This is a genomic window from Janthinobacterium sp. YR213 (genome assembly GCF_900099875.1).
In the GTDB taxonomy this organism is placed as follows: domain Bacteria; phylum Pseudomonadota; class Gammaproteobacteria; order Burkholderiales; family Burkholderiaceae_D; genus Janthinobacterium; species Janthinobacterium lividum.
The window spans coordinates 922,747-979,799 of record NZ_FNDA01000002.1 but is presented as its reverse complement, the minus strand read 5'-3'; the positions used below and the strand labels follow the sequence as shown (position 1 = coordinate 979,799).

Annotated in this window: 50 protein-coding genes and 2 tRNA genes (2 of these 52 only partly in view); 36 read left to right on the top strand and 16 right to left on the bottom strand. The window is 63.2% G+C overall.

Annotated features, from left to right (window positions below; all coding sequences use genetic code 11):
• Nucleotides 1–574, bottom strand: partial view of a pseudouridine synthase gene (locus tag BLT98_RS13585; protein ID WP_092608473.1) — the 5' portion only. Its footprint begins 137 nt before the window's first position; only the first 574 of its 711 coding nucleotides appear in the window; its start codon is at nucleotides 572–574; its stop codon lies beyond the left edge, outside the window.
• 256 nt (nucleotides 575–830) lie between these two features.
• On the opposite strand from BLT98_RS13585, the gene BLT98_RS13580 reads away from it, so the two are divergent.
• Nucleotides 831–1,190, top strand: a complete 360-nt coding sequence (locus BLT98_RS13580) for a hypothetical protein (RefSeq protein ID WP_092608471.1) — start codon at nucleotides 831–833, stop codon at nucleotides 1,188–1,190.
• A gap of 367 nt (nucleotides 1,191–1,557) precedes the next feature.
• Here BLT98_RS13580 and BLT98_RS13575 read toward each other — a convergent pair whose 3' ends face one another.
• From BLT98_RS13575 to BLT98_RS13560, 4 genes are all read right to left on the bottom strand, one after another.
• Nucleotides 1,558–2,559: a S49 family peptidase gene (locus BLT98_RS13575; protein WP_092608468.1), complete on the bottom strand. Its 1,002-nt coding sequence runs from the start codon at nucleotides 2,557–2,559 to the stop codon at nucleotides 1,558–1,560.
• A 39-nt stretch (nucleotides 2,560–2,598) separates the two neighbouring features.
• Nucleotides 2,599–2,976 (bottom strand): Rieske (2Fe-2S) protein, encoded by a 378-nt coding sequence (locus tag BLT98_RS13570; RefSeq protein ID WP_092608465.1) that lies wholly within the window; start codon nucleotides 2,974–2,976, stop codon nucleotides 2,599–2,601.
• The gene (locus tag BLT98_RS13565) at nucleotides 2,973–3,632 is read right to left on the bottom strand and encodes an HAD-IIIA family hydrolase (protein WP_034785432.1); all 660 of its coding nucleotides are present in this window, start codon (nucleotides 3,630–3,632) and stop codon (nucleotides 2,973–2,975) included. Before BLT98_RS13565 ends, BLT98_RS13570 begins: the two co-directional genes overlap by 4 nt.
• Nucleotides 3,633–3,720: 88 nt before the next feature.
• Entirely contained in the window at nucleotides 3,721–4,716 is a 996-nt protein-coding gene (locus tag BLT98_RS13560) for an RluA family pseudouridine synthase (RefSeq protein ID WP_034785281.1), read from the bottom strand.
• 686 nt (nucleotides 4,717–5,402) lie between these two features.
• On the opposite strand from BLT98_RS13560, the gene BLT98_RS13550 reads away from it, so the two are divergent.
• From BLT98_RS13550 to BLT98_RS29340, 5 genes are all read left to right on the top strand, one after another.
• A complete protein-coding gene (locus tag BLT98_RS13550) occupies nucleotides 5,403–8,558 on the top strand; it encodes an Rne/Rng family ribonuclease (RefSeq protein ID WP_092608461.1) in 3,156 nt (1,051 codons plus the stop codon).
• A gap of 92 nt (nucleotides 8,559–8,650) precedes the next feature.
• Nucleotides 8,651–9,988, top strand: coding sequence for a chromate efflux transporter (chrA, locus tag BLT98_RS13545; protein ID WP_092608458.1), 1,338 nt, complete (start codon nucleotides 8,651–8,653; stop codon nucleotides 9,986–9,988).
• 29 nt (nucleotides 9,989–10,017) lie between these two features.
• On the top strand, nucleotides 10,018–11,139 hold the full coding sequence (moaA, locus tag BLT98_RS13540) for a GTP 3',8-cyclase MoaA (protein WP_092608455.1): 1,122 nt from the start codon (nucleotides 10,018–10,020) through the stop codon (nucleotides 11,137–11,139).
• A 62-nt stretch (nucleotides 11,140–11,201) separates the two neighbouring features.
• Nucleotides 11,202–13,049 (top strand): molybdopterin molybdotransferase MoeA, encoded by a 1,848-nt coding sequence (gene glp, locus BLT98_RS13535; protein ID WP_244517479.1) that lies wholly within the window; start codon nucleotides 11,202–11,204, stop codon nucleotides 13,047–13,049.
• A gap of 316 nt (nucleotides 13,050–13,365) precedes the next feature.
• Nucleotides 13,366–14,283: an MHFG family PEP-CTERM protein gene (locus tag BLT98_RS29340; protein WP_244517478.1), complete on the top strand. Its 918-nt coding sequence runs from the start codon at nucleotides 13,366–13,368 to the stop codon at nucleotides 14,281–14,283.
• A 9-nt stretch (nucleotides 14,284–14,292) separates the two neighbouring features.
• Here BLT98_RS29340 and rmuC read toward each other — a convergent pair whose 3' ends face one another.
• On the bottom strand, nucleotides 14,293–15,663 hold the full coding sequence (rmuC, locus tag BLT98_RS13525) for a DNA recombination protein RmuC (protein ID WP_034785265.1): 1,371 nt from the start codon (nucleotides 15,661–15,663) through the stop codon (nucleotides 14,293–14,295).
• 5 nt (nucleotides 15,664–15,668) lie between these two features.
• Nucleotides 15,669–16,064 (bottom strand): group II truncated hemoglobin, encoded by a 396-nt coding sequence (locus BLT98_RS13520; RefSeq protein WP_092608730.1) that lies wholly within the window; start codon nucleotides 16,062–16,064, stop codon nucleotides 15,669–15,671.
• Between the two features lie 132 nt (nucleotides 16,065–16,196).
• Between BLT98_RS13520 and BLT98_RS13515 the strand changes: the two genes are divergently transcribed.
• The 3 genes from BLT98_RS13515 to BLT98_RS13505 are packed head-to-tail and all read left to right on the top strand — an operon-like array spanning nucleotide 16,197 to nucleotide 18,350.
• Nucleotides 16,197–17,465: an MFS transporter gene (locus tag BLT98_RS13515; protein ID WP_092608446.1), complete on the top strand. Its 1,269-nt coding sequence runs from the start codon at nucleotides 16,197–16,199 to the stop codon at nucleotides 17,463–17,465.
• A gap of 12 nt (nucleotides 17,466–17,477) precedes the next feature.
• The gene (locus BLT98_RS13510; protein WP_092608443.1) at nucleotides 17,478–17,825 is read left to right on the top strand and encodes a GIY-YIG nuclease family protein; all 348 of its coding nucleotides are present in this window, start codon (nucleotides 17,478–17,480) and stop codon (nucleotides 17,823–17,825) included.
• 57 nt (nucleotides 17,826–17,882) lie between these two features.
• Entirely contained in the window at nucleotides 17,883–18,350 is a 468-nt protein-coding gene (locus BLT98_RS13505; RefSeq protein WP_070281316.1) for a MarR family winged helix-turn-helix transcriptional regulator, read from the top strand.
• 10 nt (nucleotides 18,351–18,360) lie between these two features.
• Here the strand turns inward: BLT98_RS13505 and cqsA are convergent, their stop codons facing one another.
• Nucleotides 18,361–19,608, bottom strand: a complete 1,248-nt coding sequence (gene cqsA / locus BLT98_RS13500; protein WP_070281317.1) for an alpha-hydroxyketone-type quorum-sensing autoinducer synthase — start codon at nucleotides 19,606–19,608, stop codon at nucleotides 18,361–18,363.
• 152 nt (nucleotides 19,609–19,760) lie between these two features.
• Here cqsA and BLT98_RS13495 point away from each other — a divergent pair, with 152 nt between their 5' ends.
• Both BLT98_RS13495 and BLT98_RS13490 read left to right on the top strand, forming a co-directional pair.
• Entirely contained in the window at nucleotides 19,761–21,059 is a 1,299-nt protein-coding gene (locus BLT98_RS13495) for a sensor histidine kinase (protein WP_092608440.1), read from the top strand.
• Nucleotides 21,060–21,062: 3 nt separating this feature from the next.
• A complete protein-coding gene (locus tag BLT98_RS13490) occupies nucleotides 21,063–22,070 on the top strand; it encodes a response regulator (RefSeq protein WP_070253702.1) in 1,008 nt (335 codons plus the stop codon).
• Nucleotides 22,071–22,072: 2 nt separating this feature from the next.
• Here BLT98_RS13490 and BLT98_RS13485 read toward each other — a convergent pair whose 3' ends face one another.
• Both BLT98_RS13485 and BLT98_RS13480 read right to left on the bottom strand, forming a co-directional pair.
• Nucleotides 22,073–24,604: an ABC transporter permease gene (locus tag BLT98_RS13485; RefSeq protein ID WP_092608437.1), complete on the bottom strand. Its 2,532-nt coding sequence runs from the start codon at nucleotides 24,602–24,604 to the stop codon at nucleotides 22,073–22,075.
• 24 nt (nucleotides 24,605–24,628) lie between these two features.
• Entirely contained in the window at nucleotides 24,629–25,660 is a 1,032-nt protein-coding gene (locus BLT98_RS13480) for an adenosine deaminase (protein ID WP_092608434.1), read from the bottom strand.
• 597 nt (nucleotides 25,661–26,257) lie between these two features.
• Between BLT98_RS13480 and BLT98_RS13475 the strand changes: the two genes are divergently transcribed.
• The 14 genes from BLT98_RS13475 to BLT98_RS13410 all read left to right on the top strand — a co-directional run bounded on the left by BLT98_RS13475 (nucleotide 26,258) and on the right by BLT98_RS13410 (nucleotide 43,155).
• A complete protein-coding gene (locus tag BLT98_RS13475) occupies nucleotides 26,258–28,180 on the top strand; it encodes a PrkA family serine protein kinase (protein WP_034785249.1) in 1,923 nt (640 codons plus the stop codon).
• A gap of 72 nt (nucleotides 28,181–28,252) precedes the next feature.
• Nucleotides 28,253–29,521, top strand: a complete 1,269-nt coding sequence (locus BLT98_RS13470; RefSeq protein WP_034785247.1) for a YeaH/YhbH family protein — start codon at nucleotides 28,253–28,255, stop codon at nucleotides 29,519–29,521.
• A complete protein-coding gene (locus BLT98_RS13465; protein ID WP_052140385.1) occupies nucleotides 29,521–31,122 on the top strand; it encodes a SpoVR family protein in 1,602 nt (533 codons plus the stop codon). Before BLT98_RS13470 ends, BLT98_RS13465 begins: the two co-directional genes overlap by 1 nt.
• A gap of 539 nt (nucleotides 31,123–31,661) precedes the next feature.
• Nucleotides 31,662–32,318, top strand: a complete 657-nt coding sequence (locus BLT98_RS13460; protein ID WP_034785244.1) for an energy transducer TonB — start codon at nucleotides 31,662–31,664, stop codon at nucleotides 32,316–32,318.
• 86 nt (nucleotides 32,319–32,404) lie between these two features.
• The gene (locus BLT98_RS13455; protein ID WP_167468694.1) at nucleotides 32,405–33,334 is read left to right on the top strand and encodes a MotA/TolQ/ExbB proton channel family protein; all 930 of its coding nucleotides are present in this window, start codon (nucleotides 32,405–32,407) and stop codon (nucleotides 33,332–33,334) included.
• Nucleotides 33,335–33,339: 5 nt separating this feature from the next.
• A complete protein-coding gene (locus BLT98_RS13450; RefSeq protein WP_034785240.1) occupies nucleotides 33,340–33,768 on the top strand; it encodes an ExbD/TolR family protein in 429 nt (142 codons plus the stop codon).
• Between the two features lie 105 nt (nucleotides 33,769–33,873).
• The gene (locus tag BLT98_RS13445) at nucleotides 33,874–34,305 is read left to right on the top strand and encodes an ExbD/TolR family protein (RefSeq protein WP_177886013.1); all 432 of its coding nucleotides are present in this window, start codon (nucleotides 33,874–33,876) and stop codon (nucleotides 34,303–34,305) included.
• A gap of 78 nt (nucleotides 34,306–34,383) precedes the next feature.
• On the top strand, nucleotides 34,384–35,595 hold the full coding sequence (locus tag BLT98_RS13440) for a tetratricopeptide repeat protein (RefSeq protein WP_034785237.1): 1,212 nt from the start codon (nucleotides 34,384–34,386) through the stop codon (nucleotides 35,593–35,595).
• 186 nt (nucleotides 35,596–35,781) lie between these two features.
• Nucleotides 35,782–36,753, top strand: coding sequence for a bifunctional riboflavin kinase/FAD synthetase (locus BLT98_RS13435; protein ID WP_034785236.1), 972 nt, complete (start codon nucleotides 35,782–35,784; stop codon nucleotides 36,751–36,753).
• Nucleotides 36,754–36,834: 81 nt separating this feature from the next.
• Entirely contained in the window at nucleotides 36,835–39,735 is a 2,901-nt protein-coding gene (gene ileS / locus BLT98_RS13430; RefSeq protein ID WP_070281323.1) for an isoleucine--tRNA ligase, read from the top strand.
• Between the two features lie 83 nt (nucleotides 39,736–39,818).
• Nucleotides 39,819–40,328 carry a signal peptidase II gene (lspA, locus tag BLT98_RS13425; protein ID WP_092608431.1) on the top strand — a complete coding sequence of 170 codons (510 nt, stop codon included), beginning with the start codon at nucleotides 39,819–39,821 and terminating at the stop codon, nucleotides 40,326–40,328.
• A 17-nt stretch (nucleotides 40,329–40,345) separates the two neighbouring features.
• Entirely contained in the window at nucleotides 40,346–41,566 is a 1,221-nt protein-coding gene (coaBC, locus tag BLT98_RS13420) for a bifunctional phosphopantothenoylcysteine decarboxylase/phosphopantothenate--cysteine ligase CoaBC (RefSeq protein ID WP_034785232.1), read from the top strand.
• A 25-nt stretch (nucleotides 41,567–41,591) separates the two neighbouring features.
• Nucleotides 41,592–42,041, top strand: coding sequence for a dUTP diphosphatase (gene dut, locus BLT98_RS13415; protein WP_034785229.1), 450 nt, complete (start codon nucleotides 41,592–41,594; stop codon nucleotides 42,039–42,041).
• 10 nt (nucleotides 42,042–42,051) lie between these two features.
• Complete coding sequence (locus tag BLT98_RS13410; protein ID WP_092608428.1) at nucleotides 42,052–43,155, top strand: M48 family metallopeptidase; 1,104 nt, start codon at nucleotides 42,052–42,054, stop codon at nucleotides 43,153–43,155.
• A 146-nt stretch (nucleotides 43,156–43,301) separates the two neighbouring features.
• On the opposite strand, the gene BLT98_RS29195 is transcribed toward BLT98_RS13410, so the two are convergent.
• Entirely contained in the window at nucleotides 43,302–43,442 is a 141-nt protein-coding gene (locus tag BLT98_RS29195) for a hypothetical protein (protein ID WP_162835767.1), read from the bottom strand.
• 98 nt (nucleotides 43,443–43,540) lie between these two features.
• Between BLT98_RS29195 and BLT98_RS13405 the strand changes: the two genes are divergently transcribed.
• The 5 genes from BLT98_RS13405 to BLT98_RS13385 all read left to right on the top strand — a co-directional run bounded on the left by BLT98_RS13405 (nucleotide 43,541) and on the right by BLT98_RS13385 (nucleotide 47,294).
• Entirely contained in the window at nucleotides 43,541–44,548 is a 1,008-nt protein-coding gene (locus BLT98_RS13405) for an XdhC family protein (RefSeq protein ID WP_070281325.1), read from the top strand.
• A gap of 68 nt (nucleotides 44,549–44,616) precedes the next feature.
• Complete coding sequence (locus tag BLT98_RS13400) at nucleotides 44,617–45,534, top strand: DNA-3-methyladenine glycosylase family protein (RefSeq protein WP_092608425.1); 918 nt, start codon at nucleotides 44,617–44,619, stop codon at nucleotides 45,532–45,534.
• Nucleotides 45,535–45,591: 57 nt separating this feature from the next.
• Nucleotides 45,592–45,963, top strand: coding sequence for a COG4315 family predicted lipoprotein (locus BLT98_RS13395; protein WP_058050557.1), 372 nt, complete (start codon nucleotides 45,592–45,594; stop codon nucleotides 45,961–45,963).
• 21 nt (nucleotides 45,964–45,984) lie between these two features.
• Entirely contained in the window at nucleotides 45,985–46,506 is a 522-nt protein-coding gene (locus tag BLT98_RS13390; RefSeq protein ID WP_070253694.1) for an RNA polymerase sigma factor, read from the top strand.
• A complete protein-coding gene (locus tag BLT98_RS13385) occupies nucleotides 46,503–47,294 on the top strand; it encodes an anti-sigma factor family protein (RefSeq protein WP_092608422.1) in 792 nt (263 codons plus the stop codon). Before BLT98_RS13390 ends, BLT98_RS13385 begins: the two co-directional genes overlap by 4 nt.
• 43 nt (nucleotides 47,295–47,337) lie before the next feature.
• Here the strand turns inward: BLT98_RS13385 and mug are convergent, their stop codons facing one another.
• Entirely contained in the window at nucleotides 47,338–47,859 is a 522-nt protein-coding gene (mug, locus tag BLT98_RS13380) for a G/U mismatch-specific DNA glycosylase (RefSeq protein ID WP_092608419.1), read from the bottom strand.
• Nucleotides 47,860–48,009: 150 nt separating this feature from the next.
• On the opposite strand from mug, the gene BLT98_RS13375 reads away from it, so the two are divergent.
• Nucleotides 48,010–48,486, top strand: coding sequence for a (2Fe-2S)-binding protein (locus BLT98_RS13375; RefSeq protein ID WP_070281329.1), 477 nt, complete (start codon nucleotides 48,010–48,012; stop codon nucleotides 48,484–48,486).
• On the top strand, nucleotides 48,483–50,789 hold the full coding sequence (locus BLT98_RS13370; RefSeq protein WP_092608415.1) for a xanthine dehydrogenase family protein molybdopterin-binding subunit: 2,307 nt from the start codon (nucleotides 48,483–48,485) through the stop codon (nucleotides 50,787–50,789). The genes BLT98_RS13375 and BLT98_RS13370 overlap by 4 nt, the downstream gene beginning before the upstream one ends.
• Here the strand turns inward: BLT98_RS13370 and BLT98_RS13365 are convergent.
• The gene (locus BLT98_RS13365) at nucleotides 50,786–51,982 is read right to left on the bottom strand and encodes an MFS transporter (RefSeq protein WP_092608412.1); all 1,197 of its coding nucleotides are present in this window, start codon (nucleotides 51,980–51,982) and stop codon (nucleotides 50,786–50,788) included. The two genes, BLT98_RS13370 and BLT98_RS13365, sit on opposite strands and share 4 nt — an antisense overlap.
• A gap of 110 nt (nucleotides 51,983–52,092) precedes the next feature.
• Here BLT98_RS13365 and BLT98_RS13360 point away from each other — a divergent pair, with 110 nt between their 5' ends.
• Nucleotides 52,093–52,881, top strand: coding sequence for a helix-turn-helix transcriptional regulator (locus tag BLT98_RS13360; RefSeq protein WP_070253688.1), 789 nt, complete (start codon nucleotides 52,093–52,095; stop codon nucleotides 52,879–52,881).
• 59 nt (nucleotides 52,882–52,940) lie between these two features.
• Here BLT98_RS13360 and BLT98_RS13355 read toward each other — a convergent pair.
• A tRNA-Met gene (locus tag BLT98_RS13355) sits at nucleotides 52,941–53,017 on the bottom strand.
• 141 nt (nucleotides 53,018–53,158) lie between these two features.
• A tRNA-Met gene (locus tag BLT98_RS13350) sits at nucleotides 53,159–53,235 on the bottom strand.
• A 185-nt stretch (nucleotides 53,236–53,420) separates the two neighbouring features.
• Between BLT98_RS13350 and BLT98_RS13345 the strand changes: the two genes are divergently transcribed.
• Genes BLT98_RS13345 through BLT98_RS13335 form a run of 3 tightly spaced genes read left to right on the top strand, consistent with a single transcriptional unit; the run spans nucleotide 53,421 to nucleotide 55,541 of the window.
• On the top strand, nucleotides 53,421–54,011 hold the full coding sequence (locus tag BLT98_RS13345; RefSeq protein WP_034785201.1) for an NUDIX hydrolase: 591 nt from the start codon (nucleotides 53,421–53,423) through the stop codon (nucleotides 54,009–54,011).
• A 30-nt stretch (nucleotides 54,012–54,041) separates the two neighbouring features.
• The gene (gene aat, locus BLT98_RS13340; RefSeq protein ID WP_092608409.1) at nucleotides 54,042–54,758 is read left to right on the top strand and encodes a leucyl/phenylalanyl-tRNA--protein transferase; all 717 of its coding nucleotides are present in this window, start codon (nucleotides 54,042–54,044) and stop codon (nucleotides 54,756–54,758) included.
• A gap of 60 nt (nucleotides 54,759–54,818) precedes the next feature.
• A complete protein-coding gene (locus BLT98_RS13335) occupies nucleotides 54,819–55,541 on the top strand; it encodes an arginyltransferase (RefSeq protein ID WP_092608406.1) in 723 nt (240 codons plus the stop codon).
• Nucleotides 55,542–55,643: 102 nt separating this feature from the next.
• Here the strand turns inward: BLT98_RS13335 and BLT98_RS13330 are convergent, their stop codons facing one another.
• Nucleotides 55,644–57,053, bottom strand: the final stretch of a protein-coding gene (locus BLT98_RS13330) for a S41 family peptidase (RefSeq protein WP_244517477.1). 1,884 nt of this gene lie beyond the right edge of the window; the window shows 1,410 of its 3,294 coding nt (coding positions 1,885–3,294); the start codon falls outside the window, past its right edge — the gene reads right to left on this strand; the stop codon is at nucleotides 55,644–55,646.

The window sequence follows — 57,053 nt, the reverse complement described above, 5'->3', positions numbered from 1 at the left end:
GCTTGACCTGGTGGTACTTGCCCTGTTCCAGCACGATTTCCAGCTGGTGCTCGCCGCGCTTGACGCAGACGAGGGCCGCCAGCGGGGCTGGCTCGTCGTGCAATTGCACGCCAGCCAATAGCAGGGCCACCAGCTCATCCGTTACGGGCTCTTGCGTGGTGGCCTGGTAAATCTTGGGAACGTGCCGCTTCGGCGACGATTGTGCATGGATAAACGGGCCATCGTCGGACATCAGCAGCATGCCGGTCGTATCGTGGTCGAGCCGGCCGACGGGCTGGACTTCGCGCCAGGTGAATTGCTCCGGCAGCAAGGTCAACACGCCAGGGTGATGACTGGGCTTGCGCGAGCATTCGAAGTTGGCGGGCTTGTTCAGCGCCAGGTACAGGTGCTGGCGGTACACCCACTCTTCTTCGAACACGTGCAGCACCAAGCCTTCGGTCTCGACGGTGGTGCGGTAATTGGTCTGGGTGACGCCATCGATGACGACATCGCCATCCTCGATGAGGGAACGACAATATTTACGGGTGCCAAAACCCTGCGATTGCAGGATGCGGTCTAGGGATAATTTACTCATGGGCGTGACTTTACCAGAAGCGGCTGGCAGCGTGAAGCGGCGGCACCTGCCACCCGCGCGGCGGTCCAGGCGGCATGAAACCATGGCGCACGCAGAAATACCAAAAAGAACAAGGTGAGATTTGGCGAGAAATGGTTGATTCCTTTGAGAAATATCAAGCGCTCGGAATATCGCATTGATAGACTGAAACTTCGGTAGGAATCCGCCTAACGAGCTTTAGGAATAATAACCAGGCAACGACCCACAAGGACATTGTATGAAGCATACCGATACCATCGCCTTACAAGGCAGCATCGCCGACATGCGCCAGCGCATCGCTGCGGAACAGGCGGCCATGCACAAAGTCAGACTCGGCGTGGCACGCTGGAGCAGCACCTCTGCTCCGCAGGATGCGGACGCGCCACCATCGCCAGCCAGCCAGACGCACTGGCATGCCGAGGCGCAATGCCATTTCATGTGCTGGCTGGAACTGGGTGGTTTTGCGCACGCGGATGCGGAAACCGACAGCGTGACCGCGCCTGCCATGGCGGACATACCGTCCGACACCAACGCCAGCGTCGGCGCTGCGGCAGCCAGACAGCCGCTGCCCGCGCACTGCAACGGCTGCGCCGTCTGAGCGCGGCCCGTCCGACCAGCCATGCCCTGCCTTCGCATGCCTGCCTTGCCAGCGCACCCAGACCCATCCGCCGACACCGGCCCATCCAGCACACACAAAAGGAAACGGCGGCATTGCGCCGCCGTTCCCAAGCCCCATCGGGACTTTAGTGAGGAATGTAAATTCACTCAAAACCACATCTGCGATGCGGCGAGTAGTTCCAAGACCTGCCAATCAAGTTAGTACTGACAACATAGTTGATATATCGCCCCTCCTTGAAAAGAACTACGCTTTCACTATAGCCCAAGCAGCCCCGTTTTCAAGCCAATTTACCACCTTATTGAAAATCATTCTCGATTGGCTTGCCTGCCAGCCAAGAGTGATGTCCTCAGCGCAACGTCGGTTGTGACTGCTGCACGGCCGCCTTCATGGCGCCCGCGCCCATGGCGGCGCCAAACTTTTTGAGCACCCGTTCCGGCAAGCCTTCATGCTGCGTGTAGTCGACAATGTCTTCCGCCTTGACAATATCGCGCGCCACGCTGTCGACCGTGCCGAAATCGTCGGCCAGGCCCATTTCCACGGCTTTCGCGCCCGTCCAGTACAGGCCGGAGAAGGTATCGGCCGTTTCTTTCAGGCGCTTGCCCCGTCCCGTGCGCACGACGTCGATGAATTGCTGGTGGATTTCATTGAGCATGCTCTGCGCATACGCCTTGTGTTTTTCCGTCAGTGGGCTGAACGGGTCCATGAAGCCCTTGTTCTCGCCCGCCGTCAGCAAGCGGCGCTCGACGCCGACCTTTTCCATCACGCCCGTGAAGCCGAAGCCATCCATCAGCACGCCGATGGAACCGACCACGCTGGCCTTGTTGACGTAGATGCGATCGGCGGCGGCGGCGATGTAATAGCCGCCCGAGGCGCACATTTCATCGACCACCACATATAAGGGCTTGTCCGGATAGCCCTTGCGCAGGCGCTGCATCTCGTCGACGATCATGCCGGCCTGCACGGGACTGCCGCCCGGACTATTAATATGCAGCACCACGGCCACGGAGCCGGCATCGGAAAATGCCTTGTCCAGCGCGGGGATGACGACGGCGGCCGAGCCGCTGCCCTCGGACTCGATGGCGCCGCTGATGTCGATCAGGGCCGTGTGGCGGCCCAGGGTTTCGCTGTCGTCGGCCGTGTTGTAGTCATAAAACACCCACAGGGCGAACAGCACGATCAGCAGGCTGAAGACCTTGAAAAAGATGCTCCAGCGGCGGTGTGCGCGTTGCTCTTGCAAAGTGGCAAATACCAGCTTTTCCAGCACGTCGCGCTCCCAGTGTCCCGCAGGGGCGCCGTGGCCGGCGGCTGGCGCGCTGCTGGCCAGCTTGTCATTCGTGTTATCGCTCATGGTTCACTTTGCTTAAATTACAGAAAGCCCATCCCGGCCTCAGGCCGGCAGTGGCTGGACATATTCGTCGGGTTGCCAGTACAGCTGGCCATCGCGCTCGGCCACGGCAATCGGACGCAAGCGCCCGCCCTTGCAGGGGCCGCCCGCGCACAGGCCGCTTTCCGGCACATAGATGGCGCCATGCGTCGAACACATCAGGTACAAGCCGCTGGACTCGAAAAACTCGCCCTCGGCCCAGTCCAGTTCGATCGGCACGTGGGCGCAGCGGTTCAGGTAGCCATACGCCTTGCCGCCATGACGCACGACAAAACCGGTGGTCGCTTCGCCACCGGCCGAGACGGGAAAGCGCACGCCCTTGCCGCCATCGGCCACGGCGTCGGCGGCGCAAATGAATACATCGACAACATCGTTCATCATGCGTGCTCGCTCAGCCATTGATGCAGGTCGGCCACCGTGGCGGCCGAATACAGGGGATGGCAAGCTTGCAACTGCTCCACCGGATGCGCTCCATACTCTACGGCAATACTGGCCGCGCCGGCATTGCTTGCCATCAACAAATCATGACTGGTGTCGCCGATCATCACGGTGCGGCGCATATCCTGCCCCAGTTCGCGCGTCAGTTCCTGCAGCATGGCCGGATGGGGCTTGGAAAAGGTTTCGTCGGCGCAGCGCGTCGCATCGAACAGCGACAGCAGCTTGACGGCATTCAAGGAGCGGTTCAGGCCGACACGGCTCTTGCCCGTGGCCACCGCCAGGAAATACGCCTGCTGCGAGAGTTCCTGCAGCATCTCGTAGACGCCAGGAAACAGCGCCAGTTCATGGTCGCGCGACAGGTAGTGATAGCGGTAGCGCTCGGCCATGCGCGCATGGTATTTCGGCTCCACGTCGGGCATCACCAGCTGCATGGCTTCCTGCAAGCCCAGGCCGATCACATGCGAAGCGAGCAACTCGGTGGGAATTGGCAAGCCCAAGTCTTTGGCCGAAGCCTGGATGCACTTGACGATGGTCGAGGTACTGTCTATCAGCGTACCGTCCCAATCGAAGACGATCAGATCAAATTGCTTTCTTGCCATGTTTCCCGACGGCATAGCCGCCGGCTCCTTGATAGTGAATGACGGCGACTGACTACCTTGTGAGTAGTGTCGCGCGCACGGTGCTTACTTATCGTGCGGCAACGGCCAATGGTTTGCCCAAGCTTACCAAGAAACGCTCGCATTCGGCAGCCAGCGGCGCGTTCAGGGTCATCGTCTTGCCCGTTTCCGGATGCGTAAACGTGATCTGGTGCGCGTGCAGGAACATGCGTTTCAGGGCACCGCGCGTGCTGTCGGCTTTCAACAGGGCACGGTTGAGGGCAAAGTCGCCATATTTATCGTCGCCGGCGATGGGAAAACCGGACGAAGACAGGTGCACGCGGATCTGGTGCGTGCGTCCCGTCTTCAATTCCGCTTCCAGCAAGGCGAAGTTGTGATATTTATGCAACAGTGAAAACACCGTGTGCGACGCCAGGCCATCGGCTTGCACGGCCACCCGTCGCTCGCCTTCGGCCGTCGTATATTTATGCAGCGGCAGCTTGATATGCTGGCGCGCATTCTTCCAGTCGCCGGCCACCAGCACCAGGTAGCGCTTGTCGGTGACGCCATCGCGCATCTGCTCGTGCAAGTTCGTCAACGCCGAGCGCTTCTTTGCCAGCAACAGCAGTCCGGACGTGTCGCGGTCCAGGCGGTGCACCAGTTCCAGGAACTTGGCGTCGGGGCGCGAAGCGCGCAATTGCTCGATCACGCCGAACGACACGCCCGAGCCGCCATGCACGGCCACGCCGGCCGGCTTGTCGATGACGAGCAGCTGCGCATCTTCAAAGATGATCTTGAATTCGGCGGCCGGCGCGCCCGTGGGCGCCTTTTCGGCCACGCGCACGGGGGGAATGCGCACCACGTCGCCGGCGGCGAGACGGTACAGCTGATCGATACGGCCTTTATTAACCCGCACTTCTCCAGATCGCAAGATCCGGTAGATGTGGCTTTTAGGCACTCCCTTGCACACTCTTAATAAGTAGTTGTCGATGCGCTGGCCTGCTTCTTCCTCGGCGATCGTTACGAATTGGGCTTGCGGCTGAACCGGGGGTGTTGAAGGGGGAACAACATCATTTTGACTCTTCATTTACTATGTCTTCCCAGAAATCTCTCTAAGTCCTTCATTTTGAATATATAATTGTTTTTGCTGCGGCCCTGGCTGCTGCGAGTGTAAGAATAAAAGCACATTTTACACAGGGGCGTCTCCACCGGCCTCGCCAAATTGCAAATTCGGTGGAAAAAAATGTATATGCACCATCCCTGCGCGAATCAAGGTTGCACCGTAGTTGTAATCGGATAACGCGTGGAGATGCTGAAGTGAGTGTATTGGATTATAAGGATAAGTACCCGTTAGCGCGACTTATCGAGTCGGGCTCGCGGGTTGATGAAGTTGATAACGCTTGCCGTTTTCGCCAAACCCCGTATGCGGCCACAATACTGAGGGTTGTCGATGAATAGGCTGAGGCCAAGCCTCGCCATCGCGATCCCTGTAATGAGCCGGCTTACGATTTGGCTCTGAATTTGCTGACCACTTGCATTCTCTGCCCCCGACATCCGGGCTGCTTCAGATGAGTTGCAAGTGTCCTGTGCACTCGGCATGACGATCGACCTCACCGCGCCTGTTGCGGCCGTAACGTATACCTCGTACGCGTTGTTGCTCCGCACGCCTAGGCATTTCCCCCGCCAGCACTCCCGTTCTCGCATATATCCCTGTACTTCGCCGCTTCCCCGGAAGCGGCTTTGAGATGGCCTACGGGTCGCGGAGTTATAAAAATGAAACGCATGTTGTTTAATGCCACGCAGCAAGAAGAACTGCGCGTAGCGATTGTCGACGGACAAAAACTGATCGACATCGATATCGAGACAGCCGGGCGCGAACAGCGCAAATCCAACATCTACAAGGGCGTGATCACGCGCATCGAGCCATCGCTCGAAGCGTGCTTCGTCAGCTATGGCGAAGACCGCCACGGCTTCCTGCCTTTCAAGGAAGTTGCCCGCACGTACTTCCGTGAAGGCGTGGACGTGCGTAACGCTTCCGTCAAGGAAGCGCTGCGCGAAGGCCAGGAAATCATGGTCCAGGTGGAAAAGGAAGAGCGCGGCAACAAGGGCGCCGCCCTGACCTCGTTCGTCTCGCTGGCCGGCCGTTACCTGGTCCTGATGCCGAACAACCCGCGTGGCGGTGGCGTATCGCGCCGCGTGGAAGGTGAAGAGCGCCAGGAATTGCGCGAAACCATGGATAAACTGGACTTGCCTGCTGGCATGTCCGTCATTGCCCGCACGGCAGGCATCGGCCGCAACGTCGATGAACTGCAGTGGGACTTGAATTACCTGATGCAACTGTGGCGCGCCATCGAAGGCGCCGGCAAGTCGGCCAACGGCGCTTTCCTGATCTACCAGGAATCGTCGCTCGTCATCCGCGCCATCCGCGACTACTTCCAGCCCGACATCGGCGAGATCCTGATCGACACCGACGAGATCTACGACCAGGCGCACCAGTTCATGAGCCACGTGATGCCCGACATGGTGCACCGCGTAAAACGCTACAGCGACGACGTGCCGCTGTTCTCGCGCTTCCAGATCGAACACCAGATCGAAACGGCGTACAGCCGCACCGTGCCGTTGCCATCGGGCGGCGCCATCGTCATCGACCACACGGAAGCACTGGTCTCCGTCGACGTCAACTCGGCCCGCGCCACGCGCGGCTCGGACATCGAGACGACCGCCTTCAACACCAACTGCGAAGCGGCCGAAGAAGTGGCCCGCCAGCTGCGCTTGCGCGACTTGGGCGGCCTGATCGTCATCGACTTCATCGACATGGAAGTGGCAAAGAACCAGCGCGAAGTGGAACAGCGCCTGAAAGATGCGCTGCACCATGACCGTGCCCGTGTACAAATGGGCAAGATTTCCCGCTTCGGCCTGATGGAACTGTCGCGCCAGCGCCTGCGTCCTTCGCTGTCCGAAGGCTCGCACGTGACGTGCCCGCGCTGCTCCGGCACCGGCCACATCCGCGATACGGAATCGTCCGCCCTGCAGGTGCTGCGCATCATCCAGGAAGAGGCGATGAAGGAAAACTCGGCCACCATCCACGTGCAGGTTCCCGTGGACGTGGGCGCCTTCCTGCTGAACGAAAAGCGCGGCGAAGTACTGAAAATCGAGAACCGCCACCGCATCGCCGTGATCCTGATCCCGAACAAGCATCTGGAAACGCCGCACTACAAGCTGGAACGCATCAAGCACGACGATCCGCGTCTGGAAGACAGCCAAGCCAGCTACAACCTGGCTGAAAGCGCTGAAACCGACATGGCTTACAGCAAGCGCCAGAAGGAAGAAGCCAAGCCGCGCCAGGAAGCCGTCGTCAAGACGATCACCCCTGACCAGCCGGCACCGCTGGTCGAGCGCAAGCCCGTCGAAGCGAAACCGGCTCCAGTGGCCGCGCCTGCCGCACCACAGGGCCTGATCGCCAAGATCATCAGCTTCTTCACCGGCGCCCCGGCACCGGTGGCACCGGCACCCGCCCCTGTCGCACCAGCCAAGCCGGCCGGCACCGACCGCGGCGACCGCAACAGCCGTGGCCCGCGTGGCCGTGGCCGCAACGGCAAGCCTGGCCGCGAAGAACGCGAACCGGGCCAGGGCCGTCCAGCCCAGGACGATGCAGCAGCGGAAGCACTGGAAAAAGCGGCACGTCCGCCACGCCCGCCGCGTCCGCCACGCGAACCGCGTGAAGCCCGCGAAGGCGGCGATGCAACGGCAGCGCCACGCGAACGCGGTGAGCGTCCTGAACGCGCCGAGCGTCCGGAACGCGCAGAACGTCCAGAGCGCGCCGAACGTCCACCGCGCCAGCCACGCGAAGGCCGCGAACCGCGCGCCGACAAGGCTGTTGTTGCTGAAGTGAAAGCTGAAGAGCTGGCACTGGTTGGCGCCACCGCCAGCGCAGTGAATGTCATCGTGCCGTCCAACGGCCCGGAATCCGACGCCGCACCGGCCAACCTGCTGAAAGCGCCGGCCAATGCCGGTCCTGAAGGCGAAGAGACGGAAAACGACGTGGAAGGCGAAGAACCGCGCCGCCGCCGCCGTCGTGGTGGCCGCAACCGCAACCGCCGCGACCGCGAAACGGGCGAGCTGATCGAATCGGCAAACGGTGAAAACGAAGGCCAGGATGCACCGGTAATCAGCTTCACGGTTGCTCCGGCGCCAGAAGCTGCCGCCGATGCCGCGCCAGTAGCCGTCGTGGCTGCCGCCGCTGTCGTCGCCGTCGCTGCGCCAGTGGAAGCTGCTGCCGAAACCGCTCCTGCCGTCGTGGCTGAAGTGGTCGAAGTGGTCGAAATCGCCAAGGTCGCGGACATCGCCAAGGTCGAAGAAGCCGCACCAGCCGCTGAAGCGATCGTAGCGCCAGCCCCTGTGGAAGCGGCTGCAGCGCAAGCTGAACCAGCCGCTGCCGAACCAGTGCCAGCTGCCGAGTACAGCTTTGCCGAGAAAACGGAAGCGGCACCGGCGCAAGCGCCTGCTCCAGCTCCAGCGGAAGTCATCGTCGAAGCGGCGCCAGTCGTGGAAACGGTTGCTGTCGTGGAAACCGTCGCCGTAGCTGAAGAAGCGCCAGTCGCCGAAGCGGCACCGGCCGTGGTGGAAGCGGCCCCGGTGGTTGCCGAAGTGGCTCCCGCCCCTGTTCCTGTACCTGCTCCGGCGCCAGCCCCTGTGGCGGCTCCTGCTCCTGCACCGGCTCCTGCTGCGCCAGTCGCCGCGCCGCTGGACTTGAGCGCAGTGCTCGGTTCGGCCGGCCTGACCCTGGCTGCCACCGATCCGGAAAAACTGCGCCTGGCGCAGGAAGCCGCTGCCAAGGCAGTCGCTCCCGTGCGCAAGCCGCGCGAACGCAAGCCATTGCCGCCGCAATCGGATGAGCCGTTGATCCAGGTCAACACGCAACGCCCATAAGCGCGCCGGGTTCGCCCAGCCGCCAATGATGAAAGGGGAAGCTCAGGCTTCCCCTTTTTTACGTCCACTTCTTTGCCAGCCATCCGCCCGCCATGCACGAGAACACCAATCAAGCTCCCGCCCCCGTCAGCCTGCGCAGCGCCTTCCGCTACTGGCTCAAGCTCGGTTGCGTCAGTTTTGGCGGCCCGGCCGGGCAAATCGCCATGATGCATGCGGAGCTGGTGGAAAAGCGGCGCTGGATTTCCGAGCAGCGCTTCCTGCACGCCCTCAACTACTGCATGCTGCTGCCGGGGCCGGAAGCGACCCAGTTGGCCATCTACATCGGCTGGCTGATGCACCGCACGCGCGGCGCGCTGGTGGCGGGCCTGCTGTTCTTGCTGCCCTCGCTGCTGGTGCTGATCATGCTGTCCTGGCTCTACATGGCGTATGGCCACGTGGGTGCCATCGCCGGCGTCCTGTACGGCATCAAGCCGGCCGTCGTCGCCATCGTGCTGGCGGCCGCCTGGCGCCTAGGCCGGCGCACCTTGCGTAGCCCCGGCCTGATCGCCATCGCGGCGGGCGCATTTGTCGCCATCGCCGTGCTACAGCTGCCATTTCCGCTGATCGTGCTCGCCGCCGCCCTGCTGGGCATGGCGGGCGGGCGCTGGCTGCCGGGCCACTTCCATGTCGGCGCCGCCTCGCACGGCGGCGCGGCCCGCTACGGCGCCGCCCTGATCGATGACGACACGCCCACGCCGGAGCACGCGCGCTTCAGCTGGCCGCGCCTGCTGGCCACCTGTGCGCTGGGCCTGGCCCTGGCCTTCCTCGCCTGGCTGGGCCTGGCGCTGGCGGGCGGCGCGGACCAGCCGCTGGCGCAGATGGGCGTGTTTTTCAGCAAGGCGGCCCTGCTGACGTTTGGCGGCGCGTATGCCGTGCTGCCCTACCTGGTACAGGGCGCCGCCGACCACTACCACTGGATCACCAGCGCGCAAATGATGGATGGCCTGGCGCTGGGCGAAACGACGCCCGGTCCCCTGATCATGATCGTCGCCTTCATCGGTTTTGTCGGCGGCTGGAGCCATGCCGTGACAGGGGAGCAGCTGTGGCTGGCGGGCGTGTGCGGCGCGCTCGTCGCCAGCTGGTTCACCTTCCTGCCCTCGTTCATCTTCATCCTGGCCGGCGCGCCGCTGGTGGAAGCGTCGCGCGGCAATCTGCGCCTGAGCGCGCCCCTGACGGCCATCTCGGCAGCCGTGGTGGGCGTCATCGCCAGCCTGGCGCTGTTCTTTGGCCGCCATGTCTTCTGGCAAGAAAACCCGCTGCCGCACTGGGACTGGCTGGCGATGTTCATCGCGCTGGCGGCCGGCGTGGCGCTGATCAGGTTTCAAGTGGGCACCATCAAATTGCTGCTCGCCTGTGCCATCTTCGGCCTCGTGCTATCGTATCTGCCTTGAACGACTCAACGTAAGTGGTATCACCTTTCATGGCTGACAAGATTATCTACCTCGCCGAAGCCCGCAACGGAGCACCGGCGATCCCCGCGCAGCTGGAAAGCCCCAGCGGCAATGTGGCCGACAGCCTGGGCCGGCCCTTGCACGACTTGCGCATCTCGATTACCGACCGCTGCAATTTCCGTTGCGTGTATTGCATGCCGAAGGACGTGTTCGACAAGAACCACGTGTATCTGCCGCACACGGATTTGCTGTCGTTCGAGGAAATCACGCGCATCGCGCGCCTGTTCGTCGCGCACGGCGTGGAAAAGATCCGCCTGACGGGCGGCGAACCGCTGCTGCGCAAGAATATCGAAAAGCTCATCGCCATGCTGGCCGAACTGCGCACGCCGTCGGGCCAGCCGCTGGACCTGACCCTGACGACCAACGGTTCCTTGCTGGCAAGAAAAGCGCAGGCGCTCAAGGATGCGGGCCTGAACCGGGTTACCGTGTCGCTCGATTCGCTCGACGACGCCACCTTCAAGCGCATGAACGATGTGGACTTTGCCGTGGCCGACGTGCTGCACGGCATCGATGCGGCGCACCAGGCAGGACTCGGCCCCATCAAGATCAACATGGTCGTCAAGGCCGGCATGAACGAGCAGGAAATCGTGCCCATGGCGCGCCACTTCAAGGGCACGCCGTACATCCTGCGCTTCATCGAATACATGGACGTGGGCGCCTCGAACGGCTGGAACTTGCAGGAAGTCATCCCTTCGGCAGAAGTCGTGCGCCGTATCGGCGCGCAGATGCCCTTGCTGCCCATCAACCCGAACTACACGGGCGAAACGGCGGCGCGCTGGCGCTATGCGGATGGCAGCGGCGAAATCGGCCTCATTTCCAGCGTCACGCAAGCGTTCTGCGCCGACTGCAGCCGCGCCCGCCTCTCGACCGAAGGCAAGCTGTACACGTGCCTGTTCGCCAGCAGCGGCCACGACTTGCGCAGCCTGCTGCGCGGCGGCCACAGCGATGCGGAAATTTCCTCGGCCGTGGCGCAGCTGTGGCGCGGCCGCGGCGACCGCTATTCGCAATTGCGCACCAGCCAGACGGATTTGACGGGCGGCGCACTTGAGCACGGTAAAAAGAAAGTGGAAATGTCGTACATCGGCGGCTGAATCGGGAGCGGCGCACGCCTGCCGCTGCTACCATGGCGTATGCATCCACATTTTCGCCTCTCATGATCAATCAACACGACATTACCGGCCTGATCCTGGCCGGCGGCCTCGGCACGCGCATGGGCCAGCGCGACAAGGGCATGCTGCCCCTGCATGGCCAGCCCCTGGTCCGCCACGTGCTGCAGCGCCTGGCGCCGCAAGTGGGCCAGCTGGCCATCAGTGTCCATGCGGATGCGGGCGATTACGCGCGCTTCGGCCTGCCCGTGTGGCCCGACGCGCTGCCTGGCCAGCTCGGTCCGCTGGCCGGCTTGCACAGCGGCATGCAGCATGCCACCGCCCCCTATCTGCTCACCGTGCCGTGCGACTCGCCATTGCTGCCGCCCGACCTGGCAGCGCGCCTGGCCGCCGGTTTGACGCAAGACAATGCCGACCTGGCCATCGCCGTCACCGAGGACATCGATCCCGCGACGGGCCAGACGGTACGCCGCCCGCACCCCGTCTTCTGTCTCGTCAAGACTTCCGCCCTGCCCCAGCTCGACGCGTACCTGCGCGGCGGAGAGCGCCGCATGCGCACCTGGCATGGCCCCTTGAAACTGGCCGAGGTGCTCTTCGAGAACAATAGCGCGTTCGGCAACATCAATACCCCGGACGAGCTGGCGGCCCTGCAGGCGCAGGGCCTGTCCGTGCCGATGGCGCAAGCCATCCTGGCCGACACCGTCGCGCCTGTCGCCGAGATCGAGGAACTGCCGCTGCCGCAAGCGTTCGAGCGCATCCTGGCGGCCGACATCATCTCGCCCATCAGCGTGCCCGCGCACGACAATTCCGCCATGGATGGCTACGCCCTGCACGGCGCCGACCTCGGTGGCGACTCTGCTGTCACCCTGGCCGTGGTCGACACCATCCTGGCCGGGCGTCCCGGCACGGTCAACATTGGACGCGGCCAATGCGCGCGCATCATGACGGGCGCCGTTATGCCGGAAGGCTGCGACAGCGTGGTGCCGCAGGAACTGGTGCAGCACGCCAGCGCACAGCACATCACCGTGGCGCCGGACTGCATCCGCGCTGGCGACAACCGCCGTTTCAAGGGCGAAGACTTGATGCAGGACCAGCCTGCCCTGCTGCAGGGCAAGATACTCGGACCGGCCGAGCTGGGTCTGCTGGCCTCGCTGGGCATCGCCACGGTGCCCGTACGCCGGCGCCTGCGCGTGGCCTTCTTTTCCACCGGCGACGAGTTGCGCTCGATCGGCGAGCCGCTCGACGCGGGCTGCATCTACGACAGCAACCGCTACACCCTGCTGGGCATGCTGACCCGCCTCGGCTGCGACGTGCTCGACATGGGCATCGTCAAGGACAATCCGCAAGCGCTGGAAGCGGCCCTGCGCGGCGCCTGCGCCTCGGCCGACGTCATCATCACGTCGGGCGGCGTGTCCAGCGGCGCGGCCGATTTTACGCGCGACATCCTGGCGCGCCTCGGTGAAGTGGCCTTCTGGCAAATCAACATGCGCCCGGGCCGCCCCATGGCCTTCGGCCGGATTGCCAGCGAAGGCGAATCGGCACTACTGCTGGGCCTGCCCGGCAACCCCGTGGCCGTGATGGCGGCGTTTTATTTCCTCGCCCGCCCGACCCTGCTGCGCCTGATGGGCGCCGCTGCGGACACGGCCAGCCTGCCGCTGCTGCAGGTGGCGGCGCAAGCGCCCATCCGCAAGAAGCGGGGCCGCACGGAATACCAGCGCGGCATCGTCGAACGGGGCGCGGACGGGCGCCAGCACGTGCGCGTGACGGGAGCGCAAGGCTCCGGCATCCTGCGCTCGATGACGCAAGCCAATTGCATGATCGTGCTGCACGAAGCGCAAGGCCACGTGGCGGCCGGCGACCTGGTCGATATCGTGCTGTTCCATGGATTGACCTGATGTACCACCACCGGCCAGGCTGACGCGCTGGCCGGGCCGCATTCCACGCTGCGTCACCTGCGTTTCTCCCTCCTCTTCACAACGGCCCGCCCCGCGCGGGCCGTTCGCATTGCCCCTTCGCAATCAATTTATCCTGCACGGCAACTGTTCGACTATCAAGATAAAAATATTAATCATTTCCATGACCAATAAATCAATAAAGACAACACTAATTGTAATAATTTTATTTATTAGTTGATATTGAAATTTCTTCAGTGATAACATTCAAACTTGTATAAAGTTCAATTTTGATATTGTTTTCATGAGGAAACTAACAATGAGACACAGCTCATGGATCGCGGGAGCCAGCATGCTGGGCGTGGCATGCCTGCTTGCTACCTTGTCCCTGGCGCCCTTGACCGCCAGCGCGAAAGGCATCGCGCGCGCCGGTGTGCTGGATAACTGCAACTGGAACCGTCCAGGCGTCGACCCGTTCATGGGTGACGTAGTGGCGGCGGTGGACCGCTACACGGATATCGCGCCGCCAGTGCGCGAACAATTGAAGGAGCGCATGCGCGCGCGCCAGTACGATGAGATCGTGGTGATCAGCCGCGACGCCATCCGCGGCAAGGGCAACTACAACACGCGCATCAGCGACATGCATTTCGGCCCTGGCCGCGTTTGCCGCAATGTCACACGTGCAGGCTGGAGCGAACAGATGCAGGAACGGGGACTCGTGTATTGCGTACAGGGCCAGTGCATCCTCGTGCCGACGATTTGCCGTAACGTCAGCCGTATCACGCAGGCACCCGCGTCGGCGCCGCCGGCGGCAGGCGCCGCGCCCGCCGGTGCAGCGCCTGTTGCGGCCGCCCCCACCGCCCCGGAAGCGGCAGGCGTGCCACTGATCGACAATCCCGACGCCTTGCGCGGCGGTTCTTTCACGGGCGGCGCCATGCCGCCCGAGGTGGCCAGCATTCCATTCCTGCCTTTCAACAATTATGTGCGTACCGTCGGCGGCATCACGCCGCCGGCCGGCATGGGCGGCGGCGGTGGCGGTGGCGGTGGCGGCGGTCTGCCGCCGGACCAGGGCAGCAGCATCATCGTGCCGCCCACCGTGATCATCCCCACCTTTCCACCCACCGTGCCGACGGTCTTGCCGGCCGTGCCCGAACCGCAAACCTGGGCCATGCTGCTGGCGGGACTGGCGCTGGTCGGCTACAGCGCGCTGCGCCGCCGCACTGTGCGGGTGGCCTGAGGCGGCGCGCTACTCGCCGTCGCCGGCGTCCGCCTTACCCAGCAGCAAGGCGGCCGCCTCGCCCGGCAAGGCTTCCACGGATTTCAATTTGCGCGCCATCTGCCGGCTGCGCACTTCCGCGCTTTCGATATTCTTCGCCGCCTTTTCCAGGGTCAGCCGGGTTTGCGACAGCACGTCGCCGAATTTGCCGAACTCCGTCTTGACGGCGCCCAGCACTTGCCACACTTCCGACGAGCGCTTTTCCAGCGCCAGGGTACGGAAACCCATCTGCAGGCTGTTGAGCAAGGCCGTCAACGTGGATGGTCCCGCGATGCTGACCCGGTGCACGCGCTGCAATTCGTCGGCCAGTCCCGGACGGCGCAGTACTTCCGCATACAAGCCTTCCGTGGGCAGGAACAGGATGGCAAAGTCGGTGGTGTGCGGCGGCGCCAGGTATTTCTCGGCGATGGTTTTCGCTTCGCCCCGCACGGCCCGTTCCAGCTCGCGTCCGGCCAGGGCCACGCCGTCGGCATCGGCCCGCTCGGCCGCCTCGACCAGGCGCTCGTACTGTTCCTTGGGAAACTTCGCGTCGATCGGCATCCACACGGGAGGGCCGCCGTCGGAGAGGCCCGGCAATTTCAAGGCGAATTCCACGCGCGCGCCGCTGCCGGCCACGGTTTCCACGTTCTTTGCATACTGGTCGACAGTGAGTACCTGCTCCAGCAGCATTTCCAGCTGCACTTCGCCCCAGGTGCCACGCGTCTTCACATTGGTGAGTACCCGCTTCAAATCGCCCACGCCCAGCGCCAGCTGCTGCATTTCACCGAGACCCTGGTGGACTTTTTCCAGCCGCTCCGACACTTGCTGGAACGACGCACTGAGGCGCGTTTCCAGGGTGGCGTGCAGTTTCTCGTCGACCGTCTTGCGCATCTCTTCCAGGCGTGCGCCATTGTCGGCCTGCAAGTCGCGGATCTTGTTCTCGAGCGTGGCGCGCACTTCCAGCATGCGCTGCGCATTCGATTCCGTCAGCTGGGCCAGGGTTTGATTGGTACTCTCGGCAAAGCGCGCCAGGCTTTGCGCCTGCTCTTCGCGCCCGACTTTCCCCTGCGCCTGCATCTGCGTGCGCAGGCTGTCGAGCTGTTGCAAGGTCGCCGCCTGGAATTGCGCCAGGCCGGTGGCCAGGTCCTGGCGCGTCGCTTGCGCCGATGCCTGCAGTTGCAGCCGCACTTCGCGCTCGACCCGGTCGATGCGATCCAGGCTTTGCTGCTGGTGCTGTTGCACCAGGGCCAGGGTGGTGGCGCCATCGCCGGCCGCGCCACGCGGGCGCAGCAAGATCAATAGCAACAGGACGATGGCGACGATGGCGGCGCCCAGCAGGCTGTAAAACTCGATTGGGCTCATGGGTGTCAGTCAGGCTTGTTGCGCATCCAGTCGGCCGTCTGATAGAACGATTCCATCAGGCGTACGCGCAAGGATTCTTCGATGCCCGTGTCTTCCATGGCCCAGGCCATGGCGCGCAGCCACTGGTCGCGCTCGCTGGTGCCGATGGCGTAGGGCAAGTGACGGGCGCGCAGGCGCGGGTGGCCGAATTTCTCGATATACAAATCCGGTCCGCCCATCCAGCCCGTGAGGAAGAAATACAGCTTGTCGCGCGAGCCGTCCGTCGATGGCGGATGCATGACGCGGATGCCGGCGAACTCGGCTTCGAGCTCCATCAAGTCATAAAAACGGTCGACCATTTCGCGCAGCACGGGGGCGCCGCCGATGGTCTCGTACAGGTTGGGGGCAGTGGTATCAGTCATGGCCGCCATGATAGCGCAAGCGCTGGCGCCTCATGCGGCGGCAGCTGTCGCTGCCACAATAAAAAGCAATATACTTGACTACTCAAGCTTATATCAACTACCATACAATCTTTAAACACGGGAAGATACAGCATGTCGACCACCGCAGAATCCCACTTGATGCGCAATACCAACTTCCGCTGGCTGTTGGGCGGCGGCCTCGTGTCCATGCTGGGCGACCAGTTCAGCATGCTGGCCCTGCCGTGGCTGGTGCTGAGCCTGACGGGCGATAGCCTCAGCCTGGGCATCGCCGTGGCCCTGATGGGCGCGCCCCGCGCCGTGCTCATCTTGTTGGGTGGCACGGTCGCCGACCGGCATTCGCCCCGGCGCGTGCTGCTGGTGAGCAAACTGGCCAATGCCGCCATCCTGCTGGCGCTGGCCGGGCTGCTGCTGCTGCTGGACCAGGCCAGCCTGGCGCTGGCGTATGCGGCCGCGCTGGCACTGGGTATCGCTTCCGCCTTCGGCATTCCCGCCGGCACGGCCATCCTGCCGCAAGCCGTGCCGGCACAGTCACTGCAAGCGGCCAACAGCCTGCAGATGGGCGCGCGCCAGTTGTCCTTGCTGGCCGGTCCCCTGCTGGCGGCGCTCGTGCTCGGCACCCACGATGGCGCCCGGCACACCGGCATGGCGGCTCTGGCCGCCGCCTTTGCCATCGATGCGCTGACGTTCCTGTTCTCGGCCTGGACCTTGCGGCAAGTCAGCCTGCGGCCACTGGCCGTGGCGGCGGCGCAGGGCATGTGGCGCGACATGGCGGCGGGCCTGGCCATGGTGTGGCGCGACATTCCCTTGCGCAGCTGCTATGTGTACTGGGCGGTGGTGGCCTTCTTCGTCATGGGGCCGCTGCAAGTGGCCTTGCCCGTGCTGGCCAGCGAGCGCCTGCACGGCGCCGCGGCGCTGGGTGTGCTGATGGGCGCGCACGGCGCGGGCACCCTGGCCGGCATGCTGGCGTCCAGCCTGGGCGGCGCCTGGCTGCGCCGCCGCTTCGGCGCCACCCTGTTGCTGGTCGATGCGGTCGTGGGCCTGCTGCTGATGGCGCTGGGGCAAATCGGCACGGCCTGGCAGGGCGCGGCCTTGCTGGCCGTCACAGGAATGCTGGGCGGCTATGTGCAGGTAGCCATCTTTACGTGGATACAGCGGCGCGTGGCGCCCGCCATGCTGGGCCGGGCAATGGCACTGTTCATGGGCATCTTCCTGGGACTGGCGCCCCTGTCGGCGGCGGCCACGGGTGCGTTGCTGCGCCACCTGAGCGTGGGCGAGCTGTTCTGCGCTGGCGGCGCCCTGCTGCTGGCCGCCGCCGTGGCCGCCATCCTGTGGACGGATATTCCCCGCATCGGGGCAAGCGATTATGCAGTTCAACCTTAAGGCAGTCACAGCATGGATAAAACACGACAAGCGGCCCTGAAAGCGGCCTACCGGCAACAAGCGCCCGCATTGGGCATCATCGCGCTGCGCCACTTGCCCAGCGGACGCACCCTGCTCGAACGCAGCCGCAATGCCCCTGGCGCGCTGAACCGCCATCGCTTCGAACTGAATCTGGGCAAGCACCGCAATACGCTCCTGCAGGCGGACTGGCAACGCGACGGCGCGGCGGCCTTCCGTTTCGAGCTGATCGATGCCGTCAAGGTGCCCGACGATCCCGCCTTCGATGCGGATGCCGAACTGGACGCCCTGCTGGCGCTGTACCAGGCACAGCTGCTGGAGCAGGGACAGGCACGCTATTGAGCGGCCATGCTTTACACTTGCGCACTCAAGCACTTCGCAGCGAATTGAAAGGACGTCATGATCGATCACACTCCCCCGCCGCCGGACGGCGCCAGCGCGCTGGACTTCTGCCTGCGCCTGGCGCGCGCCCAGGCCGTGCTGGTGCGCCGCTTCGACAGCATCCTGGGCAATCTGCATGGCCTGAGCTTCAGCGATTATCAATTGCTGTACCACTTGCAGCGCGCGCCCGGCGGCCGCCTGCGCCGCATCGACCTGGCCGAACGCCTGGCGCTGACGGCGTCCGGCATCACGCGCTCCTTGATGCCGCTGGAAAAAATCGGCCTGGTGGCGCGCCAGGCCGATGCGCGCGATGCCCGCGTCGGCTATGCCGTCATCACGGAAGCGGGACAAGCCCTGCTGCTCCACGCCGATGCGACAGCGCAGGCACTGGGCCAGGAATTGCTGGGCAGCGCCAGCGCGGAACAGCTGGCACCGCTGTCCATGCTGCTGGCCGGCATCGCCGGCAGCCAGCCAGCGAACGGCTGACGCATCGCCCTTACACGAGCGCCAGCTTGCGCAGGCGCCGCGTCGACTGCCAGTGTTCCACGCCCGTTTCGTCGCGGATGGCGGCGCAGGCGGCCAGCACTCTTGCGCACTCATCCTCGCGCAAGCCCGCATTCAGGGTCAGGCGCACGATGGCGCGGTTCTTCGCCGTAGCCGGGGCACAAAACATGGCGCCGTAAATGCCGTGCCGTTCCAGCGCCTGGCGCAGAGCCAGGGTGGCCGGTTCGCCGCCAGCCTCCAGCGCCACGATCTGCTCCGTGCCATCGCTGACGTTGTAGCCCAGCTCGCGCAAGCCGTCGCGCACCTGCAGCGTGTGGCGCCGCAGGGTGGCGCGGCGCTCGTCGGCGGCCATGATGAAATCGAGCGCCGCGCCCAGCCACGCCAGCTCATGCGCCAGCAGGCAGGAACTGAAGATGGCGGGGCGTGATTCGGACAAGAAATACCCCTTGAAGCGGCTGGAACAGCTGATGAAACCGGCCCGGCCCGCGAAGGCCTTGGCCAGCGATGCCGTGCGGAAATGCACGCGGTGGCCCAGTCCCCAGGCTTCCACCAGGCCCGCGCCCTGCGGGCCGTGCGTGCCCAGCGAATGCGACTCGTCGACCACCACCACGCAGTCGCTGCGCTCGGCGATATCGAGCAGCTCCAGCAGCGGCGCCAGGCTGCCATTGGTGCTGTACAGGGCATCGACCACAATCACGCCACGGCCATGCTTTGCCACCTGCCGCCGCAGGTGCGTCATGTCGTTGTGCAGGAAGGGCACGGCCTGGGCCTGGGCCGACAGCACGCCTTCCCACAGCGACGCGTGAGCCTGCATGTCCAGGTAGACGGGAATGCCGGGGCCGGCGATACACTGCAGCAAGCCGACGTTGGCCGCCATGCCGGACTGCGCCAGGATGCCATCCTCGCAGCCCATGAAGCGGGCCAGCCGGCTTTCCAGCCGGTGCTGTTCGCTGCCTTCCTGCAAGTACACGGCCGACATCAGCATGCCGCCCGCATGCGCCTGCAGGGATGCCACCTGCGCCGCCACCAGCGTCGGCTCGGCGGCGATGGACAGGTAGTCATTGCCCGCCAGGAAAATAGCATGGGCGGGGGTCGGTTGCCAGGCATGGGGATGCTGGCCGCCCAGCAGTTTTTCGATGCGCGTGATGTGATGCGCATCCATGCGCCGCACGATGTAGTCGGGCAGGCAGTGTTCGGCACGGGCGAAAGATGGGGTATGCACGCTGGTAGCGATGGTCATGGTTTTTCTCCTAGGGAAAGGTTTGCTGCAAATTAAAGCCTTGACCGTGTTGCAAACCCATCCATTGACGTATATCAATGTCCGACGAGATAACCGTTCAACCAGGAAAATTTACGCGATGATAATGTTCTAAAGAGAATCTAGGCAGAGTCATGACGCAGCAATTGCAAGGACGATGGACACACTGGCGCAGGCGCCTGCTCCATTCGCTGCTGCATGAGCGCGTGCCGCATGAGGACCTGGCCGGCCGAGTCGCCATGCTGGCCGCCGTGGGCACGGTGGCGATGCCGCTGTACTACCTGCTGTGGCATTACTTTTTTCCGCAAGCCTATGAAAACCTGACCCTGCGCCTGACGGGCGTGGGCATTTGCATGGCTGGCCTGTTTGCCCGCCGCTTCTCGGTCCGCTGGCTGTCGCGTTACCTGCTGTTCGCGCTCAGCTACATCCTACCCTTCTTCTTTACTTTCATGTTTCTGATGAACCATGCGTCGTCCATCTGGAGCGAATCGCTGCTGATCGGCCTGGTCGTGCTGTTTCATTTCGAAACGAAACTGGCGTGCTGCGCCTACCTGATCGGCACCAGCGCCGCCTGCCTCGCCGTCATTCTGCAAGGGGAAGGCGGCTTCCTGCTGCAACGTGAAGTGCTGCAGCAACTGCCCGTGCACTGGTTCACCATTGCCGCGCTGTCCGTGGTGAAAGTGGGCAGCAAGGTGCTGGAACTGGAACGGCTGGCAGGCCTGGCGGCCGGGCTCGGTTCCGTGGCGCACGAGCTGCGCACGCCGCTGACCAGCGTGGAAGCCAATGTGCGGGGCATGCGCCGGCTGCTGCCGCAGCTGGCCGACCAGGCGGACGACATGCCCCCGTTGCAGGAAGCCCTGTCGCGCATCCAGTTCGAAGTGCGCCACATGCATCACATGATCGATCTGTTCCTGATGAGCGCCAGTGCCGTGAACCGCAACCTCCAGCCTAGCCAGGTGCTATCGATGCTGGAGATGGTGAACGCCGTGCTCAAGCGCTACCCATTTACCAGCAACAGCCAGCGCAGCAGCGTCAAGGTGGACGTGCGTGCCGACTTCCAGTTCGCCGGCCAGGACGAACTGTGCGTGGTGATCCTGCTGAACCTGCTGAGAAACGCGCTGAAAGCCATCCAGCGGGCAGGCAAGGGACGCGTGCGCATCATCATCGACGGCGCCCGCCCCGTGCCCAGGCTGCTGTTCATCGACACGGGCTGCGGTATCGCGAAGAACCGCCTGCCGCTGATCTTCGAGCGTTTTTACTCCTATCCCGTACATAACGGCAGCGGCATCGGCCTGGCCCTGTGCCGGCAGATCGTCACCGCCTGGCAGGCGCGCATCCGCTGCGTGTCGCGCGAGCATGCCTATGCGATTTTCATCCTGGAATTCCCCCAGCCCGTGCCTGCCCGCTTCCAACCCTCTTCCCCCGCAAGGTGACGCATGCAACTGCCCGTCTACACCCATCCGACCCTGACCGTATTGATCGACGACAGCGATTCCTTCCTGAAGAGCCTGGCGTTCCAGCTCGATCCCGGCCTGGCGCGCAAGACCTTCCACGACACCAGCAGCGCCCTGCACTGGTTGCGCCAGAGCGCGCAGCCGGGCGAAACGCCGCTGCACGTCAACTTCGACACGCAAAACCTGCCGCCCGACCAGTGCAACGTGGCGCTCGACATCGAACGCATCTGGCGCATCAGCGGCCAGGCGCAGCGCTTTGCCGTGCCCTCCGTGCTGGTGGTCGATTATTCGATGCCGCAGATGAATGGTCTGGAATTTTGCCAGGCCGTGCGCGACTTGCCGTGCAAGAAGATTCTATTTACGGGCGCGGCCGATGAAAAAGTGGCCGTGACGGCCTTCAACCGGGGCTTGATCGACCGCTACATCAAGAAGAGCGACGACGATGCGCTCGACATCCTGGAACAGGAAATCGTTGCCCTGCAGCGCGAATTCTTCCTGCAGCAATCGGAAACCGTGCGCGACTTGCTGATGCTGCACGACTACAGTTTCCTGCAAGACGAAGCGCTGGCCGCCGTCGTGCACGAGCTGTGCCAGCGCCATGGTTTTGTCGAATACTATATTTTCCCCAATCCCAGCGGCATCCTGTTCTTCACGCGCGAAGGCCACGCCAAGCTGATGATCATCGAGACGGAACGCAGCCTGCATACGCAGTACGAAATGGCGCGCGACAGCGACGCGCCCGAGTCACTGCTGCTGGCCCTGCTGGAAATGCGCGTGATTCCCTACTTTTCCGACGCCGACAGCGACGGCATGTACGCGGCGCAGATCGGCGAAAACTGGTTCCGCTACTGCGCCGCGCCCACCATCTGCCTGGGCCGCATGACGTATTTCTGGGCCCTGTTCGACGTGCCGGCGCACCAGCTTGGGCAGCCGGTGATGTCCTACGCGCAATTTCTACGGGCGGGCGCAGGCGATAGCGTCAGCGCTTAAGACTAGCCTTCCCGCAAGGTCTGCAGGGGCGGATGTTTCAGCACGTTACGCAAGCCCAGCCAGCCGCCGGCAATCGCGCACAGGGCGCCGGCCAGCAAACCAAAGGCCCACACGCCGGGCGCGAAGCTCCAGGCGAACTTGAACTGGTACGTGGCCAGCGCCCAGCCCATGGCGGTCGCACCCGATGCCGCCAGCAGGCCGGCCAGGGCGCCGACGAGGGAAAACTCGATCAACTGGGCCTGCGCCAGCTGGCGCCGCGTGGCGCCCAGCGCGCGCAGCAGTCCCGCTTCGCGCGTGCGCTCGTCCTGCGATCCCATCAGGGCCGCATACAGCACCAGCAAACCCGAGGCCAGGGTGAAGGCAAACAGGAATTCGACGGCCGTGACTACCTGGTCCAGCACGCCCTGGATCTGCTTGAGCACGCCGCCCACGTCGACCACCGTCAGGTTCGGATAATCGCGCAGCAAGGCATTGCCCAGGTCCGCCTGCGCGGGTGGCAGGTGAAAGGCAGTGATCCACGTCTGCGGCGTGTCCGCCATGGCGGCCGGATTGATGATGACAAAGAAATTGACGCGCATCGAGCCCCATTCCAGCTTGCGCAAGCTGGTAATGGCCGCTTCCACGGGCTGGCCGGCGATGTCGAAGCGCAGCTTGTCGCCCAGTTTCAGTTTCAATGTCTTGGCGATGCCCTCCTCCACCGATGCCTCGGCCGGCGCACCGGGCCCATTGCCGAACCACTTGCCGGCGACCAGCTTGTTTTCTTCCTGCATCGTGGCCATCGTCGACAGGTTGAATTCGCGGTCGGCCAGGCCCTTGGCGCGGTCGTCCTCGTAGGTGGTTTCCGTGATGGCGTTGCCGTTCACGGCCACCAGGCGCCCGCGTATCATCGGATACAAGGGCGCGTTGGCCACGCCGGCCTGGGCCAGGCGCGCGGCGATCGGGTCTTTCTGTTCCGGCAGGATATTGATCATGAAGCGGTTCGGCGCGTCCGGCGGCGTGGCATTGCGCCAGGCCACCATCAAGTCGCCGCGCACCACCGTCAGCAGCAGCAAGGCCATCAGGCCCAGCGCCAGCGACACCACCTGGATGACGGTGGCGCCCGGGCGGCGCTGCAGGGAAGTGACGGCAAAACGCCAGCCCTGGTGATTGAAGGCGCCGCGCAGGGTTTTCAGCGAGCGGATGCCCAGCCAGCCGGCCAGGCCGAACAGGGCGAAGCCGCCGAGGAAGCCGGCCGCCGTCAGCAGCGCCAGTTTCACGTCGCCCGCCTGCCACAACAGCAGCACGACGAAGGCGGCGATCCCCAGGCCGTACGTGGCCACGGCCAGCGCCTGCGGCGGCTCCTGTTCGCGGCGGATCACGCGGTTATGGGGAACATTGCGCAACTGCAAAATCGGCGGCAGGGCAAAGCCCAGCAGCAACAGCATGCCGGTGGCCACGCCCTGCAGCGCGGGCAGCATCGAGACGGGCGGCAAGTCGCTCTGCACCAGTTTCCCCAACAGCTCCAGCAGCACCAGATGCCCGCCGAAGCCCACCATCACGCCGACCACGCTGCCGGCCAGGCCAACGAGCAGGAATTCGATCACGTACATGGCCGTGACCTGGTTTTGCGTCAAGCCCAGGCAGCGCAGCATGGCGCAGGCATCCAGGTGGCGCAGCATGAAGCGGCGCGCCGCCATGGCCACGGCGACGGCCGCCAGCATGGCCGACAGCAAGCCGACGAGCGACAGGAAACGGTCGGCGCGGTCCAGGGTCGATTGCATCTGCGGACTGCCCGATTCCAGCGACTCGATGCGCACGCCCTTGATGGCCTGCGTCTTGATCTGGCTTTCCAGCCAGGTTTGATATTGCGCAAGCTCGGCCGCCTTGGCGGGTGGCGCCGACAGCAGCAGCCGGTATGACACGCGCGAACCGTTCTGCACCAGCGCCGTGGCGGCAAGATCACTGAGGGGCAGCATCACGCGCGGGGCGAAATTGAGGAAGGAGGCGCCGCGGTCCGGCTCGCTGGCGATCAGTTGCGTGACCGTAAATGCCTTGTCACCCAGGGTCAGGGTGTCGCCCAGCCTGGCGTTCAGGCTGGACAGGATGGCCGCATCGACCCACAGGGTGCCGGGCGCCGGCACCTGGTCCGTTGGCCGTCCCACGGCATCCTGCGCCTCGCTCGGTTTGGTCGTGATTTTCAGCTTGCCCCGCTGCGGGTAGCCGGGCGAGACGGCCTTGATGGACGCCAGCTGCGACAGCGACTGTTCGCCCTCGCCCGCCTGCGCCATGCTGGGAAACGTCACCGTGTCGGCCAGGAGGAAGCCGCGCTTCTGCGCTTCCGCGCGCCATGCGGCATTGACGGGCTGGTCGGCGCTGATGACCAGGTCGGCCCCCAGCAACTGGTGCGCGTCGCGGTTCAGGCCCGCGCGCAGGCGGTCGACGAAGAAGCCCACGGCCGACAGGGCCGCCACGGCGACGATCAGCGCGACGAGCAGGAAACGCAGTTGCCCGGCGCGCCAGTCGCGGCCGGTCATTTTCAGGGAGAGGCGGAACATGGGCGGCGGGTCTTTATGAAGATGTTATTGCGCGCTGCCGTGGGCGGCCGCGTGCTGGGCGAAATACGCATCGACGGTGGCGAGGAAGGCGTCTTTCTGCGCTTGCGGCAGGAAGGCGGCGATGAAACCGTTGCGCGCCAGGCGTTGCGCGTGGGACAGGCCCAGCGGCAAGGCGTCGAAGATGGCGTCGAAATTGTCGTTCATGTAGCCGCCGAAATACGCGGGATCGTCCGAGTTCACCGTCACCAGCAGGCCGGCGTCGAGCAGTTGCACCAGGTTGTGGTCATGCATCTGGTCGAACACGCGCAGCTTGGTGTTCGACAGCGGGCAGACCGTCAAGGCGACCTGTTCGCGCGCCAGGCGGGCCGTCAGTTCCGCGTCTTCCAGGCAGCGCACGCCATGGTCGATGCGTTCGACCTGCAAGTCGTCGAGCGCCGTACGGATGTAGGCGGGCGGACCTTCCTCGCCCGCGTGGGCCACCAGGTGCAGGCCCAGCTCGCGGCAACGGGCAAACACGCGCGAGAATTTCTCGGGCGGGTTGCCCACTTCCGACGAGTCGAGACCGATGCCGATGAATTTGTCGCGGTGCGGCAGCGCGTCTTCCAGGGTCTCGAACGCTTCTTCCTCGCTCAGGTGGCGCAGGAAGCACAGGATCAGGGCCGCGCTGACGGGACTATCCTGGCAGGCGCGGTGGATGCCGTTGATCACGTCAGCCATGGCCACGCCGCGCGCCGTGTGGGTTTGCGGGTCGAAGAAGATTTCCGTGTGCAGCACGTTATCGGCTTCGGCGCGGCGCAGGTAGGCTTGCGTCATGTCATAGAAATCCTGCTCTTTCAAGAGCACGCTTGCGCCAGCGTAATAAATGTCGAGAAAAGACTGCAAATCCGTAAAAGCATAGGCGCTGCGCAAGTGTTCCACCGATTCATAGCCCAGCGGCACGCCATTGCGCTCTGCCAGTGCGAAAATCAGTTTTGGCTCCAGCGAGCCTTCGATATGGATATGCAGTTCGGCCTTCGGCATGCCGCGGACGATCGCGCGCAATTGGGGGTTCATCATGGGTGTTCCTTATAGGGTGACGATAAAAATGCTGGCTCGCACGCGCCGGGCGCGGCGCGGAAGACGCACGCGCGGCGCGCAGGGCCATCAGACATGCAGGCATCTTAGCGCAAGATGGCCAGCCTCACCGGCGCCCGGCCGCCATGGCGCAGGCCGCGGCAGCGCCATGGTCGGCTCCGGCACGCGCTGGCGAATTGTCGTATTATGATTTAAAAGGTACAAAAAGGTTCATTGAAATTGATGGAAAATCTGATGATTTATCCAATTAAATCAACAATTTACAAACAAGTATTAAGGATATGCTGACATATCTTTTGACTTCCTGATCCTTTAGAGCAATAATAAATTTCATGGGGTAAAGGTAGGTGCAACAAGCGCTATCAACAGTGAAAAAAAAGCCGGCTGGCTACGTCAGCACACGGCATCAAGCGCCAGTTTTTTGGTCCGGGCAATCCGGACTCGCAAAGACAGCCGGGCTTGAAACAACAATAAAAATCGATACGGGGTACAGGAAAAGTTCAGACGGCAAGCCCAGGCGAGTGCCAGGCGGGCGGCCATGGTGACTGGCAGTACAGGTTTACATTAAAGGACATTGACATGACCATTTTTGATAACTATGCAGCACGCTACGAGCGCACCCGCGAAGAGGAAATGTCGCTCACCGAATACCTGGCCCTGTGCAAGAAGGACAAGCTGACCTATGCCAGCGCGCCCGAACGCATGCTGGCCGCCATCGGCGAGCCGCAACTGGTCGACACGCGCAACGACACGCGCTTGTCGCGCATCTTCGCCAACAAGATCATCAAGATCTATCCCGCCTTCCGCGAGTTCTACGGCACCGAGGAAGTCATCGAGCAAGTCGTCTCGTATTTCCGCCATGCGGCGCAAGGCCTGGAAGAACGCAAGCAGATCCTGTATCTGCTGGGGCCTGTCGGCGGCGGCAAGTCGTCGATCGCGGAAAAGCTCAAGTCGCTGATGGAGCATGTGCCCTTCTATTGCCTGAAAGGCTCGCCCGTCAACGAATCGCCGCTGGGCCTCTTCAACGAGGAAGAGGACGGCACCATCCTGGAAGAGGATTACGGCATCCCGCGCCGCTACCTGCGCAACATTCCCAGCCCGTGGGCCGTGAAGCGCCTGCATGAATACAATGGCGATATCAACCAGTTCCGCGTCGTCAAGCGCTACCCGTCCGTGCTGAAACAGATCGCCATCTCGAAGACGGAGCCGGGCGATGAAAACAACCAGGATATTTCTTCGCTGGTGGGCAAGGTCGACATCCGCAAGCTGGAAGACTATGCGCAGGACGACCCGGATGCCTACAGCTATTCGGGCGGCCTGTGCCTGGCCAACCAGGGCTTGATGGAATTCGTGGAAATGTTCAAGGCGCCGATCAAGGTCTTGCACCCCTTGCTGACGGCCACGCAGGAAGGCAACTACAAGGGCACGGAAGGCTTCGGCGCCATCCCGTTCGACGGCATCATCCTGGCCCACTCGAACGAGTCGGAATGGAAGACCTTCAAGAACAACCGCAACAACGAGGCGTTTCTTGACCGTATCTATATAGTCAAGGTGCCGTATTGCCTGCGCGTCTCCGATGAAATCAAGATCTACGACAAGCTGGTGGCCAATTCCTCGCTGGTCAAGGCCCCGTGCGCGCCCGGCACCCTGCGCATGATGGCGCAGTTCGCCATCCTGTCGCGCCTGAAAGACCCGGAAAACTCCAGCATCTTTTCGAAGATGCTCGTCTACGATGGCGAGAACCTCAAGGATACGGACCCGAAAGCCAAGTCCATGCATGAATACGTCGATTACGCGGGCGTGGATGAAGGCATGAACGGCTTGTCGACGCGCTTTGCCTTCAAGATCCTGTCGAAAGTGTTCAACTTTGACAATTCCGAAGTGGCCGCCAATCCCGTGCATCTATTATATGTACTGGAACAGCAGGTCGAGCGCGAGCAGTTCGCGCCGGAACTCGAGCAGCGCTACTTCTCCTATATCAAGGAGCACCTGGCGCAGCGCTATGTAGAATTCATCGGCAAGGAGATCCAGACGGCTTACCTGGAAAGCTATTCGGAATACGGACAGAACATCTTCGACCGCTATGTGACGTTTGCCGATTTCTGGATACAGGACCAGGAATACCGCGATCCGGACACGGGCGAAAGTTTCGACCGCGAATCGCTGAACAATGAACTGGAAAAGATCGAGAAGCCGGCGGGCATTTCCAATCCGAAGGATTTCCGCAATGAAATCGTGAACTTCGGCTTGCGCGCGCGGGCCTCGAACGGCGGCAAGAATCCCGCCTGGACCAGTTATGAAAAGTTCCGCACCGTGATTGAAAAGAAAATGTTTTCGAATACGGAGGAATTGCTGCCCGTGATTTCCTTCAATGCCAAGGCCAGCGCCGACGATGCCAACAAGCACGCCGACTTCGTGGCCCGCATGGTGGAAAAAGGCTATACGGCCAAGCAGGTACGCCTGTTATGCGAATGGTACTTGCGCGTACGCAAGTCGTCATAGCGCGGACAGCGAAGGCGCGCTCCCGCCCGATGGATGGCGGGGCGCGCGAGACGAGAGGCAAGGAGGCACCCTTTGACATATCTCATCGACAGGCGCTTGCAAAGCAAGAATAAATCCGCCGTCAACCGCGAGCGTTTCCTGCGGCGTTACAAGGGCCAGATCAAGGATGCCGTGGGGCGTGCCATCAAGGGGCGCTCGATCACGGACGTCGAGAATGGCGAGAAGGTCAGCATCCCCGTCAAGGACGTGGGCGAACCATCGTTCGGCCACGCGCATGGCGGCGTATGGGAAGTGGTCAATCCCGGCAACAAGGAATACCTGAAAGGCGACCAGATCGCCCGGCCGAAAGGCGGCGGTGGCGGCGGGCGGGGCAAGGCGGGCAATAGCGACGAGACGACGGAAGACGATTTCATCTTTGAATTGTCGCGCGAAGAATTCATGAATTATTTCTTCGAGGACCTGGAATTGCCGCACATGGTGAAAACCCAGCTGACGGCCACCACGGAATTCAAGAACCAGCGCGCCGGCTACAATATGTCGGGCACGCCATCGAACATCCATGTGCTGCGTTCCTTGCGCGGCGCGCTGGGGCGGCGCATCGCCGTCGGCGGCGGCGCCCGCAAGCAGCTGGCGCAGGCCGAGGAAGACCTGGCCGAACTGCTGCACGAAGGCGCGCCCGACAGCGACCCGCTGGTGACGGAACTGCGCCGCCTGATCCACCACCTGCACACGCGCCTGCTGGCCATTCCCTTCATCGACCCGTTCGACTTGCGCTACAGCAACCGCGTCAAGGTGCCCAAGCCGATGACGCAAGCCGTCATGTTCTGCATCATGGACGTGTCCGGCTCCATGGACGAGTCGCGCAAGGACACGGCCAAGCGCTTCTTCATCCTGTTATATCTGTTCCTCAAGCGCGTCTATGACAAGATCGAAGTCGTCTTCATCCGTCACCATACGGCGGCGGCCGAAGTGGACGAGCATGAATTCTTCAATTCGCGCGAGTCGGGCGGCACCGTCGTATCCTCCGCCCTGCACTTGCTCAACACCATCATCGACGAGCGCTATGGCGCCGGGCAATGGAACAGCTATGTGGCGCAGGCGTCCGACGGCGACAACTGGGACAACGATTCCGTGCTGTGCCGCCAGTTGCTGATCAACACCATCATGCCCAAGGTGCAGTACTACACCTATGTCGAGATCACGGACGGCCCGCAGCAAAACCTGTGGGAGCAATACGCGGGCGTGCTCGACCATCACGCCCATTTCGCCATGCAAAAGATCGTCACGCCGGCCGATATCTACCCGGTCTTCCGCGAACTGTTCAAGAAACAGGTGAAATGATGAGTGCAGCCTTTGACCGCGCCAGCAACACCCCGGGCGAACCGTTCGTGCGCCTGCGCCACCCGAACGCCCTGCCCGAGCAGTCGGAATGGACGTTCGAGCTGATCGAGCAAATCCACGAGGAAATCCGCCGCGTAGCGAAACAGTTTGGCCTCGACACCTATCCGAACCAGCTGGAAATCATCACGGCCGAACAGATGATGGATGCCTATACCTCGGTAGGCATGCCCGTCTCCTACAACCACTGGTCTTTCGGCAAGCACTTTCTGTCTACCGAGAAAAGCTACAAGCGCGGCCAGATGGGCCTCGCCTACGAGATCGTCATCAACTCCAACCCCTGCATCGCCTACTTAATGGAGGAAAACAGCCTGACCATGCAGTCGCTGGTGATCGCGCATGCGGCCTACGGCCACAATTCCTTCTTCAAAGGCAATTACCTGTTCCGCGCCTGGACGGATGCGGACGCCATCATCGACTATATGGTGTTTGCCAAGAATTACATCGCCGAATGCGAACAGCGCCATGGCGTCGATGCCGTGGAATTGCTGCTCGACTCGTGCCACGCCATCCAGAACTATGGCGTGGACCGCTACAAGCGCCCGGCGAAACTGTCGATGGCGAAGGAATATGCGCGCCAGAAAGAGCGCGAAGCCTATGTGCAGTCGCAGATCAACCAGCTGTGGCGTACCCTGCCCCGGCGCGAGGATGACGAGGACGAGGAAGACCAGCGCAAGGCCGCCCCCCGCTTTCCGCCCGAACCCGAGGAAAACCTGCTGTACTTTATAGAGAAGTACGCGCCGCTGCTGGAACCATGGCAGCGCGAGATGGTGCGCATCGTGCGCAAGATTTCCCAGTACTTCTATCCGCAACGGCAAACCCAGGTCATGAACGAGGGCTGGGCCACCTTCTGGCATTACACGATATTGAACCAGCTGTATGACGAAGGCGTGGTGGGTGACGGCTTCATGATGGAATTCCTGAAAAGCCATACCAATGTGGTTTACCAGCCGCCCATCGACAGCCCGTATTACAGCGGCATCAACCCGTATGCGCTGGGTTTTGCCATGATGAGCGACATCCGCCGCATCTGCGAGCACCCGACGGACGAAGACCGCGCCTGGTTTCCCGACATGGCCGGCAGCGACTGGCGCAAGAGCCTGGACTTTGCCATGCGCAATTTCAAGGATGAAAGCTTCATTGCCCAGTATTTGTCGCCGCGGCTGATCCGCGAATTCCACTTCTTTGCCGTGCTTGACGACGACAAGAATGAAAAACTGGCCATTTCCGCCATCCATGACGATGCCGGCTACCGCTACGTGCGCCAGCAGCTGGCCGAGCAGTACAACCTGGGCAACCGCGAGCCGAACATCCAGGTGTGGTCCGTGAATACGCGCGACGACCGCGCCTTGACCCTGCGCCACACGCAATTCCAGCGCCGCCCGCTGAACCAGCAGGCAGCCGAGGTGCTCAAGCATGTGGCGCGGCTGTGGGGCTTCGATGTACACCTCGATACGGTCGATCCCCAGGGGGTGGTCCTGGGCACCCTGAATTGCCGGCGCGAGAAGCGCAACCGGCGCGATGACCCGGTTGTCCGGCCATGAAATGTTTTGTTGATAATAATCAATAGCAAGAATATAAGCGCTTCCTATGCCCGTATAGGAATTCAGTATGGCCTGGCGGCCTCAAATAGGCCTCCAGGAGCGCCTTTTTTGACCTGGATGAAGTGCGTTCCGCACCCGTTTGGTGCGCACCGAAGGCTAAGTGGTCTGGTTCAGAGCTAAAACATTTCCATAAAGAAAGATTTTTCTCCAAATTTAGCAGTTTCCATATTGGATATCACGAAATATAATTCCGCCATATAGGCACATCGGAGAACTTAGCAGCGGTCGTCCAAAACGGCTGTAAAAAACCGATAAGACCGCCTTTTTTTCTGTCCGAAAGCGTGCAAAGATGACATAAGCAAGTACGTTTTCAGGGCGCAAAAGCGCCAAAAATTTAACCGGTTTTAGGCGTTAAAAATCTGTGTAAAATAAAGAATTCGTATGTATAATTCGGCGACGTCCCGGATACGGCTGGAGCTTTGTGTCGTCATTTTGGGGTTCAGTTGCAAGACAAGAGATGGTATTTGGAGAAAGCAGGCATGAATTTTTCGAACGAGAAAAGTCCCAAGAACTACACAGGCATAACTGTCGTTGTCCTGCTGCACGTTCTCGCGGCTTACGGGATCGCGACGGGCTTGGGCAAGCGGTTAGTTACCAAAATGATGGAACCGGTTGAAACCAAGATTATCGAGGAAGTCAAACCGCCTCCACCGAAGGATCTTCCACCGCCACCACCGCCGCCAGAAATGAAGGCGCCACCGCCGCCATTCATTCCGCCAGTCGAGGTGAACGTGCAGCAGCCGCCGCCACAACAGAACGTGATTGCAAATACGACTGCTGTGAAGCCAGCCACGAATGTATTGGCACCGCCAGCACCGCCTGCACAGCCTGCGCCAACTCCTGGACCAGCCAAATCGGTGCGTACACCGGCCGTGGTTGACTTCAGTGTCTGCGAAAAACCGGCTTATCCAAAGTCGTCGCAGCGCAATGAGGAAACCGGTGTGGTGACACTGTCGTTCCTGATCGGTGTAGACGGCAAGGTCGCTGATTCGAAGATCGTGAAGTCCAGCGGCTTCAGAGACCTGGACAAAGCCGCGGTGCAAGGTATTAGCCGCTGTACATTTAAGCCGGCAACAGTTGACGGCAAGCCGGAACAAGGCTGGCAGCAAATGCAATACGTTTGGTCGCTGGATTAAAACCCGAGACAGTTATCCCCTGTCTCACACTATGATTTCGTTGTCATTACGTTCAGCGATCTGTTATTTTTAATTTTGGAGGAAGCATGTTTAAGAATACCCGTTTGTCCGCATTTTTTGCCGCGGTTCTGTTGTCCGTTACCGCTACTACCGCTCTGGTAGCAGCTCCGGCATTCGCTGACGCGCCAGCATCGGCTGCCGCTTCGGCTCCTGCGGCAGACGCTGCACCAGCACCAGTTGCTGCAGATGCAGCCGCTCCAGCAGCAGACGCAGCAGCTCCAGCCGCTGATGCAGCAGCTCCAGCCAAAACCGAAGAAGTGCACAACCCGTTCGGCCTGTCCGCAGTATGGGACGGCGGCTTCGTGCCACGCGCTACCCTGATCATCCTGTCCATCATGTCGATCGGCAGCTGGTACATCATCATCACCAAACTGCTGGATCAAATGAAGATCTTCAAGCAAGCCAAAGAAGCCGCTTCCAAATTCTGGAAAGCTCCTTCGATCGCTGCTGGTTCGGCAACCCTGAGCGAAGGCTCGCCATTCCGCTTCATCGCTGAATCGGGCACCAAGGCAACCGCACACCATGACGGCGCCCTGCTGGAACAAATCGACCTGTCGACCTGGGTGACGATGTCGATCCAGCGCGCTTCGGACAAAGTCCAATCGCGTCTGCAAGATGGCCTGTCGTTCCTGGCAACCGTTGGTTCGACCGCACCGTTTATCGGTCTGTTCGGTACCGTTTGGGGTATTTACGGCGCGCTGACCGCTATCGGCATGACCGGTAACGCATCGATCGACAAAGTTGCAGGTCCAGTTGGTGAAGCACTGATCATGACCGCTTTCGGTCTGCTGGTCGCCGTTCCTGCCGTTCTGGGTTACAACTGGCTGGTTCGTCGTAACAAATCCGCAATGGAAGACATCCGCTCGTTCAGCGCCGACGTTCACTCGGTTCTGGTTTCCGGCGTAATGTCGACCAGCGAAGCTGGCCGTGCTGCCGGCGCTAAAAAGATCGGATAAGAATCATGTCGATGTCCGTCGGCTCCGACAGCGGAGATGAAGATCAAGTAATGTCAGAAATCAACACGACGCCGCTCGTCGACATCATGTTGGTTTTGCTGATCATTTTCTTGATCACCAGTCCGGTTGTCCTCAAATTGCAGAAAATCGATCTGCCGATCGAGGCCAACCAAGCCCTTCAAAGCAAGCCAGAAAACGTCAACATCGTTGTTAACAAGGACGGTGAGATTTACCTGGGCCAGACCAGACTGAAAGACACGAACGAATTGTTCGATTATCTTAAAGTTGAAGCAGTGAAAGTACCGCAGCCGGAAGTACACGTTCGTGGCGACCAAGAAACACGCTACGAATCGATCGGCCGGGTTATTTACACGACCCAACGTGCCGGGATCCAGAAGGTCGGCTTCATCACCGAACCACCTGACAAGGGCTGATAGCGACTGGCGGCGGCGTCCCGGCAACATGGGGATGCCACCGCCAGAAGCTGACCGGGCGGCAGTTTCGCCCGGTGCTTCGTTGGACTTCTTAAAGGAAACACTATGAGTATGAATGTCGGTTCGGGAAGCGCAGCAGGCGCGGATCCGGAACCAATGATGGAACTGAACATGACGCCCCTCATCGACGTGATGCTGGTGCTGATTATCATGTTGATCATCACGATTCCTAAGCAAAACCACTCGGTGAACTTGAACATGCCGGTCGGCACCCCGCCGCCACCGACAACCGAACCAGTGGTCGTCACGATCGATGTCGATTTTGACGGTACGATCTTGTGGGACAATCAGGTCATTCCTGACCGCGCTTCGCTGGAAGCCAAGCTGAGCAACGTTGCTGCGCAAGCAGACCAGCCGGAAGTGCATTTGCGTCCGAACAAGCTGGTGGAGTACAAAGTCGTCGCCGGTGTGATGGCGTCGGCGCAGCGTCTGGGCGTGACCAAAATCGGTCTGGTCGGCAACGAGCAATTCCAGTAAGCTGCAGCAATCAGGTTCTCTTTACATCCGAATAGGCAGGACTTCCTGCCTATTCGCTTTTTACTGAAAGACTTTCTTATGTCCAAGTTTCGTCTCGCTCATCTCGGCCTCGTCATGGCCGCTATCGGTTTTACCGCAGCAACTCCCGTAATCGGCCTGGGCTCGCTGGCATACGCCGCGGACACCGTGCGTGCCGAAGTGGGCAAGCCACTGCAAGAAGCGCAAAAACTCGCTAGCAGCGGCAAAAACAAGGAAGCGCTGGCCAAGCTGCGCGAAGCTGACAGCGTCGGCGGCAAGACCGCCTTTGAAAGCTACCAGATCGAACGCGTGCGCGCTTCGGCCGCTGCCGCCGCCGGCGACAACGGCACCGCCATCAAGGCCTTTGAAGCCGTCATCAATTCCGGCCGCCTGAGCGCCGCCGAAGCCCCGAAATTCACGCAAGCCCTGGCCGGCATGTACTACCGCGCCAAGGACTGGCCGAACACCATCACCTGGATCAAGCGCTCGCTGAAAGACCGCGACGATGCCCAGATGCGCGAACTGCTGATCCAGACCTACTACGTCAGCGGCAACTACGCCGAAGCGGCGAAAGAACTGCAATCGCGCGGCGGCAACTCGGAAGCAAGCCTGCAAATGCTGGCCAACATCCAGTTGAAGCAAAACGACAAGGGCGGCTACGTTGCCACCCTGGAAAAACTGGCATCGAGCTATCCGAAAACCAGCTACTGGGCTGACCTGCTGAACCGCGTTTCGGGCAAGCCTGGCTTCTCGCAACGCCTGGCCCTGGATGTCCAGCGCCTGCGCCTGGCCAACGGCCTGTTCAGCAAACCTTCCGAATACATGGAAATCAGCCAGCTGGCCCTGCAAGCAGGCAATCCCGGTGAAGCGCTGAGCATCATCGAGCAAGGCTACAAAAAAGGCGTACTGGGTACCGGCGCCGATGCGCCACGTCACCAGCGCCTGAAAGACCTGGCCCTGAAAACCCAGGCCGAGCTGAAAGCCAACGCCGCCAAATCGGAAGCGGAATACGTCAAGAACAAGGACGCCGACAGCTTGAGCAAGCTGGGCTTCGCCCTGGTCTACGACGGCCAGGCCGACAAGGGTCTGGGCTTGATGAACGATGCCGTGAAAATGGGCACCGCCAAGTATGCGGAAGAAGCCAAGCTGCATCTGGGCATCGCTTACATTCACGCCGGCAAGAAGTCCAATGCCTCGACAGCACTCAAAGCCGTCAAGGGCACGGATGGCGCGGCTGACCTGGCCCGCTATTGGACGTTGATGAATAAATAAGACAACATCCTCCGGGAGTTGCAGGCAGCTAGTCGAGTGCCATCCAAAAGCGTTGCCAGCACACCCGCCGGCAACGCTTTTTGTTATTTCAGCAGTGAAATTCGCCCTGTGCCCGCCCTGCCGGGTGTGCATCCCTGAAACAGTCCGTATAATCCCCCTTTTGGCACAGTTTTTCATCAGATTCCTATGAAGGTATTCCGCGGACTTCCCAATGCCCAGGCACGAGCGCCTTGCGCTCTGACCATCGGCAATTTTGACGGTGTCCACATCGGCCATCAGGCCTTGCTGGCGCGCGTGCGCGGCGCCGCGACCGAACTCGGCATTGAAGCGGCCGTGATGACGTTCGAGCCGCACCCGCGCGAATTCTTCGCGCAGCGCGCGGGCGACCTGTCCAAAGCCCCGCAGCGCATCGCCAACTTGCGCGACAAGCTGCAATCGCTAGACGACGCCGGCATCGACCGTGTCGTCGTCGAGCACTTCAGCGCCCAGTTCGCCGCCTTGACGCCGCAGGAATTCACGGAAAAAGTCCTCGTCGACGGCTTGCACGTGAAATGGCTGATGGTCGGCGACGACTTCTGCTATGGCGCCCGGCGCGCCGGCGACGTGGCCATGCTGCAGGAAGCGGGCCGCCAATATGGCTTCCATGTGGAAACATTGCCTACCGTGATGAGCGGCAGCACGCGCATCTCGTCCTCGGCCGTGCGCCTGGCGCTGGCCGCCGGCGATTTCCCGCTGGCCACGCAGTTGCTGGGCCATCCGTACGCCATTTCCGGCCACGTCATCCACGGCCAGAAGCTGGGCCGTACTCTCGGCTTCCCCACCCTGAACCTGCGCGTGGCGCACCGCCCCGCTCTGTCCGGCATCTTCATCGTGCAAGTGCATGGCCTGGGACCAGTGCCGCTGCCGGCCGTGGCCAGCCTCGGCGTGCGTCCCACCGTCGATGACAGCGGCCGCGTCTTGCTGGAAGTGCATCTGTTTGATTTTGCCCAGTCCTGCTACGGCAAGCTGGTGCGCGTGGAATTCCTGGAAAAACTGCGCGACGAAGAGAAGTACGACGATTTGCCCACCCTGACGGCCGCCATCGAGCGCGACTCGAACCAGGCGCGCGCGTATTTTGAGCAGCGCAGCGGCGCCATTACCGCCACCGACCGAATTTGACGCCGGCCAACTCCACCGTCTGGCGGCACCTGCCGCCGCCAACCCGCTGCAAAAATATACTCCATACCATTAAAGAAGATTATGTCCGATCAAAACAAGCCAGCCACGCCCAAGCAGAACAAGAAGCCTGAAAGCAAATACCCGGTCAACATGACGGAAACCCCGTTCCCGATGCGCGGCGACATGGCCAAGCGCGAGCCGCAATGGGTACAGCAATGGCAAGACAAGAAGATTTACGAGCGCGTGCGCAAGGCTGCCGCCGGCCGCCCGAAATTCATCCTGCATGACGGCCCGCCGTACGCTAATGGCGATATCCACCTGGGCCACGCCGTCAACAAGATCCTGAAGGACATGGTCGTCAAGTCGCGCTCGCTGGCCGGCTTCGACGCGCCGTACGTGCCGGGCTGGGATTGCCACGGCATGCCGATCGAGATCCAGATCGAAAAACTGCACGGCAAGAACCTGCCGACGGCCGAAGTGCTGGAAAAGGCCCGCGCCTACGCCAACGTGCAGGTCGAGCGCCAGAAAAAGGATTTCATCCGCCTGGGCGTGCTGGGCGAGTGGGACAACCCCTACCTGACGATGGCGCACGGCAATGAAGCCGACGAATTGCGCGCGCTGGGCAAGCTGCTGGAAAAAGGTTATGTCTACCGCGGCCTGAAGCCCGTCAACTGGTGCTTCGACTGCCAGTCGGCCTTGGCCGAGGCGGAAGTGGAATACGCGGAAAAACGCGATCCCGCCATCGACGTCGGGTTCAAATTCGCCGAGCCGGAAAAACTGGCGGCCGCCTTCGGCCTGCCTTCCCTGCCGACCGATAACGGTTTCATCGTCATCTGGACCACCACGCCGTGGACCATCCCGTCGAACCAGGCCCTGAACGTGCACCCGGAAGTCAAATATGCGCTGGTGAAAGCCGAGCGCGATGGCCAGCCGCTGCTGCTGATCCTGGCGCAAGACCTGGTCGTCGCCAGCCTGGCGCGCTTCAAGCTCGATGGCACGACCATCGCCACGTGCGACGGCGCGGCCCTGGCCGGCATCAGCTTCCGCCACCCGCTGCATGCGGCCGACGCGTTCTATGACCGCTTGTCGCCTTTGTACCTGGCCGAATACGTGACCACCGAAAGCGGCACGGGCGTGGTGCACTCGGCGCCAGCCTACGGCCTGGACGACTTCATCTCGTGCAAGGCGCACGGCATGAAGGACGACGACATCATCAAGCCCGTCATGGGCGACGGCAAGTTCGCCTCGACCCTGCCCCTGTTCGGCGGCATGACCATCTGGGAAGCGTCGAAGCCGATCTGCAACGCCTTGCGCGAAGCGGGCGCGCTGTTCGAAGTCAAGATGTTCGACCACAGCTACATGCATTGCTGGCGCCACAAGACGCCGATCATCTACCGCGCCACCTCGCAGTGGTTCGCCGGCATGGACGTGACGCCGAAAGACGGCGGCGCAACCCTGCGCGAAACGGCCTTGCAAGGCATCGCCGACACCGAGTTCTTCCCGGACTGGGGCCAGGCGCGCTTGCACGGCATGATCGCCAACCGTCCCGACTGGACCCTGTCGCGCCAGCGCCAGTGGGGCGTGCCGATGGCCTTCATCGTGCACAAGGAAACGGGCGACCTGCATCCGCGCACGCCGGAACTGCTGGAGCAAGTGGCCAAGCTGATCGAAAAGGACGGCATCGAGGCATGGCAGGCACTGGACTTGAAAGACCTGATCGGCGACGAAGCGGCCATCTACGCCAAGAACAAGGACACGCTGGACGTGTGGTTCGATTCCGGCGCCACGCACCAGACGGTGCTGGGTGGCCCGCAAGGCCATGGCTCGCATTCGACGCAGCTGCAATTCCCGGCCGACCTGTACCTGGAAGGCTCGGACCAGCATCGCGGCTGGTTCCACTCGTCGCTGCTCGTGTCGTCAATGCTGAACGGCCGTCCGCCGTACAAAGCCCTGCTGACGCACGGCTTCACGGTCGATGGCGAAGGCAAGAAGATGTCGAAATCACTAGGGAACACTTTGGCGCCGCAAAAGATCTCGGACACCCTGGGCGCGGACATCCTGCGCCTGTGGATCGCGTCGACCGACTACACGGGCGAGCTGTCGATCTCCGACGAGATCCTGAAACGCGTGACGGAATCGTATCGCCGCATCCGCAACACCCTGCGCTTCCTGCTGGCCAATACGTCGGACTTCAATCCGGCCACGGACGCCGTGCCGGTGGCGGAAATGTTCGAAATCGACCGCTATGCGCTGGCCAACATGGCGTCGCTGCAAACGCAGATCGAGAACAACTATGCGCGCTACGAGTTCCACCCGGTGGTCTCGAAGCTGCAGACGTACTGCTCGGAAGACCTGGGCGGCTTCTACCTGGACATCCTGAAGGACCGTTTGTACACCTCCGGCCTGACGTCGCACGCGCGCCGTTCCGCGCAGACGGCCCTGTGGCACATCACGCAAAGCCTGCTGCGCCTGATGGCCCCTGCCCTGTCGTTCACGGCCGAAGAAGCATGGGCCGTCTTCGCAGGAAGCGAAGCCTATGCCGCCAGCGATGAAACCATCTTCACGCAAACCTGGTGGCAGCTGCCGGAAGTTTCGGACGCCGCCGGCCTGCTGGAGAAATACACGGCACTGCGCGCCGTGCGCACGGACGTCACAAAACAGCTGGAAGACCTGCGCACCTCGGGCGCCATCGGTTCATCGCTGCAGGCGGAACTGACGATCAAGGCCGCGCCTATGAAGTACAAGCTGTTGACCACCCTGGGCGAGGACTTGAAGTTCGTCTTCATCACCTCGCAAGCCACGGTGGCCGAGGTGGCCGACGAAGCGGCAGAGGAAGTGGTCGTAGCCGCGTCGACGGCGCCGAAATGCGAGCGCTGCTGGCACTACCGTAGCGACGTGGGCACAGACGCCGCGCATGCTACCCTGTGCGGCCGCTGCGTCAGCAATCTGTTTGGCAAGGGCGAATCGCGCCGTTTCGCATAGACTGTCACCCCGGGGCGCTGCCTGCGTCCCGCTTCCAACCGCCGCCTGCCACCAGGCGGCGGCTTTATCTTCCCTGGAAAAATATGGCCACTAAAAACCGTTTTTCATCGAAATCGTCATCCTCGGCGTCGCTCGTGCCCTGGCTGGGTATTGCCGCCATCGTCATCCTGTTCGACCAGATCACCAAGATCACGATCCTGAAGACCTTCCGCTATGCGCAAGAGATGGTCATCACCTCGTATTTCAACCTGGTGCTCGCGTATAACAAGGGCGCCGCGTTCAGCTTCCTGTCCAACCAGGGCGGCTGGCAGCGCTATTTCTTCACCGGCATCGCCCTGGCGGCCGCCATCTACATCATCTATCTGCTGAAAAAGCACGCCGGCCAGCGCATGTTCTGCTGGGCCCTGGCGCTGATACTCGGCGGCGCGCTGGGCAACGCCATCGACCGCCTGATGTACGGCCACGTCGTCGATTTCCTCGACTTCCACTGGAAAAGCTGGGGCCATTTCCCCGCCTTCAATATCGCCGACAGCGCCATCTGCATCGGCGCGGCCCTGTTCATCATCGATGAACTGCGCCGGGTAAACAAATAGACACGCAGGAGAACGACATGGAATTGTCCGGCAAAAAAATCGTTCTGGGACTTTCAGGCGGCGTCGCCTGCTACAAGGCGGCGGAACTGTGCCGCGCGCTGACAAAGGCCGGCGCCTCGGTGCAAGTGGTGATGACGGATGCGGCCAGCCACTTCATCACGGCCGTCACGATGCAGGCCCTGTCCGGCCACCCCGTGCACACGAGCCAGTGGGATGCGCGCATCGACAACAACATGGCGCATATCGATTTGACGCGCCATGCGGACGCCATCCTGATCGCGCCGTGTTCGGCCGATTTTCTGCGCAAGCTCGCGCACGGCGTGTGCGACGACCTGCTGTCGACCCTGTGCCTGGCCCGTCCTTCCCACCTGCCCCTGCTGGTGGCGCCGGCCATGAACGTGGAAATGTGGCAGAACCCCGCCACGCAGCGCAATGTGCAGCAGCTGCGCGACGACGGCATCAAGCTGTTCGGCCCGGCCGCCGGCGAACAGGCGTGCGGCGAAGTTGGCCTGGGCCGCATGCTGGAGCCGGAACAGCTGCTGACGGAGCTGATCGCCGCCTTCCAGCCGAAAGTCCTGGCGGGCAAGCGCGTGCTGGTCACGGCCGGCCCCACTTTTGAAGCCATCGACCCCGTGCGCGGCATCACCAATCTGTCCTCGGGCAAGATGGGCTATGCGGTGGCGCGCGCGGCGCGCGAAGCGGGCGCCGAGGTGCTGCTCATTTCCGGCCCCACGGCCCTGGACGCGCCCTTCGGCGTGCGCCGCATCGACGTGCAAAGCGCGCAGCAGATGCATGATGCCGTGCTGGCCCACGTCGACGGCCAGCATGTCTTCGTCGCTGTCGCCGCCGTGGCCGACTGGCGCGTCGCCAACGCCAGCGACCAGAAGATGAAAAAGCAGGCCGATGGCTCCGTGCCCGAACTGCAGTTCGCGCAAAACCCCGACATCCTTGCCACCGTGGCGGCACGCACCAACCTGGCCGGCTATCCGTACTGCGTGGGCTTTGCCGCCGAATCGGAAAACCTCGTGGAATTCGGCTCGACCAAGCGCGAAAAGAAGGGCATCCCTCTGCTGGTCGGCAACATCGGCCAGAACACGTTCGGCCAGGACGACAACACCATCATCCTGTTCGACGAGGAAGGCCATACCGTGCTGCCGCGCGCCTCGAAACTGAACCTGGCGCGCCAGCTGATTTCGGAAATCTCGAAACGCCTGGCAAAAAATTCACTGCTCAAATAATCCATTTTTAGACGACTTTGCTTCAATGAAAAATATCGACATCAAGATCCTCGACGCCCGCATGAAAGAACTGCTGCCAGCCTACGCCACGCCGGGCAGCGCCGGCCTGGACCTGCGCGCCTGCATCGATGAAGCCATCACCATCGAAGCGGGCCAGACGGTGCTCATTCCCACCGGCCTGGCCATCCACATCGGCGACCCGTCGTATGCGGCCATGATTTTGCCGCGCAGCGGCATGGGCCACAAAAACGGCATCGTATTGGGGAATCTGGTAGGCTTGATCGACTCCGATTACCAGGGCCAGCTGATGGTATCGACCTGGAACCGGGGCCAGAGCGCTTTCACGCTCAATCCCATGGAACGCCTGGCGCAACTGATTATCGTGCCGGTGCTGCAAGTGGGCTTTAACGTCGTTGAGGAATTCGGCGACAGCGAACGCGGTGTTGGCGGTTTCGGCAGCACCGGCAAACATTAAGGATTTTCTCATGCCAGGTTTACGCCATCTGATCCCAGCCCCGACTTCGCTGCGCCATCTGGCCTCGCCACTGCTGGTGGCTTGCGTTGCCCTTCTCTCTGCCTGCACCACGCCAACGACGCATGTCAGCGGTCCGTTCAACGTCGTGCCGGCACCCGATGCGCCCGCCCCGACGGCGCAGCAAAAGGCGGCGCAGGAAGAACTGGTGAAGATGGTGGCGCTGCAGGACCGCCTGTCGAAAGTCTCGGCGCCCCTGCTGATCAACAATGCGGACCTGTGCAAGACGTATGCGCGCAACCTGCTGGGCTTCACGGCGCAGAATAAGTATTCCTACCCCGGCATCTATGCCGACGCGGCCCAGGCGGCCCTCGGCTACGGCGAACAGATGCAGGTCTCCGGCGTCTTGCCGGGCAGCGGCGCCGCGCGCGCCGGCTTGCGCAAGGGCGACGGCTTGCTGGCCGCCGAAGGCAAGCCGCTGCCGGCCGGCCCGAAAGCGGAAGGCCCGTTCGGCGCCATCGTCGGCCCGCTGGCCTCGAAAAGCGCGAGCCTGAACATGACCATCGCCCGCGATGGCGAGCAGCAGGACCTGAAGATTCCCGTCACGCGCGCCTGCGCCTTCCGCGTCGCCCTGGGCAATGCGGACAATGTCAACGCGTACTCGGACGGCGCGCGCATCATGCTCACGCGCGGCATGGTGAATGCGGCGCAAAACGACGAAGGCATCGCCTTTGTCATCGCCCGCGAAATGGCGCACAACATCCTCGACCACGCGCGCAGCCAGCGCACGGCAGGCACGGCCGGCAGCATCATCGACAGCCTGGGCGCCGTGCAGCCCGACGTGTCGATGCTGACGGGCGCCGCCGGCATCAAGGCCATGCCGCAGGAACTCGACGTGCAAGCCGACACCCTGGCCATCTACCTGCTGGCGCGAGCCGGCTACAACGTCGACAACGCCGCACGCTTCTGGCAGCGCCTGGCCACGCAAGTGCCTGCCACGGTCGCCAATGGCTACACGGCGCTGCATCCCGGCACCAACTCGCGCATGGCCGCCGTGAACCGCGCCGTCACCGACGTGCGCGCCAAGCAGGCGGCGAAGAAACCGCTGAAGCCTTAGAACGCCTGCCATAACCTACTGCGCGTCGCGCTTTGCGGTCTGTGATGCTCACTGTGCTCAAGCACAGTTGCGCTTCTCGGCCACAAATCGCTGCCGCTCGCTACGGTTCTGTCAGACGTTCTTCATCCTGATCAAACAGGGTTTGCTCAGGCCCCCGGGAAGTTGGGGAAGTAGGTGCCCATGATCCAGGTCAGGGCACCGCAGAACACCACGGCTAGAAACAGGACGATGAGCAGCTTGCCGAACTTGGGAATACCCTCTTCTTGCGTCTTGACTTCATTTGACATGAAAATTCTCCGCAGGGTGATGGAACAGGTAGTATATCCACAATCTTGAATACTTTTCCATACTTTGCCGCGTACCTGCGGCTTTCCTCCTGCGCGCCATGGACAGCATCGACCTTGAAGTTCTGAAAACCAGCGCCGCCTGGCTCGACGCCGGACACCGCTGCGAACTCGTTACCGTCATCAAGACCTGGGGCTCCAGCCCCCGCCCCGTGGGCGCCACCCTGGCCATCTGCGACGATGGCACGGTGGTCGGCTCCGTTTCCGGCGGCTGCATCGAAGATGATTTGATCGACACCGTGCGCGTGCACGGCATCGTGCGCACGCTGCCGGAAATCGTCAGCTACGGCATCAGTGCCGACGAGGCGCACCGCTTCGGCCTGCCTTGCGGCGGCACCATCGAACTGGCCATCGAGCCGCTGCATGCGGGCAGCCGCGTGGCCGAACTGCTGGCGCGCCTGGAAGCCCATGAACTGGTCGAGCGCCGCCTCGACTTGCGCAGCGGCGCCGTCACCCTGCAGCGCGCCACGCCGGGCGCCGTGCTGGCCCTGGACGATGGCGTACTCACCACGCAGCATGGCCCGCGCTGGCGCCTGCTGATCATCGGCGCCAGCCAGCTATCGCGCTTCGTGGCGCAAATCGCCACGGCCATGGATTACCACGTCATCGTCTGCGACCCGCGAGAGGAATACCGGGGCGGCTGGAACGTGCCCGGCGTGCCCCTGCTGCACGCCATGCCCGACGATCTCGTACTGGAATTAAAGCTCGACAGCCGCAGCGCCGTCGTCGCCCTCACGCACGATCCCAAGCTCGATGACCTGGCCCTGATGGAAGCGCTCAAGTCCCCAGCGTTCTACGTGGGCGCCATCGGCTCGCGCGCCAACAACGCCAGGCGCCGCGAGCGGCTGCTGCAGTTCGACGTCAGCGCGGAACAGCTGGCGCGCCTGCATGGCCCCATCGGCCTGTACATCGGCAGCAAGACGCCGGCCGAAATCGCCATTTCCATCCTGGCCGAACTGACGGCCGTGAAAAATGGCGTGCCCGACGCCCTGCAGATCCAGCACGCGGCGGCCCTGAGCCCGCCCACCACCGACATCTGCGCGCGCTGAAGGCAAACAGCAAGAAACGCGGTGCGTCCGCATCGCCTCCCTGATACCGTCTTTGACTTTGGCCCACCATGACCCTGCTGCACTGGACCCTCCCCCTGCCCGCCGGCTACCGCCGCGACGATGTCATCGCCTTCCACAGCCGCGATGCGCAAGCCGTGGCCGAACAAGTCACGCCGACAGGCCTGCGCAAAGGCATCCTGATGCAGGGCGTGCCCGTGGTACTGGACGTGGCCTTCACGGACGCTGCCGCCGTCTGCCGCGCCGACATCGATGGCGATGCCGCTGCCGGCCTTCAGGAACGGCTGCACGGCGCCCTGCTCAATATCCTCGGCCTGCGCATCGACCCGCAGCCATTCGCGCAACTGGCCGCCGGCGACACGCTGCTGGCGCCTTTGGTCCGGCGCAATCCGGGCTTGCGCATCGTGCAGTCGGCCAGTCCCTTCGAGGCGCTGACCTGGGCCATCATCGGCCAGCAGATCAACCTGCCGTTCGCCATCGCCCTGCGCCGCACCTTCATCTTGCAGGCGGGACGCCAGCACGGCGACGGCTTGTGGTGCTATCCCGAGGCGCGCGACGTGGCCAGGCTGGAAATCGAGGATTTGACCAGCCGCAAATTCTCGCGCGCCAAGGCCGAAACCGTGCTGCGCCTGGCCCACCTCGTCAACGATGGGGAGCTGTCGCTGGAGCTGCCGCCCTCCGGCGACGTGGCGGCGATTTCGCAGGCGCTGCTGGCCGTGAAGGGCATCGGCCCGTGGACCGTCAATTACGCGCTGCTGCGCGGCTACGGCTATGCCGACTGCTCGCTGCACGGCGACGTGGCCATCCGCGCCGCCCTGCAAAAGCTGCTCGGCGAAGAGAGCAAGCCGGACATGGCGCGCACGGAACAATGGCTGCGCCAGTACGCGCCGCACCGCACCATGGCGGCCGCCCACCTGTGGGCCAGCCTGCATGCGCCGGAAATAAATATTTTGCCTGCGCGGGAATAAACGGCGGGCGGCATGCGTCTATCCCTTGCAAGCCCTCAAAACCTCAAGGAGACCATCATGCGCTTTACCACTTTCGCCGCCACCGCCCTTTTCACCGCCTTGTCCGCCCCGCTGGCCTTTGCCGCCGACGTCATGCCGGCCAACGGCATGCTGGTCAACGCCAGCGGCATGACCGTGTATGTGTTCGACAAGGATGTCGCCGACAGCGGCAAGAGCGCCTGCAGCGGCGGCTGCCTGGTGGCCTGGCCCGCCGTCATCGCCACCGAAGCGGCGCCCGCCGCCCCGTATGGCAGCATCAAGCGCGAAGACAATGGCGCCATGCAGCTGACCTACAAGGGCAAGCCCCTGTATTTGTACAAGGAAGACAAGAAACCGGGCGACGTGGCCGGCGACAACTTCAAGAACGTGTGGCACGTCGTCAAGCCCTAAGCCCCCCATCCCGCCGCCACGATGACCACGCAAGAGGACAGCCGCACACTGCAAGCCTGCCTGCCCGGCCTGCGCCGCTATGCGCGCGCGCTGGTGGGCGCCGTGCACGCGGACGATCTGGTGCAGGACACCGTGGAGCGGGCCTGGCGCAAGTTCGACCAGTGGCAACGGGGTGGCGAGATGCGGCCCTGGCTGTTTTCCATCATGCACAACCTGCACGTGGATCAATTGCGCCGCCCCGGCCTGGCGTTGCAGGAGCTCGACGACGACGCCCTGCTGCCCGCCCCGGAGCACGCGCCGGGGCAAGCCATCGCCATCGGCGAAATGGATGCGGCGCTGGCCCGTTTGCCGCTGGGGCAGCGCGAAGTCATCCTGCTTGTCGCGCTTGAACAGATGCCGTATGAGCAGGTGGCGTCCACCCTGGGCATCCCCGTCGGCACCGTCATGTCGCGGCTGTCGCGCGGGCGCGAGCGGCTGCGCGAACTGCTCGATGGCCGCCCGGCCGGCAGCCATGGCGCCCCTACCCTGAAAGTCGTGAAATGACAACGCAAGCCATCAGCGAAGCGCAATTGCACGCCCTGGCCGACGGCGTCCTGCCCCAGGCGCAGCGCGCGGCTGTCGACGCCCACCTGCGCGCACACCCCGAGGATGCCGCCAGGGTGGACGCCTGGCGTGAACAGAACCGGCAATTGCGTGCCCTGTTCGACCCCGTGCTGGACGAAGCCGTGCCGCCGGACCTGCTGCAGGCGGCATCGCCACCGTCGGCGAACGGCGCCTGGCAGCGCCACGCCATGCAGGCGGCAGCGGCCATCGTGCTGGTGATCGCCGGCGGCATGGGCGGCTGGATGCTGCGCGGCGATGGCGGCGACATGCGGACCACCAGCGCCAGCCCGATGTCCCTGGCGCGCAGCGCCGCCATCGCCCATGCCGTCTACACGCCCGAAGTGCGCCATCCCGTGGAAGTGGGTGTCGAACAGGAGGCGCACCTGGTGCAATGGCTGTCGAAACGCCTGGGCAGCAAATTGCAGCCGCCCGCGCTGTCACCGCTCGGCTATCACCTGATCGGCGGCCGCCTGCTGCCCGGCGATGGCGACGGCCCCGTGGCGCAATTCATGTACGAGGATGGCGGCGGCAAGCGCCTGACCCTGTATGTGGCGAAAGAACGGGCCGGCAGGCAGGAAACGGCCTTCCGCTACACGCAGGAAAAGGAGCTGAGCGTGTTTTACTGGATCGACGGCCAGCTTGGTTACGCCCTCTCGGCGAGCCTGCCCAAACGGGAGCTGGGCAAGATCGCCGACGCCGTGTATGCGCAGCTGGAGCAAGCCCGCTAAGCCCCGCCATCCATGCGCAAGTGCGCTGAACGCCAGCCCGCCATCAGCCCAGCGCACGCCGCAGTTCCGCATACGCGTCGACCAGCCGCTCCTTCGAATAGCCGCGATTGAGCCCACTGGGATTGGGTAATATCCACACGCGCGCGCCGCCGAAGCGCTCCGGCTGTTCGCCCCACGCCAGCTGGCGCTTCCCCGTCATCGCCGCGTAGGCAGCCTTGCCCAGGAAGGCGATCCACTGCGGCTGCAGCAATGCCAGTTTATGCTGCAGGCCCGCCGCCGCTTGCGCGAACTCGTCCGCCCCCACCTGGTCCGCGCGGCTGGTCGGGCGCCCGACGGCCGCCGTCAAACCCAGCCCGAAACCGAGCACGCTGGCATCGTCGTGCGGCGCCACCAGATGCGGCGTGAAGCCGGCCAGGTGCAGCACCGGCCAGAAGCGGTTGCCGCGGCCGAGAAAATGGTGGCCGGCCGCCGCCGCGTCCACGCCCGGATTGAGGCCGCAAAAAACCACTTGCAAGCCGGGAGCGAGGATATCGGTCAAGCCCGGCGCCGTTGTGAGGTATGTCATGAAAACTCCAATATCAGAAGCCGCAGTATGCCACCGGCCCCATGTCCTGCAGCGCAGGGCGGGCGGTGCTACCATCCCGTACTGATGCGCTCATCCGTATGGTGGATGGCCGTCGCGCTTTCCCGCACCATCCCACACCGAGGAATAAACATGACGACCCTGACCATCAATGGCAAGCAGCACGAGCTTGCGCTGCCTGAAGACACGCCCCTGCTGTGGGCCCTGCGCGACGAACTGGGCATGACCGGCACCAAATTCGGCTGCGGCATGGCCCTGTGCGGCGCCTGCACCGTGCACCTCGATGGCGAAGCCATCCGCTCCTGCGTGACGCCGATGTCGGCCGCCGCCGGCAAGAAGATCACCACCATCGAAGCCGTGGGCGAAGACAAGGTCGGCCTGGCGCTGCAGCAGGCCTGGCAGGAACACGGCGTGCCCCAATGCGGCTACTGTCAGGCCGGGCAGATCATGTCGGCCACGGCCCTGCTGCACAAGACCCCAAGGCCGAACGACCAGCAAATCCGCGAAGCGATGAGCGGCAATATCTGCCGCTGCGGCACCTATACTCGCATCCACGCGGCCATCAAGCAGGCCGCGACCAGCATCAACGCGAAAGGAGCGGCCAAATGAGCATGCATGACACTCCTGCCGCACATTCGCCTGCGCGGCGCAACTGGCTCAAGGCCGCCGGCGCGCTGGCCGGTTTGACCCTGGTGGCCGGCCCTTCCGGCCTCGTGATGGCGGCCGATGCCGTCAAATACGGCGGCGAGAAGATGGCTGGCGGCGTGGTCGACGACAGCCTGGTATTCCTGTCGGTCGGTGCCGACGGCATCGTCACCATCGTGGCGCACCGCTCCGAAATGGGCCAGGGCATCCGCACCAGCCTGCCCATGGTGGCGGCCGACGAACTGGGCGCCGACTGGGCGCAGGTGCGCGTGCAGCAGGCGCCCGCTGACGAAGCGCGCTACGGCAGCCAGGATACGGATGGCTCGCGCAGCATGCGCCACTCGTTCCGCGCCATGCGCCACGTGGGCGCCACGGCGCGCCTGATGCTGGAAACGGCGGCCGCCGTGCGCTGGGACGTACCCGTGACGGAAGTCAAAGCCGTCAACCACGCGGTCGTGCATGCGGCCAGCGGACGCTCGCTGTCCTTTGGCGCCCTGGCCGAAGAAGCGGCCAAATTGCCGGTGCCGCCACGCGCGCGCATCAGCCTGAAAACGGCGGGCGAGCTGCGCTACATCGGCCAAACCAGCACGCGCGGCATCGACTTGCACGACATCGTCACGGGCAATACCCACTTCGGCATCGACACGCGCCTCGACGGCATGGCGTACGCCGTCATCGCCCGCCCTCCCGTCTTTGGCGGCAAGCTGAAAAGCGTGGACAAGACGGCGGCCCTGAAAGTGCCGGGCGTGCTGCGCATCGTCGAACTGGCGGGCAGTCCGCCGCCGGCCATGTTCAATCCGCTGGGCGGCGTGGCCGTCATCGCCAGCAACACCTGGGCCGCCATCAAGGGCCGCGAAGCGCTGGTGCTGGAATGGGAAGATGGCCCGAACGGCAGCTACGATTCGAAGACCTTCCGCAAGACCCTGGAAGCGGCCGTGCGACAGCCGGGCAGCCCGGCGCGCGACCAGGGCAAGACGGTGGCCACGCTGGCCGCCGCTCCCGCCGCGCGGAAATTCAGTGCCGAATACTATCTGCCCCACCTGGCCCACGCCACCATGGAGCCGCCCGCCGCCACCGTGCGCATCGCCAACGGCAAGGCCGAAGTGTGGGCCTGCGTGCAGGCGCCGCAAGCGACGCGCAGCAATGTGGCCAAGGCCCTGGGCCTGGCGTATGACGACGTGACCGTCCACGTGACCCTGCTCGGCGGCGGCTTCGGGCGCAAATCGAAACCCGATTTCGCCGTCGAGGCGGCGCTGCTGTCGAAAGCCATGGATGGCGCGCCCGTCAAGCTGACGTGGACGCGCGATGACGACCTGCAGCACGACTACCTGCACACGGTATCCGTCGAACGGCTGGAAGCGTCGCTGGACGCGAAAGGCATGCCGACGGCCTGGCTGCACCGCACGGCCGCACCCACCATCACGTCGACCTTTGCCGCCGGCGCGAACAGGCAGGCGCCGTTCGAGCTGGGCATGTCGGCCATCAACGTGCCGTTCGCCATTACGAACATCCGCGTCGAAGTGCCCGAAGTGCCGGCCCACACGCGCATCGGCTGGTTCCGTTCCGTGTCGAATATCCCGCACGCGTTTGCCATCCAGTCGTTCACGGCCGAACTGGCCCACGCGGCAAAAAAGGATCATCGCGACTACCTGCTCGCGCTGCTGGGCCCCGCGCGCAAGATCAACCCGGCCGACCTGTCGGACGGCTGGAACTATGGCGAAGATCCGGCGAAGTATCCGGTCGACATCGGCCGCATGCGCCACGTGATCGAGCTGGCGACGGCCAAGGCGGGCTGGGGCCGCAAGCTACCCAAGGGACGGGGGCTGGGCCTGGCCGTGTCCTACAGTTTCGTCACCTATGTGGCGGCCGTGATCGAAGTGGAGATCAATGCGGCCGGCGAAGTCATCGTGCCGAGGGTCGACATCGCCATGGATTGCGGGCCGCAAATCAACCCGGACCGCGTGCGCTCGCAGATCGAGGGCGCCTGCATCATGGGCCTGTCGCTGGCCATGAGCGGCGAGATCAGTTTCAAGAATGGCAGGGTCGAGCAAAGCAATTTCCACGACTACGCCGTGCTGCGCGCCGCCGACGCGCCGCGCGTGATCCACACGCACCTGGTGCCGGGCACCCTGGACATGGAGCTGGGCGGCGTGGGCGAACCGGCCACGCCGCCCATCGCGCCGGCCCTGTGCAACGCCATCTTCGCGGCCACGGGCAAGCGCATCCGCGCCCTGCCCGTGGGCATGCAGCTGGCGAAAAAGGCTTAGGTCCGCCGCGCGGCAGGCAATTGCAGCAGCAACGCTGCGGCGGCGACCAGGGCGGCACCGGCCGCCAGCAGCCACATGGGCCAGTCGAGCAGGAGCAGTACCCCGCCGGTGGCCGCGCCAATGGCGCTGCCCAGGTACAGCGCCGATTCGTTGAGGGCGATGGCCAGGTTGCCATCGCCCTGGCGCGCGCGCACGGCCAGCAGTTGCTGGTTCTGCGGCACTTGCAGGGCCCAGCCAGACGCACCCCACAGCACGATCGGCGCGAGCATCAGCCAGGCCGACCAGCCGGCCGCCAGCGGCAGCGCGCACAGGGCCAGCGCCAGCAGCAGCAAGATGAAGCAGGTCAGTTTCGGCGCCGCCACCTTGTCCGCCCACGGTCCGACCAGCACGCTGCCCGCGATCCCCCCCACGCCCCAGGCCCACAGGAAGGGCGTGGCGGACAGCGCCGCCCCCTGCGCCGACCACGCCAGCAACGGCGCGATAAACGTGTACATGCCCAGGCTGGCGATGGCCGCCAGCAGCGATACCAGCAGGATGGACAGCACCTGCCCATCGGCCAGCAAGGCCAGCTTGCGGCGCAGCGACGTGGCCGGCACCGCCGGCAGCGCGGGCAGCTTCCACAGCAAACCCGCCAGCGCCAGCCCGCCAAGGACGGCGACCAGCCACAGGGCCGCGGTCCAGCCCAGCTGCTGCGCCAGCAGCAAACTCAAGGGCACACCCAGCACCGTGCCGCCCGCCATGCAGCCCATGATCACGCCGATGGCCTTGCCCCGCTGCTGCGGCGCCGACACGCCGGCCGCCGCCGCGATGCCCAGCGCCAGGTACACGCCCGCACCGACGCCGGCAATGGCGCGCCATGCCAGCAAACCGCTGAAACCAGGCGCCAGCGCGCTGGCCCCGTTCGCCAGCACGAACACGGCCAGGGCGATCAGGAGACCCGAGCGCTGCGCGCGCGCCGGCAGCAAGGCCACCACCAGCGGCGAGCCGAGGCCATAGGCCAGCGTAAACGCCGTCACCAGTTGCGCGGCCATCGCCAGGGAGATGGAAAAGGCACTGGCAATCATCGGCATCAAGCCCGCCGTCACATACGACGCCATGCCCAGCGCGAACGCGCCCATGGCGATCAGGTAGACGGTGGCAGGCAGCGCGGCGGTGGCAGGCGCGAGGCCACTGGAGGAGGAAGAGTCGGACATGGGCAAGCTTTCGGAAAGAAAGCAGGCATTCTGGAATACAATATAAACAATTACAATTTAACTGTTTATGCTATTACTGATAGCAACAGGCTTACCGGAAAGGCATCACCATGCGCACCTTGGCCCGCACCCGCCACGAACTGGCCGCCTACCTGCAGGCGCGGCGCGCACGCCTGTCGCCGGAAGACGTGGGCTTGCCCGGCGGTGGAAGGCGGCGTACGCCGGGCTTGCGCCGCGAAGAAGTGGCGGCGCTGGCCGGCGTGGGGCTGACCTGGTACACCTGGCTGGAGCAGGGGCGCGACATCGGCGTCTCGAGCGCCTTTCTCGACAAGCTGGCCGAGGTGCTGAAACTGGACGCGGCCGAGCGCCGCCACCTGTTCCTGCTGGCGCATGCGCGTCCGCCGGCCGAAGAGGGCAAGACGTTTTGCGTGGTGCCGCCGCTGGTGCGCCGCCTGATGCACGAGCTGGCGCATCCGGCGTATGTGCTCAATTTGCGCTGGGACGTGCTGGCGTTCAACGGGGGCGCCGACACTCTGTTTGGCTTCGGTGCGCATGCTGCCTCGCGCCGCAATCTGCTGTGGCTCTTGTTTACCGACCCGCTGCTGCGATCCCGCTTCGCGGCGTGGGAAGAGCAGGCGCCGCTGATGCTGTCGAGCTTTCGCCGCGACTATGCGCGCGCCACGCAGGAAGCGGATATCCACGCGCTGGTGGAGGAACTGGAAAAAGTCTCGCCCGAATTCAAGTTATGGTGGCGCCGCCACGACGTGCATGCGCCATGTGCCGGCGTGCGCCGCCTGACAATCGACGGCGGGGAGGTCGCATATGAACACACCTCGCTCACCATCGATGCGGACCGCCATCTGCGGCTGGTGGTGTATGCACGCCAGGCTCAGGAGTGAACTGCAGCGCACAACGAAAAAACCGCTGATTCTCTTGCGAGAAATCAGCGGCTTCGAATTGGTTGCGGGGACAGGATTTGAACCTGTGACCTTCGGGTTATGAGCCCGACGAGCTGCCAGACTGCTCCACCCCGCACAAGAATTATATACCAGATTGTTGCGCGGCGTAAAGGCGTGAATTGACAATGTCATTCCTGCCCTGTCTGCCGGATATTGTCGTTGCCCAGCAATGGAAAAAGCCGCTGATCTTTTGCAAGAATCAGCGGCTTTCCGGTATTGGTTGCGGGGACAGGATTTGAACCTGTGACCTTCGGGTTATGAGCCCGACGAGCTGCCAGACTGCTCCACCCCGCACAAGAATTATAAGGGCAAACGGGTGGCTTAGGCAATAGCTATCTCAACTTAGGCTGCAATAGAGCTATTTAATTAAAAACCCCGGCCAATTGCCGATTGGCATTGTGTCCTCCCGACACGCCACGCCGCGCGCAATCGGTGTACAGTAAGCGTTACACTAGACTTCCATTTTCCCAAGCCCGCCCATGAAATTCTGCTCCGAATGCGCCCATCCTGTCAGCCTCTCCATTCCGGAAGGCGACAACCGTCCGCGCTATGTCTGCGCCAACTGCGACGCCATCCATTACCAGAACCCGAAAATGGTGGTCGGCTCCATCCCCGTGTGGGAAGAGGATGGCCAGCTGCAGGTCTTGCTGTGCAAGCGCGCCATCGAGCCACGCCTGGGCTACTGGACCCTGCCTGCCGGCTTCATGGAAAACGATGAAACGACATCCGACGCGGCCGAACGCGAAACGGTGGAGGAAGCGGGCGCGAATATCGAACTGGGCCCCCTGTTTTCACTGCTGAACGTGCAGCGCGTGCACCAGGTGCACCTGTTTTACCTGGCGCGCCTGCGCGACCTCGATTTCGCGCCGGGCATCGAAAGCCTGGACGTGCAGATGTTTACGGAAGCGCAGATACCCTGGGATGACCTGGCCTTCCCCACCATCCGCGCCACCCTGGAACTGTTCTTTGCCGACCGCGTGAAAATCCGCGAAGGCGGCAGCTATGGTTTCCATACGGGCGACATCACGCGCCCGATGGCGCGCACGGATGCAGAGCAAGCCCCCGAGTAAGCCTCCACCAACTGCCACCTTTGACGCCGCATGATTCCCTGGCTCGATACCCACACCCCGTTTCCCGACGTTTCGCGCGCCCTCACCGACGAGGCGCCCGGCCTGCTGGCGGCCGGCGCCGACCTGTCGCCCGCGCGCCTGCTCGACGCCTACCGGCGCGGCATCTTCCCCTGGTTTTCCGAAGGCCAGCCTATTTTGTGGTGGAGCACCGATCCGCGCATGGTGCTGATGACGGGGGACTTCAAGGTATCCGACAGCCTGGCCAAGGCGATCCGCAAGGTCGAACGCAGCGCCGCCACGGACGGTCGCTGGCAGCTGCGCTTCGACGGCGATTTCGACGCCGTCATGCGCGCCTGCGCAGCGCCGCGCAAGGATGGCCCGGGCACGTGGATTTCCGACGAAATCATCGCCGGCTACACGGGCTTGCACGAGCTGGGCTACGCGCACTCGTCGGAACTGTGGCTCGATGGAGAACTGGTCGGCGGCGCGTATGGCGTGTCGATCGGACGCATGTTCTATGGCGAATCGATGTTCGCGCGCGTGACGGATGGATCGAAGATCGCGCTGGCGCAGCTCGTGCGTTTTCTGCACGCGCGCGGCGTGGCCATGATTGACTGCCAGCAAGAAACGAAGCACCTGGCCTCGCTGGGCGCGGCGCCCATTTCGCGCGCGCGCTTCCTCGCCCATGTGCGCGTCGCCATTGAAGCAGCGCAAATCACGGATTGGCAAGCTGCACCACCGGCATAAAAAAGCTATGATATCTCCACGCAGACTTCCATTGCCGCGGACAGACCAGACAGGATCAGCATGACGCACCTGAACGAACTACCGTTTGCCACCCTGCAGTTCTACACGACGGCGCCCTATCCGTGCAGCTACCTGGACGACCGCCAGGCCCGCTCGCAGGTGGCCACGCCTTCGCACCTGATCAACAGCGACGTGTATTCGGAACTGGTGCGCAACGGCTTTCGCCGCAGCGGCATTTTCACCTACCGCCCGTATTGCGATGGCTGCCAGGCCTGCATTCCCGTGCGCGTCGTGACGGGCGAGTTCTCCCCGAACCGCAACCAGCGCCGCGCCTGGAGCCGGCACGCCGACCTGCAGGCGGGCGTGGCCACCCTGTCCTTCCTCGACGAGCACTACGAACTGTACCTGCGCTACCAGAGCACGCGCCACGCGGGCGGCGGCATGGACCAGGACAGCCGCGACCAGTATGCGCAATTCCTGCTGCAAAGCCGGGTCAACACGCGCCTGGTGGAGTTCCGCGATGCCGAAGGCATCCTGCGCATGGTCAGCATCATCGACGTGCTGGCCGATGGCCTGTCGTCCGTCTACACTTTTTTCGACCCCGACGTGCCGGGCGCCTCGTACGGCACCTACAACGTGCTGTGGCAAATCGCCCAGGCACGCGAGCTGGGCCTGCCCTACATCTACCTGGGCTACTGGATCGCGCAAAGCCCGAAGATGGCCTATAAAATCAACTTCAAGCCGCTGGAAGCACGGATCAAGGGGCAGTGGGTGATCCTGTAAAACCTGGGATTATTTGGCAGGTCGGATTAGCGCGCAAGCGCGTAATCCGACACTGCGATGCCAACAATGGTGTCGGATTACGGCGCTTCGCGCCTAATCGACCTACTTGCTCTTGTCCGGAAACGCCGGACGCTTGGGCTGCACAGGCGGGTTCTTCGCCAGTTCGGCCTGGATCACCTCGATCGCCTTTTCCAGCTGCGGATCACGTCCGGCGATGACGTCGGCCGGCGTTTGCTCGACGTCGATATCGGGCGGCACGCCTTCGTTTTCCACGCCCCAGCCATTCTCGCGCGTCCAGAACGCCAGGTTCGGCGCCGTGATGAAGCCGCCATCCATCAGCACGGGGAAGCCCAGCACGCCCACCAGGCCGCCCCAGGTGGCCTTGCCGATCAGCGGGCCCATGTTATTTTTGCGGAACATCCACGGCAGCAGGTCGCCGCCAGAACCGGCCGTCTCGTCGATCAGCATGGCGCGCGGCCCCTGGATCGAAGCGGATGGCGTCTTCATGTCGGCGCCGTAGCGCATGGTCCACCAGGCGATTTCCTTCTTCTGCAGGATCTCGATGTAGTAATCGGCCACGCTGCCGCCGCCGTTGAAACGCTCGTCGACGATGATGGCCTGCTTGTCCGCCTGCGGGAAGAAATAGCGCTTGAAGTAGGTGTGGCCCAGGCCCGCCGTATTCGGCACATACACATACGCCACCTTGCCGCCCGTAGCCGCATTCACCTTGCGCATATTGCCTTCGATCCAGTCGCGGTTGCGCAAGGCATCCTCGGTGGGCACGGGCACCACGGTGATCGTGCGCGCGCCCTTGCCGTCGGCCGATGGCCCCACGGTCAGGTCGATCGCCTTGCCGGCCGTGTTCTCGAAGGCGCTGTACAAGTTGGTGGGTGGCGCCAGCGGGCGGCTGTCGACGGCCAGCAGGTATTCGCCCGCCTTGACGTTCAGCCCCGGCTCCGTCAGCGGCGCGCGCAGGGCCGGATTCCAGTTCAAGCCGCCATACACTTTCTTGAAGCGGTAATGGCCATCGCGCACTTCATAGTCGGCGCCCAGCAAGCCCCCCGGCACCTTCTTCGCCTCGATAAAATCATCGCCGCCGCCGCCGCGGTGGTGGCCCACGGCCAGCTCGCTGCACATCCACTGGATCAACCGGTTCAGGTCCGCGCGGCTGGACAGCTCGGGCAGGAAGACGGCGTACTTGTCGCGCATGGCCTTCCAGTCCACGCCATGCATGCCCGGGTCATAGAAGTAATCGCGGTTGATGCGCCACACCTCGTTGAAAATCTGCGTCCACTCGGCGCGCGGATCGGCCTTTACTTCGATGGCGTCGACCTTGATCTTGCCTTCGCCCGGCGCCAGCAACTTGCCCGTGGCGCTACCCATGGCCCAATTGTCCTTCTGGCGGTACAGCAGCTTCTTGCCGTCGGCCGACACTTCGAATTCATCGGCTTCCGCCACCACGGTTTCCGCCTTGCGCTCCTTCAGATCGAAGCGCTGCACGGCCTTCTTGCC

Coding starts and splice junctions, on each gene's coding strand:
- BLT98_RS13580 (WP_092608471.1), top strand. CDS start 831: ATGAAGCATACCGATACCATCGCCTTACAAGGCAGCATCGCCGACATG.
- BLT98_RS13575 (WP_092608468.1), bottom strand. CDS start 2,559: ATGAGCGATAACACGAATGACAAGCTGGCCAGCAGCGCGCCAGCCGCC.
- BLT98_RS13570 (WP_092608465.1), bottom strand. CDS start 2,976: ATGATGAACGATGTTGTCGATGTATTCATTTGCGCCGCCGACGCCGTG.
- BLT98_RS13565 (WP_034785432.1), bottom strand. CDS start 3,632: ATGGCAAGAAAGCAATTTGATCTGATCGTCTTCGATTGGGACGGTACG.
- BLT98_RS13560 (WP_034785281.1), bottom strand. CDS start 4,716: ATGAAGAGTCAAAATGATGTTGTTCCCCCTTCAACACCCCCGGTTCAG.
- BLT98_RS13550 (WP_092608461.1), top strand. CDS start 5,403: ATGAAACGCATGTTGTTTAATGCCACGCAGCAAGAAGAACTGCGCGTA.
- chrA (WP_092608458.1), top strand. CDS start 8,651: ATGCACGAGAACACCAATCAAGCTCCCGCCCCCGTCAGCCTGCGCAGC.
- moaA (WP_092608455.1), top strand. CDS start 10,018: ATGGCTGACAAGATTATCTACCTCGCCGAAGCCCGCAACGGAGCACCG.
- glp (WP_244517479.1), top strand. CDS start 11,202: ATGATCAATCAACACGACATTACCGGCCTGATCCTGGCCGGCGGCCTC.
- BLT98_RS29340 (WP_244517478.1), top strand. CDS start 13,366: ATGAGACACAGCTCATGGATCGCGGGAGCCAGCATGCTGGGCGTGGCA.
- rmuC (WP_034785265.1), bottom strand. CDS start 15,663: ATGAGCCCAATCGAGTTTTACAGCCTGCTGGGCGCCGCCATCGTCGCC.
- BLT98_RS13520 (WP_092608730.1), bottom strand. CDS start 16,064: ATGACTGATACCACTGCCCCCAACCTGTACGAGACCATCGGCGGCGCC.
- BLT98_RS13515 (WP_092608446.1), top strand. CDS start 16,197: ATGTCGACCACCGCAGAATCCCACTTGATGCGCAATACCAACTTCCGC.
- BLT98_RS13510 (WP_092608443.1), top strand. CDS start 17,478: ATGGATAAAACACGACAAGCGGCCCTGAAAGCGGCCTACCGGCAACAA.
- BLT98_RS13505 (WP_070281316.1), top strand. CDS start 17,883: ATGATCGATCACACTCCCCCGCCGCCGGACGGCGCCAGCGCGCTGGAC.
- cqsA (WP_070281317.1), bottom strand. CDS start 19,608: ATGACCATCGCTACCAGCGTGCATACCCCATCTTTCGCCCGTGCCGAA.
- BLT98_RS13495 (WP_092608440.1), top strand. CDS start 19,761: ATGACGCAGCAATTGCAAGGACGATGGACACACTGGCGCAGGCGCCTG.
- BLT98_RS13490 (WP_070253702.1), top strand. CDS start 21,063: ATGCAACTGCCCGTCTACACCCATCCGACCCTGACCGTATTGATCGAC.
- BLT98_RS13485 (WP_092608437.1), bottom strand. CDS start 24,604: ATGTTCCGCCTCTCCCTGAAAATGACCGGCCGCGACTGGCGCGCCGGG.
- BLT98_RS13480 (WP_092608434.1), bottom strand. CDS start 25,660: ATGATGAACCCCCAATTGCGCGCGATCGTCCGCGGCATGCCGAAGGCC.
- BLT98_RS13475 (WP_034785249.1), top strand. CDS start 26,258: ATGACCATTTTTGATAACTATGCAGCACGCTACGAGCGCACCCGCGAA.
- BLT98_RS13465 (WP_052140385.1), top strand. CDS start 29,521: ATGAGTGCAGCCTTTGACCGCGCCAGCAACACCCCGGGCGAACCGTTC.
- BLT98_RS13460 (WP_034785244.1), top strand. CDS start 31,662: ATGAATTTTTCGAACGAGAAAAGTCCCAAGAACTACACAGGCATAACT.
- BLT98_RS13455 (WP_167468694.1), top strand. CDS start 32,405: ATGTTTAAGAATACCCGTTTGTCCGCATTTTTTGCCGCGGTTCTGTTG.
- BLT98_RS13450 (WP_034785240.1), top strand. CDS start 33,340: ATGTCGATGTCCGTCGGCTCCGACAGCGGAGATGAAGATCAAGTAATG.
- BLT98_RS13445 (WP_177886013.1), top strand. CDS start 33,874: ATGAGTATGAATGTCGGTTCGGGAAGCGCAGCAGGCGCGGATCCGGAA.
- BLT98_RS13440 (WP_034785237.1), top strand. CDS start 34,384: ATGTCCAAGTTTCGTCTCGCTCATCTCGGCCTCGTCATGGCCGCTATC.
- BLT98_RS13435 (WP_034785236.1), top strand. CDS start 35,782: ATGAAGGTATTCCGCGGACTTCCCAATGCCCAGGCACGAGCGCCTTGC.
- ileS (WP_070281323.1), top strand. CDS start 36,835: ATGTCCGATCAAAACAAGCCAGCCACGCCCAAGCAGAACAAGAAGCCT.
- lspA (WP_092608431.1), top strand. CDS start 39,819: ATGGCCACTAAAAACCGTTTTTCATCGAAATCGTCATCCTCGGCGTCG.
- coaBC (WP_034785232.1), top strand. CDS start 40,346: ATGGAATTGTCCGGCAAAAAAATCGTTCTGGGACTTTCAGGCGGCGTC.
- dut (WP_034785229.1), top strand. CDS start 41,592: ATGAAAAATATCGACATCAAGATCCTCGACGCCCGCATGAAAGAACTG.
- BLT98_RS13410 (WP_092608428.1), top strand. CDS start 42,052: ATGCCAGGTTTACGCCATCTGATCCCAGCCCCGACTTCGCTGCGCCAT.
- BLT98_RS29195 (WP_162835767.1), bottom strand. CDS start 43,442: ATGTCAAATGAAGTCAAGACGCAAGAAGAGGGTATTCCCAAGTTCGGC.
- BLT98_RS13405 (WP_070281325.1), top strand. CDS start 43,541: ATGGACAGCATCGACCTTGAAGTTCTGAAAACCAGCGCCGCCTGGCTC.
- BLT98_RS13400 (WP_092608425.1), top strand. CDS start 44,617: ATGACCCTGCTGCACTGGACCCTCCCCCTGCCCGCCGGCTACCGCCGC.
- BLT98_RS13395 (WP_058050557.1), top strand. CDS start 45,592: ATGCGCTTTACCACTTTCGCCGCCACCGCCCTTTTCACCGCCTTGTCC.
- BLT98_RS13390 (WP_070253694.1), top strand. CDS start 45,985: ATGACCACGCAAGAGGACAGCCGCACACTGCAAGCCTGCCTGCCCGGC.
- BLT98_RS13385 (WP_092608422.1), top strand. CDS start 46,503: ATGACAACGCAAGCCATCAGCGAAGCGCAATTGCACGCCCTGGCCGAC.
- mug (WP_092608419.1), bottom strand. CDS start 47,859: ATGACATACCTCACAACGGCGCCGGGCTTGACCGATATCCTCGCTCCC.
- BLT98_RS13375 (WP_070281329.1), top strand. CDS start 48,010: ATGACGACCCTGACCATCAATGGCAAGCAGCACGAGCTTGCGCTGCCT.
- BLT98_RS13370 (WP_092608415.1), top strand. CDS start 48,483: ATGAGCATGCATGACACTCCTGCCGCACATTCGCCTGCGCGGCGCAAC.
- BLT98_RS13365 (WP_092608412.1), bottom strand. CDS start 51,982: ATGTCCGACTCTTCCTCCTCCAGTGGCCTCGCGCCTGCCACCGCCGCG.
- BLT98_RS13360 (WP_070253688.1), top strand. CDS start 52,093: ATGCGCACCTTGGCCCGCACCCGCCACGAACTGGCCGCCTACCTGCAG.
- BLT98_RS13345 (WP_034785201.1), top strand. CDS start 53,421: ATGAAATTCTGCTCCGAATGCGCCCATCCTGTCAGCCTCTCCATTCCG.
- aat (WP_092608409.1), top strand. CDS start 54,042: ATGATTCCCTGGCTCGATACCCACACCCCGTTTCCCGACGTTTCGCGC.
- BLT98_RS13335 (WP_092608406.1), top strand. CDS start 54,819: ATGACGCACCTGAACGAACTACCGTTTGCCACCCTGCAGTTCTACACG.